This window comes from Actinomadura livida (genome assembly GCF_014648675.1).
Lineage (GTDB): Bacteria > Actinomycetota > Actinomycetes > Streptosporangiales > Streptosporangiaceae > Spirillospora > Spirillospora livida.
On sequence record NZ_BMRO01000005.1, the window covers coordinates 348,243 to 403,350 of the forward strand.

Here is a 55,108-nt window from a genome sequence, read left to right on the forward strand (position 1 = left end):
GATGTACAAGCAGGCAACGACCACACAGGCTGAGCTGGCGGAACGGCGCGCCAGGCTGCTCCGGCTGCACTACGAGCTGAAGCGGCTGGGAGCCTGCGTGCGGGCTCGCACGCCCCGTAACGGACGCTGGCGCCTGCGCATCCGGCACAACGGATGGTCGGAGACCGTCCTGTGCGCCGGCGCCGACGGTGCCTACGCCTACGTCACCGCCCACGGACGGCTGCTCGGCACCGCCGACGAACCCCGGCACGTCGCGCGGCTGCTGATCTGGATGGTCGAACGGCGTCTCCGGTGACCCGGCCCAAACGAGCAGAAGTGACCCCCTCGGGCGCCGGTGCGCAGAAGACCGCGCAGGCGCCCCGGGAGACTCGGGTCATCAAATGGGTGGCTGCCGGAGTTGCCCCGCTGATCGTGGCGCTGGCCGTCCTCGGCGGGATCGGGTCGTTCACCACCATCCGGCAGATGGCAGAGCCGCATTTCGGCGGGCTGGCCTGGATCGTCCCGGTCGGTATGGACGTCGGCATCTTGATCCTGCTGGCCTGGGACCTGCTGATGGAGTACCTGGACCTGCCCTGGCCAGTACTGCGCTGGGTCGCCTGGCTCTACATCGCCGGCACCGTCCTGGTGAACGTGTCCGCCGCGCACGGAAGCCTGGCCGGCAGCGTGATGACCGCGGCGATGCCCGTCCTGTTCATCACGGTGGTCGAAGGCGTCCGGCACCTCATCCGCCGATGGGTGGGACTGACCTCCCTCAACCGGGTCGAACGAATCCCGGCCACCCGCTGGCTCCTCGCGCCGGTCTCCAGCCTGCTGCTGTGGCGGCGCATGGTCCTGTGGCACATCACCGAATACCGGCAGGGGCTCGACCTGGAGCACCGCCACCTGCTGGCCGTCTCCGAGCTGCAGCAGGACTACGGCAGGTGGTCATGGCGATGGCGTGCCCCGCTGGCCGACCGGCTCGCCCTCAACCGACTGCCCGCCCAGGACCCGCCCGGCCCGGCCGCTGACGGCAACACCACCAAGGCCAAGCGGCGGGAGAACCAGTTGATGGACATTGCCCGGCAACTCCACCGCGAGGTCGAGCGGGAAGGCGGCCAGTTCAGCCGGGACCGCCTCGGCCAACGCCTGCGCGAATCGGGCTTCACCATCGCCAACTACCGCCTCACCCAGATGATCGCCGCAGTTCGTAATGAAGCGGCCAGGCGGGGCTCGTCATGATCGCCTCATCCCGAGGGGAGCAGTTCGCCCAGACGGAGGAACAACGGCGTCAGCTCACCACTCTCAAAGGGATCGCTGACCACGCTGTCGCCTGTCTCGCCGACGGACGTCTGGAATGGAAGGTCTGGCTGAAGCAGGCCGGCCGTCATGGACGATACGGATTCACCAACACGCTGCTGATCCCGGCCCAGCGTCCCTCAGCAACCGATGTCCGCTCGTATGACGCATGGCAGAGGCAGAACCGGCAGGTTCGCCGTGGCGAGACCGGCATCCGCATCATCTCCACTCGCGGAAAGCCGCGCACCGTCTTCGACATCGAGCAGACCGACGGGCGGTCGATCGAAAAGCCCGAGCTCTCGCCGGCAGAGGGACTGCGGTGGCTTTCCCGGCTCGCAGCCGACCTCGACTTCTACGTCGACCGCGGACAGGGCTGGAGCTACCTCGGTCCCCCCGAGCGGCGGATCAAGGTTCATCCTGAGCTTGACGACACGGCCGCGGCGACCCTGCTCGTCCACCAGCTCGCTCACGCACTCCAGCCTGGCGGGCATCTCGACACGGTCGGCCTCGATTGTCGCGGCGTTCGGCGCGTCATGGCGGATTCGGTCGCCTACCTCGTCCTGGCCGAGCTTGGGCTGGACGTTTCGCAGCTGTTCTTTCCACCGCCTCAACGGTGGGCGGGGGATGACGTTCGCACGGACTCCGCCGCTGCCATCCGCGTGGTCGGAGACCAGATCGTACGGACGGGCAACCGACTCAAGCGGCGACTCCGTGACCTCTCCAAGCCGGGGCGCTCCACCGCAACGGTGGTCATCGGAAGGCCCGGACGCCCACAGGAGACCGCCCCAGTGGCTGAGAACATCGATCAGGCGTTGGATGTCTCCACGTCACACCTACGGGCTGCGCTCGCCGAGGCACACCGCTTCTACCGAAAGAACCTTCCGGAGAACTGGGGAACCCGCTACCTCGCACGCCGCGGCTTCACGCCTGAGATGCAAGAGCGATGGCAGATCGGCCTCGCACCTCGATCCCGGCATTCGCTGCTCCAGCACCTGCGGGAACTGGGTCACAGCGATCAGACGCTGATCGACGCAGGCTTGGCGAAACAGCCGAAGCGCGGAGCGCCCTTCGACCTGTTTCGAGACCGCGTCCTGTTCCCTCTCCGCGACAGAGACGGCGAGGTTATCGGCTTCATCGGCCGGCGCCGAGACGATGCCCCAGGCCCGAAGTACCTCAACACCCCTGAGACGGTGCTGTTCCACAAGGGCGATGTGCTCTTCGGCCTCCATGAGGGGCGCCCGCAGCTCACAGGCAACGCACGCCCTCTCCTTGTCGAGGGGCCGCTCGATGCGATCGCGGTCAACGCGGTCATGCCGGACGTCTACGCCGCCATTGCACCTTGCGGTACTGCGATCACCGCAGCGCAGATCGAAGAGATCGGCCGCTCCGTCGACCTCGATGCTTCCGGACTGGTCATCGCACTCGACGGGGATCCGGCCGGACGGACTGGAGCGATCAGGGCCTGGCGCACCCTCCGCCGCGTCGGAGGCGCAGTCGAGGCAGCGGTGCTTCCCAAGGGCCGGGACCCCGCCGAGCTCTTGTCGCCGACGGGACACTCAAGTGTCCGCGAGGCACTACTTTCTGTGACTCCCCTCGCTGACCTGGTCGTAGATGAGAAAATTCAGCGGTTCGGGGGAGCTCTGGAGTTCGTCGAGTCCCGGTTGGCCGCCGCCCAGGCCGCCGCAGTACTGATCGCCGAACTTCCGCCGGATCAGATCGTCCGCCAGGTCACCCGCGTCACAGCCCGCACGGGCATCGACGCGTCCGAGGTCACCTCCCTTGTCGCTTCGGCGATCAGCCCGGACCCGGCCCCCGACGCCTCATTAGTCCAGCCGCCAAGTCCTGACGGGCAGAGCACCTGGCTTCAGCGCACTTCGCATACGACACCACCCAAACGCACCCACCGGAGGAAATCATGAGCCAGCAGCACCCCGACCCGATCAACGAAGGCCTCCAGCACGGTGGCCAACGACTCGTCCAGATCGTTTCCACGGCGATGGGCGTACAACAAAGCCTCGCCCGGTACCGCCAGCGGTTAAGAGCTGGCCGGCGAGCACAGGACCAGCGAGCTCAACGAGCAGAGGCGAAGGCTCAGAGGGCGGCAATGACCGGAGCGCGCTCCCGCTGGGAACGTGCCCACGACCGCCAATGGCTACGGCGCGCGAACCTTCTGGACGTCGCCGAAGTGTGGGCGGCGGCCGTTCCCTACGCCCCAGACAACGCGTCCGCGGCGCTCGCGGTCAGCAAGTGCGAGGACCGGCTACGTGACCTACATCCCCACGCGATGAGCCACTACGACCGATACCGCAGCGAGGGCGAGAGCCCTCTCGACGCCATGCGACGGGCCGCCCACTTCTTCGCTCGCGACCCCGACATCCGAACCGGCGATGCGGCATCCCGACGCGGAGAACTACACGAAGGCACAGGTGCTGAGTGGACGGCGTCGGCTCCCGGCCCAGGCCGAGGTGACGGCGAAGAGGCTCGCCAAGAGCAGCGCGCGGGCCAGATCGCCAGCGAACTCAGGAACAAGCTCCGCCTTCAAGGGCGCGAACCCGAGCCCGAGGAGCTGCGCACGGTCTTGGAGATCGCCACGAACCTGCCCGAACACATCATCGTCAAGGTCGTACCCGAGAGCCCGCGCTCTCACCTCAGTCGAGGCTCGGACATTGCGTCGGCTGCCGAAGACTTCCCGCTCTCCATCCAGGAGGCGCTGGAGATGAGTTCGAAGCGGTCCCCCGAAACACCGGCCGCACGCCGAACACCACTCCAGGCCCCCGACCGGAACCGCCGACGCAACCTCTGAAGAAGGGAGGGAGATGATGACCGCCATGCAGGGCAACGAATTCTTCTTGCTCGCGCTGATCGGCTTCCTCATGCTGCTCGCTGTGCTGCCGACGCTGATCGCCATCGTCCGCGGCGTCGAGGAGATCGGCTACATCGTCTTGGTCAACGTGATCTGCTGCATGACCGTCTTCGGCTGGCCCATCGCACTGATCGCGGCGATCCGATGGCCACGCCGCTATCCGAAACCGTCCCGGACGGCTTGGCAGCCTCCGCCCGCGCCGCCACTGGACCGTCGCCGGAACGGCGCCTACGAGCGAGGAGGCGAGGATGAGAAATCGGCACCGTCGACGAACCGCTCCACGCGGAGAGATGCGTGGTGAGAAGCGCGACGCCGCGGCCACTGCTGCTACGAGTAGTGGGGTTCTGGCCTCCGGTCGTCTTCAACCTCACCCTCCTCGCCGCCATCTCGCTCCCTCATACCGTGCCCGAGACCACGGAGCATGTTGTTGCCGGGCATGCGCCGCCCTGCGCCCCGATTGGCCCGGTCGCCAGCAGGTACGTCGACAGGAACAAGGTCTGCCGCCGCGCTCGAAAAGAAGTACTGCGGAGTCTCAGGACCGGCCGTGACCCGGACTGGAACGACGTCTTCCGCGACTACATCCCCAGGGTGTCGAAGCCTCCCAGCCGCCGTCCGAAGCCGAGTGACCCCAGCCATAAGCCCAGGAAGCATCGGGAGAGCGCGCCGCCGACTCCAGCGCCTTCTCATCAAGGCAGGCAGACCGCCCCCACAAGATCTTCCACGCCGTCTCCTGGGCAGGTGGAATCGTCCGCTCAACCTCCGCCGCCAACACCCCGCGAACACGACACACCCATTCCTACGGCGCCCGCCAAGCAGAGTAGCCACAAGACCGGGCCATTCGGCTGGGTCGGAGTTGCCGCGCTACTGGCTCTGACCGCCGGCGTCGCCTATGTGGCCGGACGGCGCCGCCGAGCCTTCTGCCAGGCGACGCGATCCATGCTTCGCCGTCTCAACCGGCAAGCGAACGGCGTGGTGAGGGCGACTCCTGTGACGCCCACCGAGCGACCGGCATCCGAGGAGCGCGGGGCCCAACTGTCATCGAAGGTCGTTTCCCTGGTCGGCCCTGGCGCGGAAGGTGCCGTCCGCCGCTTGGCCTTGGACGCTCTCACCGACCGGAAGGGCCGCGCTTCCGAGCTCGTCATCGCCCGCCCCGACGCCTGGCGGCTATTCGGCATCGACATCGGCACTCTCCAAGAAGAGAAGATCCCAGGTCTAACTCTGACCGAAGATGCTCAGCAGACTCGCACCTATCCAGGAACCCAGAGACCGTTGCCGCGCATCCTCATCACCTGCGACGACGGAAGCGAAGCCGTCCGCGAACTCCCACCCCGGGGCCAGAGCCAGCTCACCGTACTGTCCCTGTCGCCGAGTACCGAGGTGTCCACAGAGGTCTCCGCTGACGGCGTGCTCACCCCACACAGGGCGGCACCGCCATTGCCCGACCGTCTTCCGCTGCTGTCGAGACCTGACGCCTTCAACCGCCTTATGTCCATGCCGACAATCAGCCGGCGTCGCGAGACGCAGGTCTGATTTCAAGAACGAGAAGCGGCCCCACCTTCGAGTGGCCTCTGGCCCGGTTAGCGATCTCGGCAAGCTTGATCACGAATGATTCTTGGCCCAACGAGGTTGTCGATGGATGGAGCCAGGAACGCGTGGATCATGGAGGTGACCAGAGGGTGTTAAAGGACCGTGCGCAGCGTCACGGAAACTCGTCGGCTGCGGGGCGTCCGTCCGTTCGGTCCGGGGTCGGTCTTGCGCGCCGGAATGGCATGCCGCCAGGTGAATCGTGCTGGGCCGGTCATCACGCACAGGCTGCCGACTTCGAGGCGCACCGGCACGCGGGTCTTGTCCTCGGGGCGGGTGAACTCCATGACGCATGCCGACAGCAGGCTGACCGAGGCGACGACCGGTCCGAAGGTGGGGACGCGGTCGACGTGGGCGCTGATTCCCTGGCCGGGGAGGTACTCGTTCACGATGACTTGGTCGGGAGGTCGGTCGAAGTGGCCGTCGTTGTGCAGGCGCTGGGCCAGCGTCATCGCCCAGGCGGGTAGCGGCGGGGCCGCAGCTGCGCCCACGCCTCGGTTGCCGTAGTCGTAGTGGTGGCCGTAGTGCTGGACACGCCGCCGTAGTTGCGATGACCAGGGCGCGGCGTCGATCTCCGCGATGAGTCGCCGCTGATCGTCTTCGTCCAGCCAACGGTCGAGACACAAGAGACCCGGAACCATGATCGAGAATCTATTAGATTATGGTCTGTCTGGCTCAGAGTCGGTGAATCGCCTTGGCTGCATGTGCATTCAAACAGCACGTCGGCTATTGGGAAGCAGAATCTCCTAGTCGGGCGAGCCTTCAGCTTGTTGTGCCTGGGTGCGGCTGAGCCAGTAGGGCTGGGTGCGGCGGCTCAGCGTCGGGGACCGGCGGCAGAGGTGGCTGGTCCGGTCGGGACGCCTGGGAGGCTGACCAGATCCGGATCGATGAGGTAGAGGCCGTCCCGGAGAAGCGCGCCATGGCCCTCCTCGGCGGTTGCAGCTGTGCCTGGGACGTCGGCCACGCTCATTCGGGCGTTTGTCGTGGCGCCCGGTCGTAATCGCCCTGGCCGCCACGGTAGGCAGCCCATCCCTTCACCGGGATCACCTGCGTTCCATTCCGGACCGGATCACCAGGCACCTGAGTGCGGCGGACGTCAGAGGTCCAGGTCCCCGCGGTTCGCCTGCTCGGTCAGCCGGCGCCACGCATCCCGGGCCAGGAACATCGTGGGGCCGTCGGGGTCCTTGGAGTCGCGGACTGCGATCAGCCCGGGAAGGGGGGCGAGTTCGACGCAGCCCTGGCTGCCTTGGCTGGCCGTCGCCTTGCGCCAGTTCAGCGGGGAGGGGGCCGGGGTGGTCATTGCATCTCCTCTTCGATCCTGTGCAGGAAAGCCGCCGTCTCGCGGGGGTCGAGCGCCGATGCCACCAGCAGGTTGAACTTGGTGTTCATGGGGCTTACCTGGTGCGGTTGCTCCAGGTAGGCGTTGCCGGCCTGGCTCTCGACGTAGACGACGTCCGGGTCGGTGGGGTCAGGGAAGCCGAGCAGCGAGAACGGCCCGTCGAGCCCGACATGTGCACCTTTATCGAAGGGTAGAACCTGCACGGTGATGTTGGGAGCCTTGATCGCAGCGAGCAGGCGGCTCACCTGACCCCGCATCACCGTGGCCTCACCGATTGGCCTGCGGAATACGTTCTCGTCCAAGACCACCCATAGGGCGAACGCCGGGGTCGCGCGATTGAGGATCTGCTGGCGGGCGAGCCGGAGTTCCAGCAAACGATCGATCGTCTCGGGCGCCTCGCCAGGGAGTGTCGTCTGCAGGACCTCGCGGGCGTACTCGGGTGTCTGAAGCAGCCCGTGGATGAGCTGGTTGTCGAAATGCCGTAGCTCGGCGGCCTCGCTTTCCAGCCCGATGTAGGAGCCGAAGCGGGGCGGGAAGACGTCCTGGAACTCGCTGTACCAGCCTGGCTGCGCCGCCTCCTTCGCCAGTTGGAGAAGCGTGTCCCTGATCCGGGCATCCGTCGTGCCGAACAGCTCCAGCAGGTCACGGATCTCCCGCTGCTTCGGAGGCTGCGCCTTGCCCGTCTCGATGCGGCTCACCCTTGAGGGCGAGCACTCCAGGTGGTCGGCGACCTGCTCGATGGTGTAGCCGGCGTTCTCCCTCAGCTTGCGGAGTTCGGAGCCGAGTCGGCGCATCCGAACGGTTGTGACTCCAGGCTGCGGCATGGATCCCCCTCCGTTGCGTGGCACAAGGTACCCGGCGCAACTGCTGCGGAGGCGCGGCTAGGAGCGGATACCGCACTGTCGTCTAGGAATATTGCGGACATGTACCCGTAATCCTGGCGCCACAGCAACGGCACACTTGTGCAGCACAGTTTCACAGTGCATTCTGAGGCCTGTACTTACCCGACTGCGGAGAGCGATCGACGCGAACCCAAAGGGGACTGGTCGCTCCTGCTCTCCTTCGAGGTGATTTCGGAGACGGGCCCGACTACATGAGGCGGCCCCGGACGCGGTGCGGCAACACCGGCCGGGGCCTGATCGGACGCAGGAGGTCCGACTATGCATGATCGTACGAACACGTCCACCGTTCGGGCGGTGACCCCCATCCTGGAACGCCCGCACAACCACGACCAGGTACAACACCCCACCCCCGAGACGACGATCACGACGACACCGGCCCCCTGGGCGCGCGACGTCGACCCGGAGCGGGCGGTCGCCGAGATCGGCGACCAGTTCCCCTCGGCAACCATCTGGTTCGGCGAGTACACCGGAAGCTTCTGGGCCCTCACCTACGCCCAGGACGGCACACCTCGACTGATCGAAGGGGCCACACCTCAGGAGTTGAGCCGTCGGCTCGACTCCCTCATGCCCCACCCGGCGCAACATCGTCGGCCGCAACCGCCTTCGCGCAGAGCGGTCCACGGAAGCGCTGCCCCCTATCTACCTCCCGCAGCGCGGGCTTCGGTCAGAAGCAGGCGCCTCCGGAAGAGGAACGAGTGCCGTGGTCGCCACTCCATGCCCAAGACACTCGGTCGGAGCCGCTGATGTTCACCGGCAAGGCCACCGACATCCCGCCCGGCGGATCCTGTGCGTTCCAGCTACCTCGAGACCCGAGCTGCGCATCCCAAGCGCGCTCGCTCGTCGCTGCGACGATGCGTGACCTCAACTTCCCCATCGACTCGATCGAAGACGCGAAGCTCGCGGTGTCCGAACTGGCTACCAACGCGCACACGCATGCAACCTCGATGTCCCGACCGGAGCTGTGGGTCTGGGCACGCACCCGCCCCGCCCCCGAACTGGTCGTCTCTGTATTCGACACTCATCGCGGAATCTGGCCCGTCTCCGGGGACGCCGACCTATTCGACGAGCACGGCAAGGGCCTTTCCATCGTCGCGGCGCTCTCCTCCGAAATGGGTACGCATCACACCCGCTCGCGCCTCACCACTTCGCGGGGCAAGTGCGTCTGGTTCACGCTCCCCCTCCCGACCGGATGGCCGACCGCCACCCACGTCATCACCCCCGCGATGGCAGCAAGTCGGCTCTCGGAAGTCCTGCGGGCACGCGGCATCCCAGCCACCTGCCGCGGTGACGACAGCGGCGCCCCGGTCATCAGCGTCGGAGCTTTGAACATCTGGATGGAGGCGAACGTCTTTTCTTGGCGCACCAGCCGAGGGCACGTCAGCCAACCGCTGATCGACCTCCAAGAAGCCGCCGAACGCATCGTCAACTGCCACGAAACCGCAGGCGTCTCGGCATCACCGGCCTGACGAAACCAGCACCTCCGAACCCAGCCGCCCCAAGCATCGGGGACGAGGCAGCCCTCCCGTACTGCTGTGTCCCCGGCCTATGCCACCCACCTTCCAGGACGACCCCATGCACACCGGCGCAGAACTGCATGCTCAGCTAGTCAGAGACATCGAAGCATTCAGAACCCTTGCTGGACGAGTCGACAGCAACGGCGGCGACCGCGTCCTCGATCATCTGACGCGAACCGGCGACCTCGGCGACACCGTCTTCTTTCTCCGCCGGGCCCATGACCTCCTGATCAGCATCACAGAGACATTGACCCTGATCGTCGGAGCGCACCACGTCCGCGAAGATTCCTCCGGTCAGCCCCACCTTCGAAGTCACGCGGAGGTCTCCACCTCAACCCCGCATGGCCTCAGCAAAGTCGATGCTGCCGAGGCCTGGCGCCGAGCCCACCTTCATCTGATCGACCACCGCGACACCCCGATGCTCCTCCATATCGAAGAGTTCGACGACGGCTACCGGGCCACCCCGGTCGCGGTGTCCCTCCCCGAGCCACCGCGCGTCCCCACCATCAAGCCCCCCGCCACCCTTGTCATCGACAAGACCACCGGCGCCGTCACCCGATGGCCCCTGCTCCCCATCAACGTCCTCGCCAAGCAATACCGTCGCTATCTGCACCAAGAACCTATGGACCTTGATGACTCTGGTTAATCCAGGTCGCCATCGAGTGCCGCCATGCCAGTGCAGTTGCCGCAGAATTTCGCCATGGCCTGAGCTGGGCGTTCGCTCGTTCCCCGGACTCGCGGAGCTTGGCGTGCGCGTGGTTGGTCTGCTTCTGCGCCTCGTGCTTGTCGCGTCCCTTGTAGGGCGCAGGATGTGCGCGCTGGCGCCCTGACTGACAGGCGTGCTCGGTTCGTGGCGCCTGGCACCGACAAGGTTCGCGTCGGCGCGGGTGGCGCGATCGGTTACCCGCCCAAGCGTCACCACCGATTACGGAAGGCCGAAAACCGCACAAATTCTTCTGCGTTGGAGGCGTCACCCCGAATCGGGGCATACCTGGATATAAAAGTACTTGCGGTGGCCGTTTCTGGTCAGTCAATCGAGTAGTTGACTTTGTTGTTGTGGCGCGCAACTGGATTGCTGGAGCGACAATGTTGATATGAATGCTCGTCTCTGTGTTCTTACTGGTGGTGGTATCGCGTTGGCCGCCATGCTGGGTCTGGCGGTGTACTGGAGCCAGGTGGGCTTCCGGTTGGCCGACACCCTCGGGTGGATCGGTGCGGTGGTGGGGATCGGAGGGTTGGCCCTAGCGGTGTACGGGGTGGCCGCCCGCGGGGGCGGCTCGCGGGAAGAACCGGCCAGAGTGCAGATGGATGCCAAGGCGAGTGGCCAAAGCCGTATCCATCAGGCCGGCCGCGACCAGACGAACAATGAGAAATGAGCACCGGGCCGCGAACGCCGGAGCCTGATGCCGCACATCCGGCGGTGCGAATGAAGGGAAGGGCCTCAGGTCAGGGCCGGGTCTATCAGGCGGGTGGTGACATGCGCCTGTTCACCCTCGCTGTCCCTCCCAGTATCCGCACCCCGGTGCTCGTGGCGCTGGTGCTGGCTTTGCTGGTCGGTGGTGGATGGGTGCTGGTGAAGTGGGTGCGGCCGTTGTTCGCGCCGGCGTATAAGACGCAGTTCCTCATTGACTCGAGCTTGGCTTCGGGTGGTCCGGCGGCGGTCGCCGACTCGCTGCGCACGGCTGTCGGTAACGCGGCCGACGACGATGCGCTGGCATTGCGGAGCTTCGGGGGCGAATGCGGTGTCAGTGAAAACACCCGGCAGCTGGTCGGTTTCGGCACCGGTAACCGCGAGGAGATCTCCCAAGCCGCCGGTGAGGTGCGCTGGGGCGGGCGGCCTACGCTGGTACGCGGAGTCGTCGAGGCGGTGGACGACTTCTCCAAGCGGCTGGCATGGGGCGCCGGCCAGCACGGCACCCGTGTCAACCGCATCATCGTGGTCACCCGGCACGGTACCGACGCGTGCGAGCAGGACCCCGCGGTCGTCCAGCGGGAGATACACGACCGTCTCGAGTCGGCCGGCCTGAAGGTGGACTTCAAGGTGATCGGCTACCAGGTTCCCGAGGCGGAACGTGAGCGGCTCAGGCAGATCTCAGCGGGGATCCGCGGCGACGCCCCGGTGTTCGCCGCCGATCCGGCCCGGCTGACCGCAGCCCTGGAGTGGTTCACCAACACCCAGCCCGTCCTGCAGGAGGCCAGGAAGGTCACTGACGTGCTGAACGCCGCCGTGGGTCAAGTGGAGGCCGCTCGCGCCGCCATTGAGGACGGTCGGCTCGACTTCGCCGACGATCAGCTTGACCGGGCCGGAGCGGCGGACATCGGTGCAGCGTTGGAGGCGCTGAAGCACCGTGCGACTACGCCGCAGGCGCGGGACATCCACCGCAAGGCGAGGCGGCTGTACTCCCAGCAGAGGCGTGTCGTCCAATCCGGGCGTGACCTGCTGGAGGCCAGCCGCGACGGCCGGTCCCGTGACGGTGAGTTCGCCGCCTACCGCGCCGCTGTCGTGACCTACAACCAACAGGCCGACGCGTTGAAGAGGGCTCTGGACGCGCTGCGGGCCACTGCACCAGGGGGATGATCGTGCCATCTTTGCGCCGTCGGCCGTTGCTGTGGGGGCTGGCCGTGACCGCGATTTTGGCGGTTGTGGCGGGCGTGGTCGGCTTTGTCGTCAGGTCGATCCCGCAGTACCGGACGACGTTCCTGATCGATGCGTCCGTCACGAACCAGGCGGATTTCCAGGAGGTGCGTCGTTCGGTTGTCTCTGCCGCGCGGAACGCGGGTGAGCGGGACGCGCTGGCCTTGCGCCGGTTCGGCGGCGAGTGCGGAAACGGCGGCAATACCCGGTCCCTGGTGGACAGCGGAATGGGCAACCGCGAGAAGATCGGCGCAGCGGCCCGGGCGCTCACCGCGCAGGGCAAGCCCACGCTGGGCAGCGGGCTCCTGGCGGCGATCGACGACTTCTCCGGCCGGCACCCGTTCCGAGGCAGCAAGGGCAACCGCATCATCGTGGTGACCGGGCACGGAACCGACGCCTGCAGCAGCGACCCCGCTGAACTGGGCCGCACTATCAAGAGCCGGGCCAGAGCCGTCGGCGTGGACATCGACCTGCGGTTCGTCGGCTACAAGGTCCCCGACGCTGGCCGGACCGTGCTCGGCAAGATCGCCGCGACGACCGGGAACCCCACACCCGACTTCCCCCGGAACGGCACCGAACTTGCCGAGACACTGAAGAAGTACACCGTCCCGACATCCACCGACCCCAGTCCGATCGCCCTCCCGGCTCAGTCGGTAACCACGCGGCCATGCACGTTGGAGCACGAGCAGCGCGGATGGAAAAAGACCCCCCAGCCGTCGACCTTCCAACTGCCCGCGCAGATGAAGCTCCCGCCCGGAGCGGCCGTTTACGAGGTTCCGCACCACCCGTCCAGGTCAGGTGTCTCCCGCTTCATCGGGGAGGCCGGAAAGGCGACTTGTTCCGGCGGACCGCCCGCCGAGGTGAGCGAGGGGCACCACATCAGCGCCACCGTCAGCAAGCCGTTCCCCGAGGACGGGCCCGATCTCCAAGATCTCAACGACCCCGATCAGATGAGCAGTGTTCGCCTCGTCGTCGAGGACCCCCACGCTTCCTGCTACCTGTTCCCCAAGAACAAGAGCCGGGAGCCCGGTGCCGCGTCGGAGTGCGGGACGGTCGCCGCTGGGATCTGGCTCGCCAATCGCGAGGAGATACCGACGGGGGACCCGCGCTACAAAGCCGTTCTGTCATACGATCCCGGCCTCGGAAACCATAAGCGGCTCCCCGGGACGATGGAGGTAGTCCTCGCGGTGGAACGGCCCGGCCCCTACAACCCGGCGATCTTGTGCATACAACCGAAGAACAGGGCCTCCCTGTGCACTGCGGCTCTGACCTTCCACTTTATGGAAACGATGAAGGACTCCCTGTCGAAGACCACCTTGGAAAGCGGCGCGCAGCAAATCGCACGTTTCGTTTCGAAGAGGTCCTGAGGCACGGGCATCCAGAAAGCTGATTTTGGCTGGCGACGGTGTCGACTGCCGAGACGTCCCCACCACCATGGTCGAACCTGCACGTAAGATCGCGCCTGCCGGTTCCAGCGCCACGCCGCTGACGTTGCACGCCAGCTTGGCGATCACCACGTCGCAAGGTAGGCGATGGTGATGCCGTACCGCCTGGCCAGGGCCGGCAGCGCCGGAAGGTGGACGCCGTCGAAATGGTCGTCTACCAGTGCTTCAACCGGGTTGCGTGTCGAGCCTGAACGGTCAGGCGCCCCGGTTGGAGAGCTTTGCTCAAGTCCACGCGACGATGCAAGAGAGGCTTGAACGGGTCCAGCACGCTGGCCCGTGGGGTCTGCCAGCGTCCGTCGACCAGTTCCCTGCCAGGTCGCCACGCGGGCGTAGCGCTGAACGGTGTGCCGTCCCAGCCCAGACGAGGCGCGATGGCTCGGATCGCCCGATGTTAGGCACCTCGGAGAGAGTTGCACCAACTTCGCCGAACTGGTCCAGGAAGTATGCGTGCTGGGCTACACCGGCAACTACTCCAGGGTTCGAGGCCACCTGGCCGAGCATCGTCCCCACAAGGCGCCGCTGGTCCCACCTCTGGCTGTTAAGCCATAGGTTGTTGTGGGGGTTGTCGGTGGGTTCTGTCTTAGCGGAGGAGTTCGCGTCGGTGCATTGCCCATTTTACGGCTGCGTCGACTACGGCTCGGGCCCATGGGTGGGTGGGTGTCCAGAATGCTTCGAGCCAGGTGGTGGCCACCAATCTCGCGTAGTAGCCGAGAACGGCCGGGTCGGCGTTCTTCCAGGTATCCAGTTCGGCCATTAGGGCTTCGGCTTCGTGAGGAGTGTGGCCGCAGGCGATGAGGTTGACCACCAGGTCGGCAGGGTTGACCAGGGGGGCGCCGCGGGAGGTCATTCCCCAGTCGACCAGCCGGGCTCCGGTGCCGGTGATCAGGACGTTTCCGGGGTTGAGGTCGGTGTGCAGGAGGGCGGTCCCGGCGATCTGGGTGAGGTGCTGGGGGACGGTGGCGTAGTCGGACCAGCGGCCTTCAAACCACATCACGTCCACGGTGGCGGGTAGCCGCAGGTTCTCCAGCGTCGCGAGGGCTTCGAGGATGGTGTTCAGGTCACGGGAGCCGGGGGTGTAGTCGGCGCGTCGTCCTTGCACATGTTCGAAGCCGAGGAGCCTCCACCCGCTGGCCGTGAGGTCGCACAGCAGTTCCGGCGTGACGGAGCGGACGTGGGGGTTGACGGCGGCTTCTCGGTCGAGTTGGGCGGTGGCGCGTTCGTTGGCGATGGGTGCGCCTTTGAGGAACACCGGCCCGTCCTTCAGATGGGCGACGGTGGCGAGTGCGGAGCGTCTGCCTTCGCTGATCGGCTCGACCTTGATGATCGGCCCGAATTGGTCTTGAACGGCGCTGCGTAGGTCGGATGGCAGGCTCTGCCACTCGATGCGATCCATGAGGGCAGAGCCTGCCACGCGATCAGGCACTTTGCGGCCCGAACGCCTCTGCCGAGGGCGGTGGTGCACCGGTGCCATTGCACCGCGCGTGGCGGGCCTCATCGCTGACCTTGACGACGCACGGGTTGGGCGGGCAGCACGGGTACGCGGCGCCGGTCCAGTGTTCGAGTTCGACCCGGTAGCCGGTGGCGTACAACGCGGGCAGTGTCCGGGCGATCTCCTCCTCGCCCATGCTCACCCCAGGGGCGGGCGGGATGTGGTGCAGGTAGTAGCCGAGGTTCTCCTCGCAGAACCGCATGTAGTCCTGGGAGTGAAGGAGGAAGGCGTGCCAGCCGGGATCGACGCTCTCGGACATGGCGAGCCGGACGCCGGGGTTCTCGGCGACGGCGCGCAGCCACACCAACGCCTGCCCGACCACTCCTTCGGCGTAGGTACGGGTGACGTTCAAGTCCTTGGCGACGTAGGCCGACAGAGTGGCGAACAGGTCGGCCTCGACCAGATCGCGAGGGTCGTGGGCGGTCGTCTGGCCCGGGCGGGTGGTCGTGATGGTCATCGCATCCTCCAAGCGGGCGCGCTGAGGCGTGGCCGCGGTCCGGGGCGCGCGCCGGCTGGCCTGACGGGCACCAGCCGGGGCTGCGGTGCTGTGGGGCATCTTCAGCGTCGTCCAGGCCCGGAATGGATGGCCAGGAACTTGCTTCAGCTTGCTCGCACTGTCTGGATTGCCGCATTGATGAGATCGCGGGCAGCGGCGCCGTACACGGCGGATGACGCCAGGTACTCGAACTCCTGGAGGTACACCGCGATCTCGCGCGGCTGGATGATCGCCAACTCGGCGGCGGCGGTGTCGACCAGTACCAGGCGCTCGTCGAAGACCCAGAATCCGTGGTTGGGTGCGCGCCGGTGCCGCGCCCGGGTCGGGATGATGCCCAGGCTCAGGCGGGGCAGGATCGACAGCGTGAGCAACCGCTCCAGCTGTTCGACCAGGACGTCATCGTCGGCCAGGCCGATCGTCAGGGCGACCTCGCACATGACCATGTGGAAGCGCCGGTCACGGTCCCCGCGGCGCAGGATCTCCTGTCGCTCCATCCGGGCATTCACTGCGTCGGTGACGTCCCCGCCGGTGCCGTGGAAGGCGATGTTGTCGCGGAACCGCTGCTCGGCGTACTCCCGCGTTTGCAGCAGACCGGGGATGACGATCGGTTCGAACACCCGGAACAGGCGCGTCTCGGCCTCCTGCGCCGCGATGGTCTGCTGCCGGCGGTGGGCACCGGCGCGCCATTCGCGCCGCCACTCCATGTAGGCGCTGGAGATGTTCCGGACGGTCGCGATCAGATCCGGGACGTGCTCTTCGGCGCCGACGAGACGGCACCAAGTGCGTATGTCGTCCTCGCTCGGAGTCTGCTTGCCGTGCTCGATCTTGGAGACTTTGCTTTCATGCCAGCCCGCAAGCGTGGCCAGCCGGCGCTGCGGGAGCCGTCCGTCCTGGCGTAGTTCGCGTAGCCGCAGCCCTAGAGCCTCGCGCGCCTGCTGACGGGGCGTGGACATGACCGATCGCTACAGGCTCCGCATGAACTCGTCGCGGCTGAGCGAGGCGTCCCACGCGATCCGCCGCCACGCCTGGTGCTGCTCAACGGTCTCGGGTTCGTCAATCAGCTCGGCGCCGATAAAGGCGTCGTCGGCATCGAAGTGCAGGACGGCTACACGCTCGTCGTCGAACAGCCACGAGTCCACGGGCGGCCGCACTGGGAGGTCCAGCCGGGCGGCACGGTCGCGGTCGAGGTAGCGGATCTCCTCACCGGCCGCGAGGTTGCCTTGAGCCGACCACAACGCGTATCGGGAGTAGTCGCCGAGCGGCACGGTAACCACCCGCACGCGAGAGAACGGGCGGCCCTGCTCGGCGGCTTGCCGGGTCATGTCGTACCAGGGGCCCGAGCTGACCGACTCGTCCAGTTCCCGGTGACCGCCCAAGAACGCTTCGAAGGAAGGGTGCTCATTGGGCACGTTGTAGCGATCGCGTGTCTCCAACCGGAAGGCGCAGCGCCGGACGGTGTGGAACAGCTCTCCGAGTTGGTCGCCGGTCAGCAACTCGGCCACCGATCACCCTCCCTGATGGTGCTCCTGGTAGTGCTCGATCAGATGCCGCACCAGGCTCGGGTCGATCTCCACGAGCGTCTCGTCCCCGGCCAGATCGCGGACATCGCCGAGCGCCGTGGTGTCGGTGACGACCTTGCCCTGCACCACATAGGTACCGCGGTCAGTGGCGTACATAGCCGGACAGGTGCCCTGATTCGAGTCCGTACCGAGGAACCGTAGCCGCATGGTCTCCCCTTCGCCCAGACGCTTGCTAGTACTTGCTCAAAAGCCTGTGCCACTTTGGAGGCGGCGTCAAGAGAGGGAAGAACGGGTCCGCCCGGTTGCCACGTGCGAGCAGCGCTACAGCAGGGGAGGTACCGCTTCGAGCGACAAGACCTCCAGGCGCCGCGAAGGGCGGTGCCCTCAAGAGGGCGTGGACCGCGACCCCCTGACGCCAGGCCGCACATCGGCTACGGGAGCCCGCCGCCCGCGAGGAGCACCACATCCCACGGGCGCTATACGCCGCTGGCGGCCGGACTTGATAAGGCGTACGTCCCACGTCACCGACCATCAGTCAGTACTGTCCAGGCACGTGAGCCCTATCCGGCGAGTCGCGATTATCGGCTGTGGAGGCAGTGGCAAAACGACCATCGGTCGCCGCCTCGCTGCATCGCTCGGCACCACGCTTACGCATCTGGACGCGGTGTACTACGACGACGAGTGGAACAAACTGCCGCAGGACGAGTTCGCCGCGATCCAGGAAGACCTGGCCGCCGCCGAGAGCTGGGTGATCGACGGCAACTACGCCGGCACCCTCCCGATCCGGCTACGCCGCGCAACTCATGTCGTCTTCCTCGATCTGCCCGCCGTCACCTGTCTGTGGGGCATCACCCAGCGGCGCTGGCGCTATCGCGGTGGCCAGCACAGCGACGGCGTCTACGACACCATTAACTGGGGTTTCATTAAGTACGTCTGGGGCTACCGCAAGGAAATGGCGCCGCGCGTGCGTGCACTGCTCGACGAGCACGCCGGCGACGCCGAGGTGTTCATCGTGCGGTCGCGCCGTGAGGCCAAGCGCCTCACCGCAGAGCTGGAGCGCACGACCCGCTGACCGATCGAGGGGGCGGTGACGCAGCCGGGCTCACCGGTCGGCTGCGTCGTGCCCGGATGTGTGCGCTGACCAGCGCGCCCCGGCGCCTTCCAGGTCGGCGATCAGCCGTTGATGCGACGAACTGCGCGCCGTCCTGCGACGCCGGGCATGCCCACGCGCGGCCTCGAAACGGCTCCCGCTTCGCCAAGGCTCGTTCTGCGCGCTAGGGGATCGTTGCCGCAGAGGCGGGTGATCCGAAGCCTCGCCAATGCGGGCACAGGCCGATCGAGGTTGTTCAGGTGGCAGCTGGAGGGCCGGCTTCTGGCGAGGTGGGCAGCGCGGGCAACGGCGGCAGTCTAGAGACGGTCGTGGTCTGGATGGCGATGCCTGCGCTCCGGAGCACCGTGGTGGCGTAGTCGAGCAACTGGTCGGCGCAGGTCTGGTAGAGGGTGTCGCTGAATTTTCCGAGTTCGGCGCTGATGCGTTTCCACTCGATGTCGGTCAGGTCGCGCTGCGCGAACCGCGTGAACCAGGCCCGATGGAGGAACGTGACGGCGAGACCGTAGCGGTCTGCCAGGTCGATCAAAGCGCGAGCGGGGTCACCGCCGTAGTGGTCGTCGACCAGCGTCTCTAGCGCGAATTGCAGGGTGGGCAGGTGCTCGCTGTTCAGTAGCTCGTAGACCTCGGCCGCGCGGTAGCGGCGGTGGCCGCCCATCGTCCGGATCGAGGACAGCTTTTGCAGTTTTGCCCAGCGCGTGACGGTCTTGGGGTCCACCCGGAACAAGGCGGCGACCTCGGCGGGTGTGAGCAGCTCAGGGGGAGTCATGGGATCCGTTTCTTGAGGGATGAGGGGGAGGATGCGCTGTCCCAGCGACCAGCGGAATCTGGCGATGGTTCGAGGGGCCGCGCGCCCTTGAAAAGGGGTGGATGCGGGCGCTGCTGCGCGGTGTTTAGGGGGCACAGATCATGCAGCGTCCTCCTGTGTGGTCGTGGACGGCTTGGAAGGGGGGTGCAGGGCCGTCGAGTGGGCGAATCGACGTGACCACTGGCCCTTGCTGGTGTCGAGCGCGGATTCGGCCAGGCGGTGCAGCTGGATGTCGCCGGTCCCGGCGGGCGCGTCGATGTGGAAGGCGTCTCGCACAAGGCGTTCGATGGGGCGATCGCGCCGGAGCGCGGCGGCTGCGTGAATCTTCATCGCGGCCAGGGCCGATTCCCACAGCGACTCGACGCCGTACTGCTTGGCGACCACGAGCTCGTCGTCGCAGGGCAGGCCGTGGTCGAGCATGTGGACGGCCTGATAGGCGAGGGTTCGAGACGTCATCACCCGCTGCTGGATTTGCCCTATCCGCTGCTCGATCGTGGACAGTTTGGTCAGCGGTGCGCCGCGGCGGTGGCGTTGCTTGGCGAAGGCGATGGTCTCGTCCAGCAGTGCCTGATGGATGCCGAGCGCGACTGCGGTGAGGTTCGGGCGGCCGTACAGGACGCTGGAGCTGTAGGCGACGTCGAGTCCGTCGCCTTCACCGCCGATCATGTTGGCGGTCGGGACCCGGACGTCCTCCAGGATCAGGTCGCCGAAGCTGAACCCGTGCAGGCCAAGGCACGGCTCGTACGGGACGAGCCGCAGGCCGGGCCGGTCGTGCTCGACGAGGAACGCCGTCAAGCTCCGGGAACGCTTCGCCTTGGGGCCGGTGCGGACGACGATGCCGTGGACATGCCCGATGTGGGAGTTACCGACGTAGACCTTGCGGCCGTTGAGCACCCACTCGTCGCCTTCTCGGTGCGCGGTGGCCTCCATGTCCAGGACGTTTCCGCCCGATCCCGGTTCCGTCACCGCGATCGTCGGCAGGCATTCGCCGGTGGCGATCGGAGGCAGCCATCGCCGTTTCTGCTCCTCGGTGCCGAAGTGGAGCATTTTGGCCGTTCCAAGTTGGGACGCCTGGACCATGGCGCCCATCGCGCCCGAGACCCGGGCAAGCTCCTCGATCACGATGGTCTTGGCGAGGTGGCCGGCGCCCATGCCGCCGTACTCGCGGGGGATGGTCACCCCGATCCATCCCTGCCGGGCGATCGAGGTTGAGGTCTCGACGTCGACGGCTTGAGAGGACTCCATACGGGCCACGCGCGGCGCGATCTCGCTCGCTGCGTAGGCCCGGACCGTTTCGCGTAGATGCTGGTGATCTTCGGTCTCGAACACGGACACATCCCCTTCCACTTCGTGGGACCCTGCCGGCGCGTCAGTCCGGCATCGTCATCGGCTGCGGTCGGGCCAGCCGCCTGTTCAGCCGCCCTGGGAGCCGGTGCTGTGGCGGCCGCCGCTCGCGCTGGCGCGCTGGCCGAGCAGCTCAACGAGTGCGTTCCGGTGCCGTTTGATGAGCGCGAGGCACGTTTGGCGGGTTTCCTTGGGAAGGGGACTGGTGCCCACCACGCAGACACTGCCCAGCACCGTCCCGGCCTGTTCATGAACGAGTGGCGCACCGGCGTAGGTGCGCACTCCGAGCTTGTCGACCACAGGGTTCGAGGCGAACTGGGGCTTCGCGCACACGTCAGCCAAGACGAGTGCCTTGGTGCGGTCGAGCATTTCGGGGCAGAACCCGTGATCGGGCGCCATGGTCCGGGCGACCGGCTTGGCGCCTGGTGGGTTGTGCAGGCCGACGAAGGTCTGCGCCTCGGGCAGGAACAGGTTCACCATTGCGTACAGGCCCTGGCCGACGCTGCCCAACTCGGCGGCGAACGTGCCGGACACGTGAGCGGCGAACCGGTCGAACTCGGCGTCTGGGGTGCCGTCCAAGCCGACTTCGGCCAGCAGCCTCAGGCGCTCCTGGGCTGTGTCATGCCAGGTTGGGATATCCAGACCGGAGTCGGTGTCATACCGCATGTGGTTGCTCCACTGGGGCGGACGGGCGGGGCTGCTCGTACTCGTAGGTGAGCGCGTGGTCGACCAGGGTGAGCAGCACGGTGATGACCGAACTGGGGACGCGGGCGTCGCAGCGCACGACCGGTACGCGGTCGGGCACTTCGAGAGCGGCGCGAACTTCGGCAGGGGAGTAGCGATAAGGGGCGTCGTCGAACTCATTGATCGCCACGACGAACGGCATCCCGGTCTGCTCGAAGTAGCCGACCGCGGCGAAGCCGTCGGCCAGGCGGCGGGTGTCGATCAGCACCATGGCGCCGACCGCGCCGACGACCAGGTCGTCCCAGGTGAACCAGAAGCGGTCCTGGCCTGGCGTGCCGAACAGGTACAGCACCATCTGCTGGTCGCGGAAGGTGAGGCGGCCGAAGTCCAGGGCTACGGTGGTGGTGGCCTTGCGCTCTACTCCCGCGAGGGAGTCGATCCCGTCGCTGACCTCCGTCAGATACTCCTCGGTGGTCAGTGGCTCGATCTCGCTGGCTGCACCGATCAGCGTGGTCTTGCCGGCCCCGAACCCGCCGCTAACGATGATCTTCACGGTGGTGGGCCCGTGCCCTTCGGTGCGCATGTCAGGCGACATCGGACAGCCTTGTCTCCAGGCCCGACCGCAGCGCCTCCAGCAGCTGCAGATGGTCGGACGCCTCAGGGCCAGGCAGCGCCATGACCAATGCACCGGAGTCGATCAGGTCCGACAGAACGATCTTGGTGGCCTGGATGGGGAGACCGATCCGGGCGGCGATCTCGGCGACCGAGCATGGCCCGGCACGGCACAACTCGACGGCTTGGTCGGCCTCGGGTGCTATTCCTTTGGCGCTGGCGGGGTCTGCGACCTCCAACAGGGTCACGAGCCGCATTGAATGCTGCGGGCGGGTCCGGCCGCCCGTAATCGCATAAAGGCTCAGCTCTTCGGCCTCGTAGGTGACCCATGCCTGATCCCCGCCGGACGACCGTGCCGGGTCCCCTGCCGAGCGGGCCGGTGGTTGCCGCGGGCCCCAGCCCGCCGAGGCGGCCATGTCATCGGCCGCCATCAGGGCGCTCGCCGTTGCGGGTTGCCGTGACCAGGTGGTCGGCCACGCTCTTGACCAGCAGGCTCATCTCGAAGCCCACCGTGTTGGGGTCGGCGCCGGGGGAGGCCAGGACTCCCAGGACGCTGCCGACCAGGCCGGTCCGGTCGCCGGTCTGTTCCGCCACCGCATGGTCGGCGCTCATCACGAACACCAGAACGCCGTCGTCTTCCACGATGGCCTGCCGGAACCCGCCATACTCCGACCCGCTGATGGAGCCGGCAGACCGGGCCAATGAGTGCAGGCTGGCCATCCACGCTGCCGCCCTGTCCGCCTGATCGATCTGCAGACCTGAGACCGCCATCTTCAGGCCGTCCCGCGACACCAGGAGAGCGCCGCTGACTCCGGTCACGCGCTCGACGAACTTTGTCAATAGCCAGCTCAACCCGTCGTCGACCCGGACCGAAGTGGCCGGAGCCGGGGACTTGTGCATGGTCATGTATGTCTCTCCGTACGTTCGAGAAGGCCGGGATCTGAGGCTGGTGGGGGTCAGCCGCTCTCCGGCTCGTTGGTGTGCGGGACGGTCGGCTGTCGGTCGCCCTTCCCGTCCCTGACACCGGCGGTGAAGGCTCCCATCAGTCCCGGCGTCGGCGGTCGGCCTGGACCCGATACCGGACCCGCCGACTGGTACGCCGGGGGCTGTGCTGCAGGTGGGGCGTGGTTACGCCGAGGGAGAGCCGGCTTGTCGCCGATCGCTGGAGGAGATGGCCGGGCAGCCACAGGGGATGCGGGCTCAGCGGCGACGCGGTGGCGCCGCGGCAACTCGGGACGGTGCGGCTCGAACGGCGCTTCCGCCGTTCGAGCCGTCGGGGCCGAGGCCGCCAGCAGACTGCGCGGCAGGACGACCAGGGCCCGTGTTCCGGAAGCGTCCGAGTGCAACTCGATCCGGAGGCCGTGCCGAGCGGCCAGCCGGGCGGCGACCAGCAGACCGATCTGCCCTTGCCTGACCTGCTCCCGCGGGCTGACCTGGTGCGGGACGTCCAGTATCCGCCGCAGGCCCGCCAACTTCTCCGGCGTCAGCGGCAAACCCTTGTCGCAGACCTCGATGCTCAGTCCGGCGGATGTACGTGCCGTGGCCAGTTGCACCATCGTCTTCGGATCGGAGAACTTGGTCGCGTTCTCGACCAACTCCGCAAGGACATGGATGACGTCCGGGCCCGCGTACCCCGGAATCTCCACCTCGTCGTCAGGGAGCGTCAGGCGAACCCGGGTGAAGTCCTCGACCTCGGCCATCGCCTGGCGCAGCACCGTGGAGATCGGCATCGGAGACTTGGCCCGGCGTGCGGTGTGCCCACCGAGCACTGCCAGCTTCTCTGCCGCGCGACGCAGCTGGGTGGCCAGATGCTCGATCCGGTACAGAGCATCAAGAAGATCAGGGTCTTCCTGCTCCCGCTCGGTGGCCTTGAGGCATTCCAGCATCCGGCTCACCAAGGAGTGCACACGATGCCCGACGTAAACCAGCACTTCCCGGTCGGGCTCCTCACCGTCTCCCTGCTCAACGGCGGAGATGTCCTGAGCCTCGGCGGTCACCAGGGCCGCCAGCAGTTGCTCCAACCGTCCGGTGAGGACGTTCAGCCGCGCTTCGGCCCGGTCGAGATAGTCGGCCGACTCACCGATTCTCGGCTGAGTAGCCACCCATGAACCCGCCACATGGCCGCGTAGCCACGCGATCTCGTTATCGGCGTGCTGCTGGCGGGAGGTCATCTGCTGCAGCGCCTCCGCGGAATCGACGGCCTGGCGCCGCAGCCACGCCACCTCGCTGCCCTGGCCGCGTTGGACTCGCATGGCCGCCTCGTGCTGGCGTTCCAGAGCCAACATCACCAGCATTGCCGCCCCGGCTAGCCCCACGGCCACGAAGGTCAGCGCGAGGCCCTTGCCGCCCGCACTGCCGTTGAGGGCGTACACCACAACGACGTACACCACCATGCAGGCGGGCAGGACCAGCCCGAGCAGCCACAGCCACCGGCCCGGATCCGGGGGCGAGGCGTGTGCCGGCGCGGACGAACCCGGAGTCGAGTTCGACGCAGTCACCGCGTCCCCCGCCTTGGCCGCGCTCCCGGGACACTGCCGACGCCGCACCACAGATCGACCGGCCCCGACCTGGGCCAGGGCGACGCCTCCGGCCGCCAACGCGGAGCCGAAACCACACCGGGTTCGATCAGGTCCAACCCCGCGAACCAGGCCCGCACATCGGCCGGAACGCGGGCGTGCGGTGAGCCGGATATCCGAACGCCCCGTGCCGCGCCGAGGGCAGCCAGCCCACATGCGGTCGCCCCCGTCAGATGGCAGATCGCAATGCAACTCCCCCTCGGCAGCGCCGCGTGCAGGACATCCAGACCACGCGCTGCCGCGGCGTCGTCGAGACCATCCAGGCTGTTGACCAGCAACACCCCGACCGGCTCGGCCAGATCCAACGTCTGCGCCACGCCCTCCATCAGCGCGTCGGGATCCTCAAGCCCTGCCTCGACGTGCTTGGACCCGTCCCACCAGGCGGAGTTCAGCCGTGCACGCGCGTGCGACATGACTAAAGCGTCGGAGTCGGCGTACAGCACGCGAACGGTCGGATCGACCTGCTGCGCCACGTCGTGGACCTCGTCGCGCAGCGGCAGATCGGTACCGACGACCAGGAGTTGGCCGATCCCGTGCTCGCCGACCAAGGTCCGCACCACGCGGGCGCGGAACCGCAGCCGGGAGTACGCCATGTCCACGATCCGCGGGTAGATGGCCTCGACGTGTTGGCCGAAGGATTGGTCGGCGAGGAAGTTGTCCTTGCCGCCGGCCCAGAAGTTCCACAGGCGCGCCATGGACGGCATCGCGGTACCGATGTTGCCGAGGTCACGTGTGGCCGCCGCCCAGTCGAACTCCGGGGCGGTCGGGAGATACGGGTTCGAGCTGGAGTTGGCGCCGCCCTCGGTCATGCCGCACTCCTGACCTCGGTGTGGACCCCGACGATGCCGACGTTCCTGTCGAGCATCTGCCCGATGCCGTGGGTCTTGGCCGCCCAGGCGGCCGCTCGTCCGGCGAACAGGAAGCTCTCTCGCGCGACGTCCCTGGCGTCGGGGGCGGACCGGAGCACACCTTCGGCGGCGATGCGATCCACCTCGAACCACGATTTGCCGCCGAGGTAGTAGTTGTACATCCGGGCCGTGCTCGGCCTGTCGAACGACAGGCATGCACCCGCATTCATGAGGTCACCGTGCCGGTGAGCACGGCGAGTTCCACGCGAAGCTGTTCCTCTGTCTCGGCCACCACTGTGTCCACCTCGTTCATGCGGCCCGGTGGTAGCGGCCCGCACAACGCCCACCAGCGACCCCGATCCGATCGCAGGAACCTCCACCCGGGAAAGTCGCGCTTCAACGCGGCTTTGACGTCCGCGGGGGATGACATATTGGTGGAAGCCATGACGGAACCTCTGAACAGAAATGAGATCGGGGGAAGGAAGGGGGGAATGGCGTGCCCTGAAGCCGTGCTGTAACGAACACCAAGGCGAAGAAGGCGGCTTCGCGGCGCGATGAAACTGCTCCGCCGTTCGCCTCTGATGAACCGCCATCCAAGCTCACCTCCCGAGAAGGCAAGCGAATCGAACGCGAGTGAGGAGACGAAAGGCGTGAACGAGGGGTGGGTGCGTGTAAGGGGGGCGTGCGTCTCCGGCCAAGACTCGGCCACTGGAACTGGCCGGTGGCAGACTGTCGGCCACCAGCCGAGATGAGGGGCGGCGATGCTGAAAGAGAAGCAGCCCAACCATCAACTCGCCCGGCTGATCACGGAGGCCGGCTTTTCGAACAAGGGCTTGGCGGATCGCATCGTCCGACTTGGCCGGCTACGCGGTGCCCCGGATCTGCGCTACAACCACAGCTCCATCGCCAGGTGGCTGCGTGGCGAGCAGCCGCGGCATCCGGTTCCGGAGATCATCGCCGAGGTCTTCACGATTGAACTGGGGCGGCGGGTATCGGTCCCCGAGCTCGGAATGAAGCCGCACACGCTTTCCAGAGGCGTCGGGCTGGAATTGCCGACGAACCAGGCCGGGATCGCGCGCACGGCCAGCATCTTGTGGAAGGCCGATCTCGATCAGCAACGGCTCCTGGTCGATGCAGAGGTCGATTCGTCAGCCTTCGCCACCACAGCCCTGCGCTGGCTCATCGGCCCATGGGACCCGGCACCGGCTCCCACCAGCGGACGCCGTATCGGCGCGAGTGAGGTCGAGGAGATCAGGCAGGTCACTCACGCTTTCCGCATCCTCGACAACCGGCTCGGCGGTGGCCACGTCCGGGGACCCGTGATCGAGTATTTGCACACCCACGTCGGGCCGCTATTGCGGGATGGACGCTCGACCGAGGAGATCAGGCGCCGCTTGTTCGCGGCGGCGGCGGACCTGACCAAGCTGGCCGCCTGGCTCTACCACGATCTGGACAAGCAGGGACTCGCGCAGCGGTACTTCATCCAGGCCCTCGCGATGGCCAAGTTCGCTGGTGACGATGGTCTGAGCGGCGAAGTCCTGGCCGCGATGAGCCAGCAGGCTCACTACGTCGCCCAGCCGGCTCACGCCGTCGACCTGGCACGGGCGGCGCAAACAGCAGCTCACCGCGCGGGACTGCCCCTACTGATGACCGAATGTCTGGTGATGGAGGCGCACGGATACGCCGCTCAGCGTGAACCCCGCGCGTGCGCGCTCGCGCTGACCCGCGCCAACCGCGCCTATGAGCGCGCGACGAGCCCGGACTTGCCCGACTGGCTGACCTACTTCGACGAGGCGTACTTCGCCGCCAAGATCGCGCATTGCTTCCGTGACCTGGGACGGGCCTCGGAGACAGAGCAGTATGCCCTCCGGTCACTGAACATGGACCCGGCCTATCGCAGGGGAAAGACGTTCAACATCGCGGTACTGGCGATGGCGCTGGCCAAACAAGGCCGCATCGACGAAGCCTGCGAGCAGGGCCGCACGGCGATCGACATGGCCGCGGGCCTGACCTCGGCACGGGTCTACCGCTACATACGCGACCTGGCCCGCGCGTTCCATCCCTACGAGTCCGAGCGGGACGTCCGCGAACTCATGGACTACGCGGAGGAGCGCCTGCCCGCGCTGCGAGTGCGTGGAGAACGGCCATGACCGTCGCGGCGCCGATGATCTCGCCACGTTGTATTCGCTGGTGGGCCTCGTCCAGCGGCATCCACCGCACGGCTTCGGCCTCATCGACGTGCGGTTCACCGACGAGATCGGCGCCGCGCGCCAGGTACAGGTCCTGGGGAGCGTCCGCGGAACCGACCATTGGCTGGAACGAGAACAGGAATTGCAGGTTCTTCGGCCGCCACCCGGTCTCCTCCTCCGCCTCTCGTGCGGCGGCGGCGGCCGGATCCTCGCCAGGGTCGGCGTACCCGCCAGGGACCTCCCAGTCCCACTGGTCGACGATGAAGCGGTGCCGCCAGATCAGCAGGATGTTCTCGCCGGCCTCGTCCAGGACCGCCGTCATGACGCATCGCGGCACCCGGAAGACGTACTGGTCGAACACGACGCCGTTGGGCAGCTCGATGTTGGCGATCGAGATCCGGATATGGCGGTTCTCGTCCACGACGCGCTCGTCGTGGACAACCCATTTGGTGCGTTCGGTGGGGGTCTCGGGTGTCACCGACATGACGGTAGCAACCTGCCCTGTCCAACCAGAGGGACGGGAGACCGCTCGCTTCACCGTGCGCGCCCTCACTCCGACGTGCGTGCCCGCGTGCGGGCATTGTGCCCCCTCGCATGCCCTCCCTCTAAGGCTGATCAAACGCTGAGATGAAGGCAGTACAGGCGATCCGCCAGAAACCCAGGTCACACCAGGGGGTGCCGTGTGAGTGCGCATCTTGTCGATACGGGAGTTCGGTCGCCAGCCCACCGCAACGGTTTAGATCAGATCCTTTCTAACCCGGACCTCGCGGGCTGGCAGGACGAGGAGGCTCGCCGCTTGTTCTTCGCCGAGCACGACGTGCACAAGGACGTCCCGCTGCTGACCGAGCGCCGCCCGAGCATGACGCTGGAGGACGCCTACCAGGTTCAGTGGCGCGGGGCAGCGTTGCGCATCGAGCGCGGCGCCCGGTTCCTGGGGCACAAGGTCGGCCTGACCTCCGAGGCGATGCAGCATCAGGTGGGCATCGGCGAGCCCGACTCGGGGATCCTGCTGGACACCATGGCCGTGGCCAACGGCGGGACGCTCCTGGCTCGGAAGCTGCGGACGCCACGCGTAGAGGCTGAGATCGCGTTCCTGCTCGGCGACGATCTCGTCGGGCCAGGCATATCCGATGGCGACGCCAGGGAGGCGGTGTCCGGGGTGTGCGTCTCGCTGGAGGTGATCGACAGCCGCTTCGACCTGGCGGGAATCACGCTGGCTGACAGCGTGGCCGACAACGCGGGGTGTGCGCGGTTCGTCCTCGGTGACGTCGTAGCCGTTGAGGGGCTGAACCTGCCGGACGAGGATGTGGCGATCCGTGTGGCCGGGCAGACGGTCGGCCACGGACGCGGCAGGGAAGTCCTTGGAGATCCGATCCGGTCGGTCGTCTGGCTGGCGGAGCGTCTCGCAGGCTTTGGTGCTGGGTTAGCAGCGGGAGACATCGTGCTGACCGGCGCGGTACACGGCAGCATTCCGTTGCCACGCGGCGAAAGTGTGTCGGCTTCCTCTCCGCACCTGGGGTCGGTGGTGCTGCATGTCTCCTGAAGTGGCGCACACCACGGGCTCGCAGGCGCATCAACGTCCTGCCCGGCTGAAGGCTGCTGTGATCGGCGCCGGGATGCTCGGAATCGACCTGGCACACCGCATCTCTGCCTCCTCGTCGCTGACTTGCTCACTGGTGGTCGGCGGCCGCAACAGCGTCACGGGCCTGCGAGTGGCAGCCGAGATGGGCTGCGCCACTTCGACCTCCGGAATGGACGCGGTGGCCGACGCCGATGTCGACGTCGTCTTCGACGCCTCAAACGCTTCGGCCCACCCGTCGCACTGGGCGGACCTCGCCTCCACCGGCGTCCTGCTCCTGGATCTGACGCCCAGCAGTGGTGGAACCATGGTCGCGCCTACGGTGAACGGGCACCTGGCCGAGTCGGGCCGCCATCTCAGTTTGGTCAGCTGTGGAGGCCAAGCCGTCCTGCCGGTGCTCGACGTTGTTGCCCGCCACTGTGGTCCGAAGGCGCTTCAGTACATCGAGGTCGTCACCACCGCGGCGTCGGCGAGCGTAGGACGCGCGTCCCGGCTCAATCTGGACGAGTACATCGCCATCACCCAGTACGCGGTGCAGAAACTCACTCGAGACAGCCTCGCCATGGGCGGTGCCGTCAAAGTTCTGGCGAACCTCAGCCCAGCCCTGCCGGCGCCGGCGTTCCGCGCCGAGGTCGCGGTAGTCGTCTCCGGAGTCGATCTGGATGCTCTACGAGCGGACTTGGAAGCCGCGACCGTCGCTGTCCGCGCCTTCGCCAGAGGGTATGAAGTCGTCTCGTGCCGCGTGGACGGCGACATGGTGAGGGTGACCGTGGCCGTCGCAGCTGAAGGCGGCCAGTGGCTTCCCGCATACGCAGGAAATGTGGAGATCATCAATGCTGCCGCGGTGCTGATGGCGGAGCGCCACGCCGCCGCGAGGAAGACGTGAGCGCCATGGAAACCGGCCGGGGAACGTCTGGCGCGCGGGTGGCCATCCACGACGCGACCCTCAGAGATGGTCAGCATGCCGTCCGCCACCAGCTCGCCGCCGAGCAGATGCGTGCCTACGCCCAGGCCGCGGACCGGGCGGGCGTCCCGGTCGTCGAAGTCGGTCACGGCAACGGACTGGGGGCTTCCTCGCTTCAGATCGGCCGGGCACGGCTCACGGACGATGCCATGCTCGCCGCCGTCCGCGAAGCGCTGACAAGCTCCCAGATGGGTGTGTTCATGGCTCCGGGGTGGGGCACCGGCAAGGACCTGCGCAACGCCGTCGACCACGGCGCCGATGTCGTCCGGATCGCCGCCCACTGCACCGAGGCCGCCGTCACCGAACGTCATCTGGGCCTGGCGCGCGACTTGGGCGTCGAAGCACAGGCCGTCCTGCTGATGAGTCACATGGTAGGCCCGGGACGTCTGGCGGAGCAGTGCGCACGCATGGTCGGCTTCGGTGCGCAGGCTGTTGGGATCATGGACTCCGCCGGGCACTACCTGCCTACCGACGTCACGGAGCGGATCCGGGCGATTGCGGCTGCGGTGGATGTCCCGGTGATCTTTCATGGGCACAACAACCTGTCGCTGGCGGTGGCGAACTCGGTCGCGGCGGTCGAGGCCGGAGCGACGATCATCGACGCCTGCGCCAGAGGATTCGGCGCAGGGGCAGGAAACACCCAACTCGAGGCGCTGGTCGCCGTACTGGACCGCATGGGCCATCGGACCGGCATCGATCTGCGAGCGCTTTTGGCCGCTGCCGACATCGCTCACGAGCAGCTCTTGGATGAGCTGCCGGCGATCGACTCGGTCTCCCTCATCTCGGGGCTGACGGGCGTGTTCTCGGGTTTCAAGCTGCCGGTTCTGGCCGCCGCTACAGCCGCGGGCCTCGACCCGCTGGACATCTTCGCGGAGCTTGGACGACGCCAGGCAGTGGCAGGCCAGGAAGACCTGATCGCCGTTGTCGTGCGGGACCTGACGGTGAGGGCCCAATGAGCCACTCAGACAACAACGGTCCAGCAGCGGTGATCTGTGGTCTGGGCACAGCGCGGCCGGACTCGCGGGTGACCAACGAGGACATCTGCGGTGGTCTGGGCGTAAGCGCGGCCTGGATCCGGTCGCGGACCGGTATCGCGTCCAGGGCCCGCGCCGCCCATGGTGTGTCAACCGCTGATCTTGCCGTCCAGGCGGGGGCCCGCGCCCTGAGGACGGGCGATGGCGGGCGCGTGGACGCCCTGGTCCTAGCGACCATCACCCCGGATCACCGTTGCCCGGCCACGGCGCCCGGCGTGGCGGCACGGCTCGGCTTGCCCGGCATCCCGGCGTTCGACTTGGCGGCGGCGTGTACCGGCCTGCTGTACGCGCTGCAGGTGGCGGCCGGGTTCATCGCGGCGAGAACGGCCCGGCGGGTGCTGATCATTGCCGCCGACCGGATTCCTTCGCTCGTCAACCCCCAGGACAGGGCGACCGCGCCCTTGTTCGGGGAGGGAGCGGCGGCACTGGTGGTGCGAGCCGGCGAACGCGGGGCTCCGGGAGCGTTGGGGCCGATCATGCTGGCCGCCGATGGTCGTGATGGCTCCGCCATAGTGGCCCCACACGGCGGATTCCTCACGATGCGCGGCCCGGAGACTTTTCAGCAGGCCGTGACCCGCATGTCCGAGGCATCGGTAAGCGCGGCCGAGGCTGCCGGATGGCGGCTGGCCGATGTTGATCGCTTCGTGCCGCATCAGGCGAACGCCCGGATCACCGCAGCCGTCGTTCGCCAACTCGAGCTGGAGGATTCCCAGGCCCTGCAGTTCATCGAGCAGGTGGGGAACACCAGCGCTGCGTCCATCCCCCTCACCCTCGCGCAGGCGTCCGCGGACGGCCGTCTGCTGCCCGGCCACCGGGTGCTGATGACCGCCTTCGGAGCCGGACTGACCTGGGGCGCCGCCACGGTCGTCTGGCCGGCCCTGTCCCCATCTGACCTCAAGGAGGCAGTCCAGTGAGCAGGGATCTGGAAGAACTGCTGGTCGAGCTGAAGCTAGATCCGCGAGAGTTGCGCTTCGGGGCGCCGCTGGAGGATTCCGGAGTGGACTCACTGGCCCTCGTGGAGCTGAGCGTGCTCCTGGGTGAGCGTGGTGTGCGAGTCAGCCAGGAAGAGTTGGCGGCCGCCACGACCCTGGAGGCGTTGGACCGTATGGTCGCCGACCGCCTATCGGGACGGTGAAGACCATGGGCACCTTGGCCGTCCCACGCGGCGCCACCTGGTTGATCACCCCGGCAACCGCTCCAGGTCGGTTCTCAAGGGCCCGCGACTGCGGTGCCGACGTTGCGCTGCTGGACCTGGAAGATTCCGTCCCCCAGCAGCGCAAAGACCAGGCACGTGCCATAGCCCTCCAACACCTGGCCAAAGCCGCAACGGAGGCGGCCGACGGTGAAGTCTCCCCACTGGGCCTTCGTCTGAACGCGCCAGGAACGCTACCCGGCCTGCGGGATCTGGTGGCGGTCGCCGAATCCGGTGTTCGTCCCGCGGTGCTGCTGGTACCGAAGGTCGAATCACCACGCGACGTCGATCTCGTCGGCGAACTCCTGCGCACGGACGAAGACGAGCCCAAAGTCTGGGCGCTGATCGAAACACCGCTGGCCATTCAACGGCTCCACGAGATCCTTGCGTCGCGGTTCTTGGCAGGAGTGGTGTTCGGAGCCGCCGACTACGCCGCCGCGGCCGGGTGCCGCCGAACGGCCGGCGGCCTTCGCTACCCCAGGGCGGCCCTGAGCGCGGGAGCGGCTGCGGCGGCACTGCCGGCCATCGACTCTCCCTACTTCGACCTCGCCAATGACGAAGGCCTCCGGCGGGAGGCCGAAGAAGCCTGCGACCTCGGCTTCACCGGTAAGGGCGCCGTTCACCCGAGGCAGCTGGCCGCCATCCGGGAGGCGTTCCAGCCCTCACCTCAAGAACTGGATCGTGCCCGTGCGACGGTCCGCGCGGCCGACTCCATGGACGCGGCAGAAGGGGTCACCCACGCCGACGGCAGCATGGTCGGCCCGCCGCTCGTGGCCGCCGCCCGTTCCCTCACTGATCAGGCGCCGGGAGGTATGACATGAACGCGACCGTCCCGCCCGGCTACCGGACCGTCGGGGAGGAACGCCTCCGCGAACTGGTCGGCCGAGGCCTCCCCGAATTCGTCGCCGGCCAGATCATCGAGCACCGCCCCGCCCGTACCGTGACCGAAACCGACCACATACTCACCCTCGCCCTAACCGGAAACCCCGCCCCCGTGCACAGCGACATCCGGTTCTGTGAGCAGACCGGCCGTGGCCGGCCTTTGGTGTGCGGCATGGTCACCCTCGGCATCGTCCTGGGCGCCACGGTCCGGAGCATCAGCGGCTTGACCGCAGCCAACCTCGCCTTGGACGGTTTACGGCTGGAGAACCCGGTGCACGTGGGTGACACGCTCCGCGCCGAGACCGAAATTCTCACCGTGCGACGCTCGCGCAGCCACCCGGAGCACGGAGTGGTGACGTGCCGCACCAACGGCTACAACCAGCACGATCAACGGGTCATCACCTTCACCCGCGCCTTCCTTGTGCCTGCCGACCCGAACTCGGTCCGCGACGCCACCGACTACTGAATGTCGACGGCGACTGAAGAGAGGAGGCCGGTGCATGCCCGAGGACGAGACCTTACGAGTCGTCGCCGCTGACGATTCCCTGTGGAGCCGATACTGCGCGTTGGCTGCCCGCAGCTACGGCCATTTGATCCCTGACCTCACGCGACTGTTCCCGCACGCTGACGCCCGCGTCGCTGTGCGGGGCGACCAGGTCATTGCAGGCGGCCTGGGCCTGCTCATGCCCCAGTTCTTCGGAGGCCGCCCCGTACTCAGCGCGTGCATGGCAGCGGGATGCGTCGCCCCCGAGGAACGCGGCCGTCACCTGACGACCCGCGTGCTGACCGAGCGGATCCGCCCCCTCCAAGAGCAGGGCGCCGTCCTTGCGACGGTATGGACGACATCGACCGGCTATGCGCACCGATTGGGGTGGGCCGCTCCCACTTCGGTCTTCTCTTGGGCGGTCCCCACCAACGACCTCAAACGCAGCTTCGACGAAACCGGGTACGAGATCGCCCACGGATCCGACGTCCGATCCGAGCGGCTGCAGAAGGAGTTGGCCGCGCGCTGGAATGGACCGTGGCAGCGTCCGCCCTGGTGGGCGGGCTGGCAGGCCGACAAGCACTCGCAGTTCGCCACCTACCGATTCAACCTCCCCGGGCAGGACACCTCAGGTGTGCTCTCCCTGGCGTTCGCCCAAGACCCAGCCGCTGGCCAACAAGTAGTGGTCCACGACTTCTGGGCCTCGACCAGCGGTGCCGCCACGGCGATGCTGACCTTCCTCGGCCGATTCAGCAGTCGGATCCCCACCGTTAGCTTCCAACGGACCGGCCTTCCGGCAGCTGGCGTCCTCCTAGAGCAACTAGACCGCATCGGATCCGCATCCGCTCGCCACTGGCATCCCTGGATGCTCCGAATTCTGGATCTGCGCCAGGCCGTGCGGTCGCGGGGCTGGCCCGAAGGACTCGACACGACGATTCCGATCGAAGTGGTGGACGATCCCAATGCGGAACCCCAGCGCTTTACGCTGCGAATCGCCAATGGCGTAGGAGACCTGGAACCGTCCACTCTGACGGGTCGGTGCACGCTGACCCGCCGCCACTTCGCCGTTTGGTACGCGGGCGGTTACCAGACCGCGACCGCAGCGGCATTGGCCGGCGTAGACGGTGATCCGCGGACGGTCGCCGACCTCGTCCACGCCACCACCGAGCGCGAGCCTTGGCTGCCCGAACACTTCTGACCGGAAGGCGATCTTTCACCGCAACCAGCATGGACCCACCGCAGAACCAGCTCCAGTACCACCGAAAGGAAGCCAGGTGACCAGCCGCCGCCCCAAGAACCCCAATCGGGCACTGGAAGCGCTGCTCCTCGGGCAGGGCATGAGCCGCAAGGGTCTGGCCTACCGAGTCAACCAGCTGGCCGCGGCGGCAGGCCAGCGGACCGCTTACACCCATACAAGCGTCGCCCGCTGGATCTCCGGCGAAACCCCGAAAGATCCCGTGCCTTCCCTCATCGCCGCCGCGTTGGGCGAGCGGATCGGGCGTCCCGTCGCGGTCGAAGAGATCGGCATGGCGGCCCCCGTCGAGCACGTCTCGACGGGGTGGGACTTTCCTCGGAACAGGCAGGACGCCGTGCGAGCTGTCGTCACCCATTGGAGCAGTCAGGAGATGGGACACCCCGCGGCTAGTTTCACCCCTGCCGGCTACGTTCTGCCCTTAACCCGCTGGCTCGCCGTCCCCGCCGACACGCCCCGGGCCAACCAGGGCAGCCGCCGCGTCAGCCGCGAGGACCTGGACGAACTGCGCGGCACCGCCGAACAAGCCCGGCAGTGGGACGCTACGTTCGGTGGCGGAGACTGGCGGTTGAGTTCGGTGACACAGTGCCTTCGCGACCAAGCCCTCCCCTTGCTCAGCGGCGCCCACACCGAACAGGTCGGCCGGGAGCTTTTCGGGATCACCGCGGAACTGGGCCGCGTCGTGGGGTGGGCAGCATTCGACAGCGGCAACGCCGGCGCCGCTCAACGGCACCTCATCCAGGCCCTGCGGCTGGCACGCGCAGGCGCTGACGTCGAGCGAGGCTCGTACATACTGGCAACGATGGCATTGCAGACGATTCTCCAAGGCGCACCTGATCAAGCTTTGGACATGGCTCAAGGTGCCTTCCAACAGGGGAGAGCCCGCGACGCCGCCCCACGGGTACTGGCGTTCGCCAAACTCGCCGAGGCGAGGGCCTTTGGCCGTTTAGGAGAGCCGGCAGCCGCTTCCTCAGCTCTCAGCCGTGCCGAACGGCTTCTCGGCAAGATCGGGCCTGACACCCGCGATCCGGCATGGATCTCCTATGTCACCGAGACCCGACTTGCGGCAGACGCGGCCGAAATTTTCCGGGACCTGCACAATCCTGCGGCGGCCCTCCGCTGGAACAAACGGGCATCTGACGGATCCGAACGCCATCACGTACGAGCTGCAGGACTACGCCACGCCGTCGCGGCCACCGCCGCATGTCAGGCCCGGGACCTAGACCAGGCCCTCGACCATGCCGGTAAGGCCTTCGATCTCCTACACCGAGTGGCCTCCGAACGCGCTACCCGCTACCTCCACGACGTCGCCGCCGCGCTGGCTCCGTGGCAAACCGACACCCGAGTCACCGACTTCACCGAACGCCTGGAAGCCCGCGCAGCTTCGACAACCGTGGAGGCGGCAATGTGATGGGCGCCGCCGGCCGACCGTGAGGCTTCCATGCCGCCCCAAGCAACACCGACGCGCTCGCTGTCTTTCCTCCGCCCATCCGTGATATCGGAGAAGCATCATGATGCTCGACGCCGCATCCTTGCCCGCTGACCTGCGCCGATGGCTGGCCGACCACCTGCCCGGCGTCGGTTGCGCCACCGATGCGTCCTGGCCGCAGCGCACCGAGTCGAGAGTCTGGCGCTTGGAGGCCGGTACCACCGCGGTGTACGTCAAGATCAGCCCATCTCCGGAAACTCATAAACGCGAAACGGACGCCTACCGCCATGCTGCTGCCGCTCTCAGCCGGGAGGAAGCCCCGCGTCTGATCGCCGCCGATCCAGCCCTGCAGGCCATCCTGGTGACGGCGCTGGACGGGAAGGTCGTCCGAGAGCTGCCGCTCACCGCGACGGTGGAGGCCCAAGTGCACGAGCTCGCCGGGCGGCTCCTGCGCCGCTGGCACGATCATGCCGAACCCGTACCGCCACAGGCACGAAAAGGCGTCATGGCCTCCATGGACAACCAGGCATCCGAAGCCTCCGCCTGCCTCGACAACCTCAACCGCCATCTGACCGGCGCTGAACGGGCCTTGGTGAGCGAAGTGGCCCGGGACCTCCCCGCGCTGACCGCGGATCTTCCGCTGGTCTACCTGCACGGCGACTTCTCCCCGCGAAACTGGGTGTGGAACGCCAAGACGCAGACCCTCGGGCTGATCGACTTCGAGATGGCCGACCACGCCCTGGCAGTCCAGGACATGATCTGGCTGTCCGGAGCGGTGTGGCCGACGCGCTCCGACTTGAGGAAATCCTTCTTCACCGGATACGGACGCGAGCTGACCACCAAAGAGCACCAAGCCCTGCTCCTGCTGACGACCCGATTGGCCGCCTCCTACCTGGCCGCAGGACTGGCCAACAACGATCAGGTGCTCATCGATCGCGGCCGCAACGCGCTCAGCGAACTCGCACGCACCCACACCTGACCGCGAAATGCGCAGGCCCCCGACGCTCCCGTCCTCAGGGATACCCATGCCCCAGGAGCTCTCGATGCCGGAGACCAACCGTGCCGAACCAACCTGCCTGAACGGTCAACGCCTCCATAGCGACGCGGCGACGATCCTCATAGTGGTGGCCCACCCCGACGACGCCGAGATCGCGATGGGCATGCGCATGCATTGGTACGCGCGCAACGGGGCCCGGGTCCACGTGCACTGCCTGACCACTGGCGTACCTGACCCCTCCGGCGCACGGCCGAGGCAGGAGGAATGCCTTGATGCTGGAAGCCTGCTCGGCATCGAGACCTATACCTTCTCCTCGATTCCGGATACCCGATTCGTCGAACACCGAGGCGCCATCCACGCCGCCTTATCGGATGTCTTCCGTGACACCCGACCCGACGTCGTCTACACCCACTACCCCGATGACCAACACCTCGACCACGTCACCACCGCAGCCGAGGTGACCGCGGTAGCACTGCGAGAAACCGCCAACCTGCGGTACTTCCGCTCGCCTTACAGTGTCGGTTTCGAGCCGACCTTCGTCTTCATGGGAACCCCCGAACTCCTCCAGGCCAAGCAAAAGGCGCTCCAGTGCTTCACCTCCCAGCACCAACTGGACATGGACGTCTTCCAGCGCCTCGCAGAGGTCACCTACCGCCAATACCTGCACCACCGAGTCGTGGAACGCTTCCCACCTCTGGCCACTTGCGCCGAGCTCTTCCACATCGCCCGCCACGTAGAGTTCGCCAACGCACGTTGACGACACTTGACCCTTGACCGGCACCGGCTGGCACCGACCACCAGCATGGCGATAACTGAAAACAATCTTGTTATTCTTTGTGTCCACAATGCAGCTGAATAGAAGCTAACGGAATACTGTCGTGGTATGAATGAGAAGTCTGTTGCGGCAGGTAAGCGGCGCAATCCAGTCCTGACGTGGCTGGTCTGGCCGCTCATCACTCTCGGGATTTATTACTTCGTGTGGTGGTACAAGATCAACCGAGAGGCGCGCGACTCGGGTGTGGAGGTCAGGCCTGGCTTGGCCGTACTTGCTGTACTTATAGGGTGGCTTATCATTGTGCCGCCCTACATCTCCATCTTCCGGACCGGTGAGCGCATCGCGCGGATGCAGGCTTCGGCCAACCGACAGCCTTCCTGTAACGGCTGGATCGGGCTGATCTTGTCGTTCTTCTTTGGGCTCCATGCGCTCTACTACCAGATCGAACTGAATCGAATCTGGGACCAGCGAATAGAAGGGCCCATCCCTTAGCAAACGAACTGGTGTTAGCGACGGTCACCAGCGCCGGGATCGATCAGCTCCACCCGACAACGCATCGACAGGGGCTCCGGATGAACCGCCGCGATCGCTCCTACTCTCCAGACGTTCGAGTGTGCTCTCGCCCGGTCGGCTCTAACTAATTTCGAACAGAACGCCCGGACTGTGCATGTAGCGAGCAGATGGATCCTCCCGGCTCCGGGGCAACGACTGGGAGGGCATCCGGCCAACTGCGGCTACTGGCCATCAGCCTGGGGGTCCGGTTGTTTTTCAGACTGCGAAAACGGGTGTGGACCCACAGGCGTGATGAACTGGACTGTCTTATGTGATGGGGGTATTTCCGGCGGGTCTGGAGTTCGTGGGGGTTTGCGATGGTCGCTGGGTTATGGCGTGTGGAGATTCCAGGCAGTCTGTTATGGGGACTGGGAAGTCTGCCGCGACTAGGCGGGCTTGGATTTTCTTGTCATGGACGGCTGTCGTTCGGCGGATGATCAGCTGCACTTCTTCGGTGTGATACGAATCCGGAACCAGGGGCTGGATCGCTTGGCCGAGTGAGGTCACGGCTTCGAGGCCCTTCGCTTCTGCGGCTTCGTAGGCCTTGGACAGTTGCCGTGCTGACGCTGGGATGCGCGGCAGGTGGGTTGGATGCTCACGCTGTTTATGGAGGATGCCCAGTACTGCTGCGTCGTTTATTGCTGCGCGGTGGTTGGCTGCGAGGGTGTTGTAGGCGTCCATGGCTTTCAGGGTGATAGTTGCGATGCGGGCTGCTTGGGTGAGGTCGGGGGCTAGTTCGTCGGGTGGCTTCATTCGGTAGGAGGCGCGGGGGCTTGGCGTCCAGGCCGGGTCTGCGTGGATTAGGCGACCTAGGCGGAGGATGAGGTCGCTCGCGTCGGTTGCTGGGCCGTTGGCGGGGTGGCCATGGTGGTTTGTTTGTTCGTCCCAGCGTCGGACGATGTCTCTCCATTTAATGCCGGCTTGTTTTGTTGCTGTGGCTGCTTTCTGGAAGGCTGATCGGTGGTCGGGTTCGTCTAGTTCCTTCATGCGGTAGATGAGTTGCTGGAGGGTTTTGAGGTTGAGGTCGCAGACGATGGTTGCGGCTCTGGCGAGGTAGCGCCATGTGGTGACCGAAGTGGTGGTCTGGGGGTTGCTCAGGCGTCGGATGCTGGCGCTGATCCCGGCGAAGGTTTGCGTGAGGTCTTCGCCAGCTTCTGGTGGGCGGCGTTGTGGGATGCCGTGGAAGGGGACGGCGATGATGGCGCGTCGGGGTTCGGTTTCGCTGTGTATGCGTGACAGAACTGCGGCGCGCAGGAGGAGGCCGCTGGCGTCGTTCGCGGGTGATGGTGTGCGTTGGGTGAGGTGAGCGACGGTCGCGGTGTGGGTGCTGAGTTGGTGGAGGAGCGAGCGGGCTGTATCGGGAGCGGTGATGATGGCGCCGGTTGCGGTGGGCTTGTCGTTGCCGCTGTTGACTGGAAAGTGAGTAGAGAGCAGGTCCAGGCCGCAGCCCAGGGCGATGGAGGTGGCGCGGAGTTTCTCGGCCAGGGCGGACCTTGGAGCTTCTGTGTCTGCGGGTGTGCCGAGGATCTGTTCGGCTTGTTTGATGAGGGCGCTGGCGCGGTTGGCGGCGTCCCGCAGGCCGGTGGTGTGTGGGTGCGGGTCACCGAAGCCGTTGGCGATTTGGTCGTGGTAGCGGGCCAGGACGTGGGCGAGACGGGCGAGTTCGGGCTGGACCGCGCGTCGGGCGAGGTCGCGGGCGAGGCGTTTGGTGTGAAGTTGGTGTTGCAGGTCGGTGAGGTGGTCGGTGGCCAGTGCGGTCATCTCCCCGAAGGTGGCCATGGCCGCTACCGCAGGGTTTCCTGGAGTCGGTCGGCGTGCAGGGCGGCCTGGAGGCAGGCCATCTTGTCGTCGGGGTCGCTGGCCAGTTCGGCGGCCCGGACCAGGCTCTGGGAGATCTTCCTGGCGAGTTCATAGAGGGCGTCGGCGGTGGCGTTGACGGTGGCGTAGTCGGTCGGGGTGGCGGTGTGCAGGGACGGCGCCTGGCGCAGTGCTTGGTGGGCTTGGACGGCTTCGCCTTCGGCCATGCCCCAGGCGATGAATCCGTCCGGTTCCTGAGCGGCGTAGGCGGTGATGACGCGTTCGGCGTGGGCCAGGTCGTTGAGAGCGCTGCTGAGGATCTCGGTGAACCAGCCGTGCCGGACGTCTTGGTGTTCGCGTTCGTGGGTCATCGGGCTGTCCTCCGGTTGGGTGGTGGGGCGGTGTTCGGTCTGCTGGTCGGGCTGGGGCGGATACGGGCGTGGGGACGATGGTGTGCGGGGTGGCCGGGCATGTAAGTGATCGTTTCGTCGGGCTGCAGGTGTTGAGCCCTGGGCGTGGAGTCAGGTTTGCGTTGTCGATTTCCGCTGGGGCGGAGGGGCGAGTCCGTCGCGGAGCTGGGTGATGGTGATGCCGCTCCACGAGCTCAGGGCGTCGAGGAGCTTATGGGCGTCGTGTTGTAGGGCACGGCGGGTTGGTTCGGCTGTGGATGGGAGCCGGGCCGCGATGCTGGTGTAGGTCTGGGCGGCCTGGTTGGCGTGGGTGACTGTGCCCAGGTTGGTGGCTGTGGGCGGGAACGGTGGCGCTGGGGCGAGGTGCCTGGCCGCTTCGGCGTAGACGAACGAGACCCCTGGCACGTCGATGAGGAAGTGTGTCTGGTCGTCTGGGGCGAGGTTCTTCCAGCCGATGATGGTGCCGCAGCGGCCGGATTGCCGGGTGAGTCGTACCTGGTCGCCGAGTGTGTAGGTGGGCAGGTCGGCGTTCTCTTCGGCGTGGATTGCGCGGCCGGCGCTGACGGCGTTGGAGAAGGCGATGCCGTGATGGTTGGCGTAGTGCTCCAGGTCGCAGATCAGGGCCGCTAGGAGCGCTTCGGTGTGGATCCTGTCGTGTTGCAGCAGTGAGGCTTCTCCTGAGAAGGCGACCTGTTCGTACGCCCTTAGGGCGTGAGCGGCGCGGGTGACCTGCCTGGTAGTGGCGTGTTTCATGGGCCGCTTACCTCAGTGCGGCGTGGACGTGGCCGGCGTGGTGGACGGCTTTGAGGCAGGCCACTCGGTCGGCGGGGTCGGTGGTTTTGGAGGCGACGTTGAGGATCGCTTCTGCGACCACCAGCACGAGGGCGGCGACGGCGGCGGCGAGTTCTCCGGTCTCGGTGTCGGGCATGGGGGCTTGGGGCCAGGCGAGGGTGGGTGCTTCGGTGAGTGCCCACCAGGCGTCGGTGGCTTCGGTGAGCGCGGTTTGGTAGGCGTCGTCGGGGGCGTTCTGGGCTAGGACGGTGGTGGCGTCGCCGATCAGTTCCAGTCCGATGAAGGCGGCTGCGAGGAGCGCGGGGAGTGAGTCGGCGGATTTGATCTGCCGGGTGGCGTGGTTGAAGAGGTGTTTCAGCGGAGCCTCCGGGTGTCGGTGTCCGGCCTGGACCGGTGGTCGGGGACGTTCACTGTGAGCTGGGCTGTCATCGGCCGGGGCTGTGGCGCCGAGCTGCAGGGGTGGCTGGGCGATGCTCGGAGGTGTTGTGTGGGGCTGGGAGTTGATCGGTAAGCCCTTCGGCGAGCGGTGTGGGGAAGGCTTGCGCGGCGAGCTGCGCCGGGCTGAGCGGGATTTCCGGGGCCGGCTGTTGCGCGTCCGTTGATAGGTAGGGTGCGACCTCGGCGAGGAGGAGGTCGGTGACGTTGTGCTTCTCCATGTCGTTCCAGGCCACGAGGGCGTCCAGCAGGGCTCGCTGATCGTTGAGGTCGCCCTTGTGTGGTCGCAGGCCTTGGATGTCGGCTTGGCCGATCCGCGTCATGGTTTGGATGAGTAGTTCCTCGGCGTGTAGCGGGTCGTTGATGAGGCCTTGGGTTGTGGTGGTTGCGGAGAAGGGCGGGGCCGTTTTCAGGTCGGCTGAGATGACCTTCTGGTTGCTGGTTTGGCCGAGGAAGTGGACGTAGTACTCGGTGGGGCCGTGGTTGGGGACGAGGAGGCCGGTGATGCTGCCTCGGGTTGGGTGGCCCAGGAGGATCGCTTCGTCTGCGGCCGGGCCGTCGAGTTGGACGGTGGCGCCGATGGCGTAGACGTCGGGGCTGTTGCTTTCGCTGAGGTGGTGGCCGTGGGCTTGGGCGAGGATGTCGTTGAATTCCAGGCCGCGGTGCTGGGCGTAGTGCATGAGGTCGATCAGTAGATCGCCGAGGAGTTCGCAGGCGTGGGCGTCGTTGCCGCGGTGGTCGAGGTGTTCGGTTTCCTCGAAGAGCGCTTGGAAGGCGTCCAGGGCTGCGGCTCCGAACTGGGCGAACTCTTCGGCGCCGGCTTCGGCCATGCAATCTCCATCTGGTCGGCTGGGTGCGATGTTGCGAGGGTCAGGGGCGGTGCTTGCGCGGTTGTCGCTGTGCGTCCGGCGCGGGCCTGTTCGATGGCCGACTGTCGTTCGGGTCCGGGCTGGGCCGCTTCTGGGGGAACTCGGTTGCCGCCAGCCGGTGCGCCGCCGATGGTCCGGGACGCTCTTGGGACGGTGGGTGAGCGGCGTCGATGATGCGGTCGTAGAGGTGCCGCATGATCGCGTCGGGTTGGCCGCCGGACCAAACGCTCAGTCTCATGGTGAGTTGTGCGAGATCGGCGAGTGCGTGTTCGTTGGCGGCCAGGCCGTTGCCGGCGGCGCGTTTGAGCCGGGCGGCGATGTCGATAATCGTCTGTTCGGCCTCTTGGGCGTGGATGACGATCCCGGCGGTGCGGGTAGGCAATGGCAGGAGCGAATCGGCCGGTTCGAGTTCAGCAGCGGTGACCTGCAGGGCTTGGTTGACGCCCGGGATTCGTACGGTGCATTGGACTTGGCCGTCCGGTGTCGCGGCGAGGGCGGTGATGAACCCCCGCCACAGCGGGTGCCCTGCCTGGTCGCCGGTGGGCTGTTGCCGGGGTTGGACCTGGGCGCCGAGCCGGAAGGAGTACTCGGGTGCGTGGTCGGGGCCGCCGCGGTCGATGCGCTGCTGGTGGAGTTCGGCGAGGGTGTCGTGGATGTCGAGGTCGCGGCGGTCGGCGTAGCGGGCGAGTTGCTGGAGGAAGGAGTCGATGAGCCGTTCGGCCAGTGTGGGGTCGGCTCGGTGGCTGTGGATGTGGTCGGGCAGGAGCCGGTACTGGTAGCTGTCGAGTGCGGCGGCGACGGCCTCATCGTGGTCGGGCATGCAGTACCTCCAAGTGACGGGTTCCGGGCGATGGATGTGTGGTGGTCACATCTGGCGGGGACGTGTGCTCGGTCGCGGAGGGGTTGGGTGGCTGGGCGAGGGTGCGGGGGGTTGTTCGCGGGCCAGGCTGGCGGCGATGTCGTTGGGGAATGCGGCCGCTGCCCGGCGAGCAGCCGAGGACGGCTGGTTCAGCGTGCGGATTTCGCGGGTCTGGTGGCGGAGGTGGTGCAGCACGTGGTCGGGTTTGGTGCCTGCCCAGGTGGCCAGTGCGGCCGACAGTTCGGCCAGGTCCGCCAGCACCTGCGGGTCGGCCCCGGTTTCACTGCCCTGTGCTGGCAGGGCGGTGACGAGGTCGATGATGAGGTCTTCGACCTCCAGAGCCGAGAAGGCCGTCCCGCGGGTGCGGGTCCTCAGCGGGGTCAGGCGGGTGGCCGGCTCCAGCATGGAGGTGAGGGTGTGCTGCGGGTCGACGAGGCCGGGAATGCGCAGCCTGCATTCGATCTCCTCCTGCCTGGGACCGGATGACTTGAGTTCGGTGATGAAGCCGCGGTGGTGTTCGGCGGCGTGGTCGCGGAATTGGACTTCGGTGTTGAGGCGGAAGCTGTAGCGGGGGTTGGTCAGGGCGCCGCCGCGGTCGATGCGGGCCTGGACCAGGGCGTCGAGCAGGTCGACCACGTCCAGGTGGTTGCCTTCGCCGTAGTTGATGAGGTCGACGACCAGGGAGTGCAGGAGTCCTTCGGCTTCGGCGCGGTCGGTGCGGTGCCCGTTGGCCAAGTCGCCGAACAGGTGCTGCTCATAGGCGTCCAAGGCCAGCGCGGTGGCCTGCATACGTTCGGTCATGTGCGGCTCCAGTCAGCGGCTCGGACCATGCGAAACGGGCGTTATGCGTCGACCGGGTTGTCGGGGTCGTTGCCGAGCCAGCCGGCCGGGACGGGGACGGTGCGGGCTTGGTGCGGCGTGAGGTGTTCGTTCTCGGTGCATTGGTAGAAGGGCCCGCGGGGGCCGAGGAGGACGGGGATGTGGTGGTCGAGGTGGTCGCGGTACCACAGGGCCATGCCGGTGGCGCCTTGCAGCCGCATCGACTCCCAGGAGAACCACAGGGCGGTGAGGCGGGAGATGGCCTCGCCGTGCCGCCACCATTGGCCGCACCAGCGGAACTCGCCGCCGAGCGTGCGGCGGTACATCGGGACGAAGTGCCCGGTCACCCAGGCGGTGACGTCCGGGTACAACGATTCGGGACGTTTGGCGCCGGCCGTGGACGTGTCGGGCTTGGGCATGAAGCCTCCAGAGCTGCGGATCGGTGCATTCGAAGGCCCCTTTCTCGTGGATGCGGATTTACGGCGCGGGCGGGTTACGCGGTGGGCGGGTTGTCCGGGCGGTTGTAGTGGCGGCGGGCGGCCTCGGCGATGGCGCTGTCGGCGGTCTTGATGGCGTGGGTGATGGCGGCGGCGTGCGGTCCGGCGTACCAGGGCCGCAGCCGGATGAGTGCGGGTTTGGTGCCGGTGGCGAGCAGGAGGGCGGTGCCGGTGGGCAGGGCGCGGATGTCGGCGGCTTCGAGGATTTCCTGGCGGCGCAGGGAGATCTGTTCGCTGGCGCGTCCGTCGCTGTAGGTGATGGAGCGGACGGGGACGTCGTGCTGGCCGATGAGGGTGGCCAGGTCGCGGACCAGTCGGGGCGAGTCGATGCCGGCGCCGATGAGTTTGCGGGTCGCGGCGCCCCACAGCGCGGCCATGCCGGGCTCGCCCCAGACGGTCACGCCCTGTTCGTAGCTCTGCAGGATGGTGACGGGGATGATGCCGCGCGAGCCCAGGTGGGAGTACAGCTGGGGCAGGTCGGCGATGCGGCAGATGTTGGCGGCCTCGTCGAGGGCGACGATGAGGGGCGGGTCGAGGCGTCCGCCGGCCTGTTCGGCGCGGCGTTCGGCGGCGCGCATGGTGGTGTCGGTGAGCGCGGCGATCAACGGCGCGGCGGCCGACAGCGACTTGGACAGCAGGTAGAGCGTGTCGACCGAGGCGGCGAAGGCGTCGGGGTCGAAGACGGGCAGGTCGCGGCTCGGCGTGACCCAGGCCAGGATTTCCTGATCGCGCAGTGCCTTAGCCGCGGTGCGGGCGGTCTGGTAGATCCCGTCACGAGTCTCGACGGCGCCGTTCTGGGTGCCTTTGAGGGAGGAAGCCATCAGATGGAACCCGGCCTGCTGCAGCAGCTCGATGGGGGTGGGGACGGCGGGCTCGTCCAGCCACCCGGCCACATGGTGCAGGGAGCGGCCGGAGGTGGCGGCGGCCAGGAACAGCGCGCAGAGCAGGTCTTGCGCGGCCGGTCCCCACAGGTCCTTCTTCTGGCCGTCGTCGACGGTGAGGACGAAGTGCCCGGCCAGACGGTGCGCGTCCTCGACAGTGGACAGCCCGGCCAGGGGGTTCCACCACCACAATTGCGGCTGGTAGGTGATGCGCTGCGGGTCGAACAACCAGGTCGTGCCGCCGGTGCGGCCGGCGCGGACGGCGGCGATCGCCGACCACAGGTCCGCCTTGTTACTGGTAGCGATCACCGGCCCGGGCGCCGACAGGACGTGCGGGATGGACTGGGTGGTCGTCTTGCCCGACCGCGGCGCCATGAACGCCACAACGGTGTCTTCGAAGGAGGCGAACAGCGTCGGGCCGCTCCGGTCACCCGGGAGCAGGACATCTCCCAGGACAAGGCCGACATCGCTGGGCTCCAGGTCGCCGGGGTCGGATCGGGCGAGTGAACGCCGCAGCGCGATTGCCTTCTCGGTGGTCGCCCCGGGTTGGAGGGTGGTGAGGCCGGGGTTGTCGGCGAGCGCGGCGACGGGGTCCCCAGGCTGTGCGAAACGTTCTGCGATCCGCAGCCAGACCGCGCAGCCCCCGTAGACCAGCGCGGTGATCAGCAGGACGAGAATGAGCAGGACCAGCGGTGTCGGCGTTCCCGGCCAGGCCACGTCCGCGTGCCCTCGGGTGAGGGCGACAGCGAAGTCGGTACCGAACGGCATGACCGACCCGCCGGTGGCCGCAGCGCTCAGCTTCGCGGCGATCCACACCACCCACAGCGCGACGATGGGTATCCAGCACGCGGCGAGCACCAGCCACGCCGCGCCCGCGTTGGAGTGCCACAACGACGCCTTCGGGCCCAGCGCCCGGCTCACGCGCCGCCCCGAATTGCCTGGTCGGTGTCGTAGAGGTGCGCTTCGGGGCCGACGAGGGAGAGTTCGACGGGGATGCCGAGGCGTTCGCCGGTCTTGATGAGGTATTTGCCGCGTCCGGGGTGGCGGGCGCCGGGCTGCCAGGAGTCGGGCGCCGACCAGGACGTGACGAGCTGCTGCTCAGGGCCGGTCAGCGGCACGATCTCGTGGACGCGGGCCAGCTCCCGGGGCGGCAACCCGGCCAGGACGGTGATGGCCGACCGATCGGCGAACCCTTTGGCCTTGGCGCGGTCTTCTTCGGTGGCCAGGGCGTCGAGGTCGGCGAGGGAGTGGGTGATCATGATGGAGGCCATGCCTTTGGCGCGGTTGAGGCGGGTGAGGGCGTCGGCGTGTTCGACCAGGCCGGGGGCGCCGCGCAGGGCGCGCCAGAGTTCGTCCATGACGCCGAGATAGGAGCGGCGTGGTCCGACGTCCAGGTCGGCCAGGGTGGTGGCGGCGTCGACCATGCCGAAGGCGTAGGCCCAGGTGCACAGCATCGCGGCGGTCAGCAGCTTGTCACCGGCGGCGCGGACCCGGGAGATATCGACGCTGACCGCAGGCGCGTCCAAGTTCAGGGGACGAGTGGTGGCCGAGTCGAAGACACCGGCCAGCGACCCGGAGATAAGCAGATCGAGGGTGAAGACCAAGTCGCGGGTCTGAGCCCGGTAGGAGTCGCCGGAATCGGTGCGAGTCGCTGTGCGCAACTCGTTGGGTCCTTGCTCCAGCACGCGCAGGACGTCCACGATGGTCGGTTCATGGTCGAGGCGGTGGTCGAGCAGGTCGATGGCGCGGCCCAGGACGACTTCCTCGGCGTTGGTGATGCGCGCTTCGCGGACGAGTGTCGCCAGCGCCAGCAGCAGCGACAGCCGCCGGGACCGCACCTCCCAGCGGAGCGTTTCGGCGGCGGCCCCGGTGAGGCGGCGCCGGGCTTGGTCGAGGGGTCCGGTGTCGAGGGGGTTGATGCGGTCGACGCCGCGTCCGACGCGGATGACCTGGCCGCCCAGGTATTCGACCAGCTTCGTGTAGTCGGGTTTGGTGTCGCCGAGGACGATCGGGGTGGTGCCGGTGGCGACGGCGCCGGTGACCAGGCGTTTGACGAGGGTGGATTTGCCGGTGCCGGGTTGTCCGAGGACGAACATGCCGGGGTTGGTGACCAGCCCTTCGCGCAGCCACGCCAGCGGGTCCAGGCAGACGACTTCGCCCCATAGTTGGTGGCGTCCGACGGGGGTGCCTGCGGTGGGTGTGCCGGAGCCGGCGGTGAAGGGGTACAGGCCGCAGACCTGGCTGGTGGTGGCCTGGTACTCGGGTGCGCCTTCGACGTGCGCGGCGCGTCCGGCGCCGGGGCCGCGCCAGCCCCAGGGCGGGGCGAGCGGTTCGGACATGGCTTGGGTTTCGGTGTTCGGCAAGCTCGGTTCCCTTCAGCGCTTCAGTGGTTGAGGCGGCGGGACAGTTGGGGTGGGCAGATGCCGCAGGGCAGGGTGGTGGCGAACCCGGCGCTTTGGCTGCCCCACAGGCGCCGCAGCCGGATCTTGGCCGAGTTGCTGGCGGTCTCGACGTGCGCGACGGCGCGGCGCAGCTGGTCGGGGTCGGTGGCGGTGACGGTGGCGTACAGCGAGACCAGGCACACCCCGGCGCCCATGGCCTCTTCGGCGGCGGCTTGGCGGGCGCGGGCGGCGTCCCAGCTCTCGCGTGCGGTCTCATCACGGCCGGTGCGGCGGCGGAACTGGGCACGGAACGCCGCCGCGTTCACCTCCTGCTGCAGCACCCGGCTCGCCGCCGCGGCCGGCAGCGCCCGGTACTGCAGGGTGACGCGCTTGGGGAACGGCCCGGGCGCGACCAGCCGGGCCAGCACGTCGGAGCGGACGTTTTGGCGGGGTGGTTCGTGCCAGGCCCAGCTCACCGAGACGCCGCCGTCGTGCTCGTAGTGCCCGGTGTGCTCGGTCGCGGCGACCGGGCCCGCATCACACCAGTTCAAAACCTCGTCTGAGTCCGGGCCGGTCAGCAGCCGGTTCACCTCCCCGCGGGCATGCGGGTCGAACGCGGTCCGCACCGCCCCGGCGACCTCCGCGGCGGTCGCCCGGCCGAGCACGGACACCCCGCAGCCACCGAGCCGGGACGCCAACCCGTCGAGCGTGCGGCCCAGCTCGGCGACCGCCTCATACAGATCCTTCGGCCGCGCCGAGGACGCTTTCGGATCGAAGGTGATCGAGACGCGGGTGTCGACATCGGCCGCCGCGGCCGGGGCGGTGCGGACGAGCTCGCTCATGATGGTCCGCGCCGGTGCGGGCGCAGTGGCCACGACGGCGCGGTTGACCGCGTCGGCCAGCGTGGAGCCGGGCTCGGGTGCGGTCTCCACCGTGACCGTCACCCACCGCACCGCCGGCATGTGTCCGAGAGCAGCGAGCCAGCCGCCCCACCCTGCCACCCAGGCATCGGCGTCGCCGCGGTCGGCCAACCACGTCGACGTCGGCACGACCCGCAGGGTGGCGGTCAGCAGCCCGGTGCGGCGGTCCCACACGATCCCGTACCGGCCGCCGTAGCCGTCCTCCGCGCTCAGCAGTGTCAGCGGCGCGAGCACCCCGGGGAGCTGGAACGCGCGTGGATGGTCGATGACGACTCCGGCCCGGTAGCGGTTGTGGCCTCGCCACACGCCCCAGCGCCACCGGCACCGGGCCAGGACCAGGCGCGCCACTGGGACACCACCAACGCGCACCAGACCCAGCCCGCCACCGATCAGCGCCGGTGGAAGCAGGTAGACCAGCAGGTGCGGTGCGGCGGCGGCGACCAGGACCAGCAGCAGCGCCGCGCCGAGGGTGGTGAAGGTGGAGGTGGTGTCCAGGCCGAGCAGGCCGATGCCGTGTCGGCGGCGCCAGCCGCCGTAGGTGCGGATGTCACTTCCCACCGCCGGTACCTCCTTCACCGACCGCGCCGGTCGGACCGCCACCAGGGCCACCCGCGCCACCGCCGCTGGAGCCGCCGGTACTGCCGGTGGCGGCCCAGCGGACCATGTCCTCGCCGCGCTGCCGTTCCTTGTCCGCTGTCCGGATCAAGGCCGGGCCGACCGGCTCACCCTGACCGCCGTCAGGTGGCGCCCACCCGTGTCCGCCCTCCGGGTTCTGATCCGTCCCGGACGAGGTGGCCCCCGGCTGCTCACTTCCGGACGGAGCACCCGGTGCGGAGGCGTGGTCGCCTGTGTCGGAGGCAGGCGAGTGCCGGTCGGGCGATCCGGGTGGGGTGGGCGCCGGGTCTGCGGAGTCGCCGGCGGGGGAGGTGTCCTGGTCGCCGAGTTGCTGTTTGAGGTAGCTGGTGTGCTCGCTGGCCGAGCTGGACTGCCCGTCCCCGGACTCGCCGCCGGAGCCGCCGCTGCCGTAGGCGCGCAGGGCGCCGAGTGCGGCGGCGCTGCTCATCAGCGTGCCGAGCATGCCGCCGCCGCTGACGGACTCGGTTCCGCCGGTCGTCCAGGTGAAGAACTTCAGCAGGACCGGGAAGGCGACCAGGCTGATCAGCATCATCGTCAGGCCCATCAGCAGCGCGTGCAGACTCTGCCCTTCACCGACCAGGGTGAACGCGGTCGCGTACACCGCTGCGGCGGCGGGCTTGTAGAAGATCAGCGCGAGCATCCAGCCGGCCACCCGCGCAAACCAGGTCTTGGTCGCTGCGGTCATCATCCCGGCGGCCGCCAGGGGCAGCAGCCCCGCCAAAATGATCAGCGCCCCGGCGCGAAACAGCAGCAGGATCGCCTGCAGGACGCCGATGACCAGCGCGAACATGCACAGCAGCAGGACCAGCGCGGCCGGTGTCCCCGAGGGGAAGGTCACGATCTTGGTCATCCGCTGGGCGAAGTCGCCTTGTGAGGTAGCGCTCAGCACCCAGTCGCACCACTGGTCGCCCCACTGAAGCAGCAGGTTCGGCACCACCACGCCGATCGTGGTGACCGCCGCCAGCACCGCCAAGCCCCGGCCGAGGTCGATCAGTGGGTTGGCCTTGTGGGTCAGCGCCATCTTCGCGGCGACCACCAGCAGCCCCATGACCGCGACCGCCACGGTCAGCGGCTGGACCAGCAGTTGCAGATGCCCGATCGCCGACTCCTCCTGCAGATCCGGCGACGGTGTTTCCACCCACCAGGACGCGGTCTTGGAGATCAGCCACCCGACCGCTGCCTGGAACGACTCGGCGGCCTCGTCCAGCATCCGCCCGCCGATCGCGCCCGGGATATCGGGCGGCGGTGGAACCAGCGTGTTCTCGCCATCGTCGTTGTCGACCGGTTGCAGGCAGGCCGGATCGGTGAGCGGCGAACACGGGTCAAGGGGAAGCATCAGGCACCTCCGCCCGGGAAGCGGACATAGCCGTCGGTCGAATCGACCGGTGCCGCCGACCCGGCCCACGTCCCGCCCGGCGGGCCGACGACCCGCCAATCACCGCCCTGCCACTGCACCTGGACCCGGGTCACCGCCCGCACGGTCACCTCGCTGTCACCCGGACCGGCCGACACCAGATCCACGCTCGCCGCCGCGGGGGAGTAGCCCTGCCACCGGAAACCCTCCAGGACGACGTACGCGCGCCCCAATGCCTCCCCGTCCGGCCGGTCCCCGCGCAACTCCTCGTACGCCTCGCGGGCCGCGACAAGCAGGGCATCGGCGTCGGGCCCGATGACCTGGTCTTCGATGGTCGGCTCGAACACCTTCGGCCCCCACCGCATGTTCGCCCGCACCGTGATGTGGACCGCGGCGAGCAGTGCCCCTCGTGGCGTTTGGGTGAACCCCGTCGCTAGATCGTTTTCCGTGTCGCGTGGGCCGTTGTCGGCCGAGTAGGGGAGAAGGACACCGTGGTAGTCACGCCACGTCATGCCTGCGAACGGCACCTGAGGAGCGCTCATCAGCTGCCCCGCCTGCACTGTGGTGCGGACGGTGATCGGTGTGTTGGCCGGCTCGGTCCGGAACGCCATGGGCACGGACAGGCCGATCAGCGTTCCTGCGGCGATCACTGTCGTCGCGAAGATCCAGCCACGGCGCCACCACGGACCACTGTCTTGGCGTCGATTCATTCGAAGAACACCCCGACGATCGGTGCGGCGGTCGCCGCGAGGCTGAGCCCGCCCAGCACCCAGGGGATGCCGGTCGCGCCGTCGGCGGCGAACGTCGACCGGTTTTTGCGTCCGATGGCCATCTGACCCGCGCAGATGAACAGGCCCGCGACGCCGCAGATCAGCACGCCCCACTTGCCCCACGCCAGCAGCGTCTCCATCTTCTGATCCAGCCCCGGCGGCGGTTCCGGAGGCGGATCGGGTACATCCACGTCGGCGCGCGGCAGCAGCCGCGCCAGGTCGTTGAGCGAGGTGAGCACGGTTACCGCCCCCGCTCGCCGGCCGCGCCGACCAGGCGGCGGAGTTCGTCGAGGGCGTGGCGCGCTCTGCCCGGCAGGTCGACGACGGTGGGGTCTTCCACCAGCCGCAGCGCCCGCACGTGCGGGATGCGCACTACCCCGCCGACCCGTGCTTGCAGCAGCGCGAACCGGGCCGTGGCGTCCCGCGATTCCGGGCCGCCGTCGCTGACGATCGCCAGCGCCGACACCCGCTCGTCCCAGTCGCGCAGGGCGCCGATCGCGGCCGTGGCGTCCTTGGCCGCCACCGCGGTGTTGCGCACCGCCAGCACCACCGGGCGGTCCTTGGCGCGCAGCGGTGAGCGGCCCAGCTCCAGCAGCGGCTTGATCGAGCCCATGTCCCACGCCGCGGGCAGCAGCGCGGTCAGCGTGGAGGTCCCCGCGCCGCCGTGCGCACCGGCCACGACCACGTCCAGCACTTCGTCCGGCACTTCTCGTGCCTGGTGGCCTGTGATTGGTCCGGTTTGTCGAAGACTCACCCGCATACCCCCAAATCAATGCTGTGGGTTGTCGAGCGATCACAGTACGTGGCACGATTATGGAGCGCAAGCATCGTCAAACAGTTTCTGGAAACGCCATCGCACTCAAGAACGTGCTTCCGCGGCACCGACACGCCACACTGGAAGGGAACAACCGTGACCGCCACCCCAGGAGCCCCGCGATGACCGAGATACCCGGCCGCGACCCCGACGTCCTCACCACCGCCGAACTCGCGACCAAACTCGGCCTGTCGCCCCAGACCGTCCGCCGGATGGCCAACGCCGGGCAGATCCCCGCCCTCAAAACCGGCAAGGACTTCCGCTACTCCTGGGAAGCAGTCCGCGAGGTGCTGCGGCAGCCCCACCACCAACCCGGGGAAGCCGCCGATGACCCAACCCACCAGCCACAACCCGCCGAGGCGCCCAAGAAGGGCGCCGGGTACCGCGCCCAACGCCGCGCCCGCACCGGCGCTCACAACACCACCGACTAACCGGCCCGCCCCACCACGGCGGCCCACCCGGTGAAGGCCGCCGCCACCGCCTGCGCTACCGCCGTCCTGCTGCCGCTGGCGCTCGTCATCCTCCTCACCGGGCACAACTCGGCCGCAGGCACCGGCTCAGAGTTGGCCGGGGCACCCACCGCTGAGGCCAAACGCGACATCCCGCCCGCGTACCTGCGCTGGTACCTCGACGCCGCACAGACCTGCCCCGGCCTGCCCTGGAACGTCCTGGCCGCGATCGGCAAGATCGAATCCGACCACGGCCGCTCCACCATGCCCGGCGCCCAATCCGGCGAAAACCACGCCGGAGCCGGCGGCCCCATGCAATTCCTCGCCCCCACCTGGGCCGCCCACGGCGCCGACGGCGACCACGACGGACACAAAGACCGCTATAACCCCGCCGACGCCATCCACGGCGCCGCCAACTACCTGTGCGCCAACGGCGCCGGCAAAGGCGGAAAACACCTGCGCCGGGCGATCTGGCACTACAACCACGCCGACTGGTACGTCCGCAAAGTCCTCGCCCAAGCCGCCCGCTACGCCGCCCCCACCGCCACAGGCCGCGGCGCCATCGCCGTCAAAGCCGCGCTGCGCTGGCTGGGCACCCCCTACTCCTGGGGCGGCGGCGGACCCTCAGGCCCCACCTACGGCATCGCCCACGGCGCCGCCATCAAAGGCTTCGACTGCTCCGGCCTCACCCAACACGCCTGGGCCCGAGCCGGCGCCCGCATCCCCCGCGTCGCCGCCGACCAGTACAACGCCGGAACCCACATCCCCCGAACCGCACTGCAACCCGGCGACCTGCTGTTCTTCGCCAGCAACACCGACAACCCCGCCACCATCCACCACGTCGGCATCTACTACGGCCACGGCCGCATGATCCACGCCCCACACACCGGCGACGTTGTCCGCATCGCCCAATTCACCGGCGACCCCCACCGCGAACACCAATACATCGGCGCCACCCGCCCCACCACACCCCACACCACCGACGCCTAACCGGAGGCACGCCCTTGCACCCAGAACACCACCCCAACAGCCACCACCGACCGAACCGAACACGCCCCACCAGAAATCAGCACCCGCTCGACAAGCTCCCAGCGAAGAAGGCGAAGAAGAAGCCGTCCTGCGGGCCGATCCGCGCCTTCAGCTACGGCGGCGGCTGGCAATCCACCGCCGCCCTCGTCCTGGCCGCCCAAGGCCGAATCGACTTCTCCACGTTCCTGTTCGCCAACGTCGGCGACGACTCCGAACACCCCGCCACCCTGCGCTACATCCGCGACCACGCCGCCCCCTACGCCGCCGCCCACGGCATCGACCTACGCGAACTGCACCGCATCCGCCGCGACGGCACCACCGAAACCCTCTACGGCCGCCTCACCCGCGAAGGCTCCCGCTCCATCCCCATCCCCGTCCGCATGAGCAACGGCGCCCCCGGCACCCGCTCCTGCACCGCCGATTTCAAGATCCGCGTCATCGGCCGCTGGCTCAAAGCCCACGGCGCCAGCCCTGCCAACCCCGCCACCATCGCCATCGGCATCAGCCTCGACGAAATACACCGCGCCAACACCCGCCGCCACGAGCCCTACGAGCGCATCGTCTACCCACTGCTGGACCTGGGCATCCGCCGCACCGACTGCCCCCGCATCATCCGCTCCGCCGACCTACCCCTCCCACCCAAATCCGCCTGCTGGTTCTGCCCCTTCCACCGCCTCACCACCTGGCAAGACATGCGCCGCGAACAACCAGCCCTCTTCACCAAGGCATGTGACCTCGAAACCACCATCAACCAACGCCGCCACGCCCTCGGCAAAGACCCCATCTACCTCACCCGCTACAACGCCCCACTCGCCGACGTCACCCCCGAAACCGACACCCTCCCCTTCGACGACGGCGACGGCACCTGCGACACCGGCTGGTGCTTCACGTAGCCCCAGACCCCGCATCACGCCCACCAAATCGAGCACTCTCCGCGAACTCAGGAGTTCGAGCATGAAGATCATGAAGTACGCCGAAGTAGCGGATCTCCCCACGGTCGTAGACGTCGTGACCGCTGCTCGTGT

61 protein-coding genes and 2 pseudogenes (1 of these 63 running past the window's edge) are annotated in these 55,108 nt (G+C 67.7%); 29 read left to right on the top strand and 34 right to left on the bottom strand.

Translation table 11 applies throughout. The features are described 5' to 3' along the window. Position 1 precedes the first annotated feature (1 nt). The 6 genes from IEZ03_RS14300 (at position 2) to IEZ03_RS14325 (ending at position 5,668) form a co-directional block, all read left to right on the top strand. Positions 2–295: a hypothetical protein gene (locus IEZ03_RS14300; RefSeq protein WP_184878756.1), complete on the top strand. Its 294-nt coding sequence runs from the start codon at positions 2–4 to the stop codon at positions 293–295. An 89-nt stretch (positions 296–384) separates the two neighbouring features. Continuing rightward, positions 385–1,218: a DUF2637 domain-containing protein gene (locus IEZ03_RS14305; protein ID WP_184878760.1), complete on the top strand. Its 834-nt coding sequence runs from the start codon at positions 385–387 to the stop codon at positions 1,216–1,218. Continuing rightward, the gene (locus IEZ03_RS14310; RefSeq protein WP_184878763.1) at positions 1,215–3,194 is read left to right on the top strand and encodes a toprim domain-containing protein; all 1,980 of its coding nucleotides are present in this window, start codon (positions 1,215–1,217) and stop codon (positions 3,192–3,194) included. Before IEZ03_RS14305 ends, IEZ03_RS14310 begins: the two co-directional genes overlap by 4 nt. Then, positions 3,191–4,078, top strand: a complete 888-nt coding sequence (locus IEZ03_RS14315) for a hypothetical protein (RefSeq protein WP_184878766.1) — start codon at positions 3,191–3,193, stop codon at positions 4,076–4,078. The genes IEZ03_RS14310 and IEZ03_RS14315 overlap by 4 nt, the downstream gene beginning before the upstream one ends. A gap of 16 nt (positions 4,079–4,094) precedes the next feature. After that, positions 4,095–4,439 (top strand): superinfection immunity protein, encoded by a 345-nt coding sequence (locus IEZ03_RS14320; protein WP_184878769.1) that lies wholly within the window; start codon positions 4,095–4,097, stop codon positions 4,437–4,439. Between the two features lie 686 nt (positions 4,440–5,125). Continuing rightward, positions 5,126–5,668, top strand: a complete 543-nt coding sequence (locus tag IEZ03_RS14325) for a hypothetical protein (RefSeq protein ID WP_184878772.1) — start codon at positions 5,126–5,128, stop codon at positions 5,666–5,668. A gap of 149 nt (positions 5,669–5,817) precedes the next feature. Here the strand turns inward: IEZ03_RS14325 and IEZ03_RS14330 are convergent, their stop codons facing one another. The 3 genes from IEZ03_RS14330 to IEZ03_RS14340 form a co-directional block, all read right to left on the bottom strand. Further along, a complete protein-coding gene (locus tag IEZ03_RS14330; protein ID WP_184878775.1) occupies positions 5,818–6,363 on the bottom strand; it encodes an alpha-ketoglutarate-dependent dioxygenase AlkB in 546 nt (181 codons plus the stop codon). 455 nt (positions 6,364–6,818) lie between these two features. Continuing rightward, complete coding sequence (locus IEZ03_RS14335; RefSeq protein WP_184878777.1) at positions 6,819–7,022, bottom strand: DUF397 domain-containing protein; 204 nt, start codon at positions 7,020–7,022, stop codon at positions 6,819–6,821. Further along, entirely contained in the window at positions 7,019–7,855 is an 837-nt protein-coding gene (locus IEZ03_RS14340) for a helix-turn-helix domain-containing protein (RefSeq protein WP_184878779.1), read from the bottom strand. The genes IEZ03_RS14335 and IEZ03_RS14340 overlap by 4 nt, the downstream gene beginning before the upstream one ends. Before the next feature lie 851 nt (positions 7,856–8,706). Between IEZ03_RS14340 and IEZ03_RS14345 the strand changes: the two genes are divergently transcribed. Both IEZ03_RS14345 and IEZ03_RS14350 read left to right on the top strand, forming a co-directional pair. After that, positions 8,707–9,429 carry an ATP-binding protein gene (locus IEZ03_RS14345; protein WP_184878781.1) on the top strand — a complete coding sequence of 241 codons (723 nt, stop codon included), beginning with the start codon at positions 8,707–8,709 and terminating at the stop codon, positions 9,427–9,429. Positions 9,430–9,535: 106 nt separating this feature from the next. Further along, entirely contained in the window at positions 9,536–10,123 is a 588-nt protein-coding gene (locus IEZ03_RS14350; RefSeq protein ID WP_184878783.1) for an SUKH-4 family immunity protein, read from the top strand. Positions 10,124–10,172: 49 nt separating this feature from the next. Here IEZ03_RS14350 and IEZ03_RS37905 read toward each other — a convergent pair. Then, positions 10,173–10,280, bottom strand: a pseudogene (locus IEZ03_RS37905) (IS5/IS1182 family transposase); the annotation flags it as partial. A 291-nt stretch (positions 10,281–10,571) separates the two neighbouring features. Here IEZ03_RS37905 and IEZ03_RS14355 point away from each other — a divergent pair. The 3 genes from IEZ03_RS14355 to IEZ03_RS14365 all read left to right on the top strand — a co-directional run bounded on the left by IEZ03_RS14355 (position 10,572) and on the right by IEZ03_RS14365 (position 13,479). Continuing rightward, entirely contained in the window at positions 10,572–10,853 is a 282-nt protein-coding gene (locus tag IEZ03_RS14355) for a hypothetical protein (RefSeq protein WP_184878785.1), read from the top strand. Between the two features lie 101 nt (positions 10,854–10,954). Beyond that, on the top strand, positions 10,955–12,055 hold the full coding sequence (locus IEZ03_RS14360) for a VWA domain-containing protein (RefSeq protein WP_184878787.1): 1,101 nt from the start codon (positions 10,955–10,957) through the stop codon (positions 12,053–12,055). A 26-nt stretch (positions 12,056–12,081) separates the two neighbouring features. After that, on the top strand, positions 12,082–13,479 hold the full coding sequence (locus tag IEZ03_RS14365) for a vWA domain-containing protein (protein ID WP_189241197.1): 1,398 nt from the start codon (positions 12,082–12,084) through the stop codon (positions 13,477–13,479). 658 nt (positions 13,480–14,137) lie between these two features. Here the strand turns inward: IEZ03_RS14365 and IEZ03_RS14370 are convergent. From IEZ03_RS14370 to IEZ03_RS14390, 5 genes are all read right to left on the bottom strand, one after another. Beyond that, positions 14,138–14,950, bottom strand: a complete 813-nt coding sequence (locus IEZ03_RS14370) for a phosphotransferase (RefSeq protein ID WP_184878791.1) — start codon at positions 14,948–14,950, stop codon at positions 14,138–14,140. Positions 14,951–14,972: 22 nt separating this feature from the next. Further along, entirely contained in the window at positions 14,973–15,503 is a 531-nt protein-coding gene (locus IEZ03_RS14375; RefSeq protein ID WP_184878793.1) for a UCP032817 domain-containing protein, read from the bottom strand. Positions 15,504–15,646: 143 nt separating this feature from the next. Then, a complete protein-coding gene (locus IEZ03_RS14380; RefSeq protein ID WP_184878796.1) occupies positions 15,647–16,495 on the bottom strand; it encodes a helix-turn-helix domain-containing protein in 849 nt (282 codons plus the stop codon). Between the two features lie 9 nt (positions 16,496–16,504). After that, positions 16,505–17,044, bottom strand: a complete 540-nt coding sequence (locus tag IEZ03_RS14385; RefSeq protein WP_221480499.1) for a DUF6879 family protein — start codon at positions 17,042–17,044, stop codon at positions 16,505–16,507. A 3-nt stretch (positions 17,045–17,047) separates the two neighbouring features. Beyond that, positions 17,048–17,218, bottom strand: a complete 171-nt coding sequence (locus IEZ03_RS14390) for a hypothetical protein (RefSeq protein ID WP_308427970.1) — start codon at positions 17,216–17,218, stop codon at positions 17,048–17,050. A gap of 397 nt (positions 17,219–17,615) precedes the next feature. Here IEZ03_RS14390 and IEZ03_RS14395 point away from each other — a divergent pair, with 397 nt between their 5' ends. Then, a complete protein-coding gene (locus tag IEZ03_RS14395; protein WP_229808279.1) occupies positions 17,616–18,134 on the top strand; it encodes a P-loop NTPase family protein in 519 nt (172 codons plus the stop codon). 637 nt (positions 18,135–18,771) lie between these two features. Here IEZ03_RS14395 and IEZ03_RS14400 read toward each other — a convergent pair. The 9 genes and pseudogenes from IEZ03_RS14400 to IEZ03_RS14440 all read right to left on the bottom strand — a co-directional run. Next, positions 18,772–18,939, bottom strand: a pseudogene (locus IEZ03_RS14400) (BldC family transcriptional regulator); the annotation flags it as partial. Positions 18,940–19,077: 138 nt separating this feature from the next. Then, positions 19,078–20,307: an acyl-CoA dehydrogenase family protein gene (locus IEZ03_RS14405; RefSeq protein ID WP_229808280.1), complete on the bottom strand. Its 1,230-nt coding sequence runs from the start codon at positions 20,305–20,307 to the stop codon at positions 19,078–19,080. 84 nt (positions 20,308–20,391) lie between these two features. After that, positions 20,392–20,988: a GAF domain-containing protein gene (locus IEZ03_RS14410; RefSeq protein ID WP_184878802.1), complete on the bottom strand. Its 597-nt coding sequence runs from the start codon at positions 20,986–20,988 to the stop codon at positions 20,392–20,394. Then, on the bottom strand, positions 20,978–21,601 hold the full coding sequence (locus IEZ03_RS14415; RefSeq protein ID WP_221480500.1) for a GTP-binding protein: 624 nt from the start codon (positions 21,599–21,601) through the stop codon (positions 20,978–20,980). Before IEZ03_RS14415 ends, IEZ03_RS14410 begins: the two co-directional genes overlap by 11 nt. Beyond that, positions 21,591–22,049: a DUF742 domain-containing protein gene (locus tag IEZ03_RS14420; protein WP_184878806.1), complete on the bottom strand. Its 459-nt coding sequence runs from the start codon at positions 22,047–22,049 to the stop codon at positions 21,591–21,593. Before IEZ03_RS14420 ends, IEZ03_RS14415 begins: the two co-directional genes overlap by 11 nt. Continuing rightward, positions 22,036–22,524 carry a roadblock/LC7 domain-containing protein gene (locus tag IEZ03_RS14425; RefSeq protein WP_221480501.1) on the bottom strand — a complete coding sequence of 163 codons (489 nt, stop codon included), beginning with the start codon at positions 22,522–22,524 and terminating at the stop codon, positions 22,036–22,038. The genes IEZ03_RS14420 and IEZ03_RS14425 overlap by 14 nt, the downstream gene beginning before the upstream one ends. Positions 22,525–22,574: 50 nt before the next feature. Beyond that, entirely contained in the window at positions 22,575–24,116 is a 1,542-nt protein-coding gene (locus IEZ03_RS14430) for a sensor histidine kinase (protein WP_184878808.1), read from the bottom strand. Beyond that, positions 24,113–25,003 carry an SAM-dependent methyltransferase gene (locus IEZ03_RS14435; protein ID WP_184878810.1) on the bottom strand — a complete coding sequence of 297 codons (891 nt, stop codon included), beginning with the start codon at positions 25,001–25,003 and terminating at the stop codon, positions 24,113–24,115. The genes IEZ03_RS14430 and IEZ03_RS14435 overlap by 4 nt, the downstream gene beginning before the upstream one ends. Next, entirely contained in the window at positions 25,000–25,272 is a 273-nt protein-coding gene (locus IEZ03_RS14440; protein ID WP_184878812.1) for an SAM-dependent methyltransferase, read from the bottom strand. The genes IEZ03_RS14435 and IEZ03_RS14440 overlap by 4 nt, the downstream gene beginning before the upstream one ends. A 531-nt stretch (positions 25,273–25,803) precedes the next feature. On the opposite strand from IEZ03_RS14440, the gene IEZ03_RS14445 reads away from it, so the two are divergent. After that, positions 25,804–27,192, top strand: coding sequence for an NsdA family TPR-like regulatory protein (locus IEZ03_RS14445; RefSeq protein WP_184878814.1), 1,389 nt, complete (start codon positions 25,804–25,806; stop codon positions 27,190–27,192). On the opposite strand, the gene IEZ03_RS14450 is transcribed toward IEZ03_RS14445, so the two are convergent. Further along, positions 27,134–27,709, bottom strand: coding sequence for an NUDIX hydrolase (locus tag IEZ03_RS14450; protein WP_229808281.1), 576 nt, complete (start codon positions 27,707–27,709; stop codon positions 27,134–27,136). The two genes, IEZ03_RS14445 and IEZ03_RS14450, sit on opposite strands and share 59 nt — an antisense overlap. Before the next feature lie 318 nt (positions 27,710–28,027). On the opposite strand from IEZ03_RS14450, the gene IEZ03_RS14455 reads away from it, so the two are divergent. The 12 genes from IEZ03_RS14455 (at position 28,028) to IEZ03_RS14510 (ending at position 38,311) form a co-directional block, all read left to right on the top strand. Further along, the gene (locus IEZ03_RS14455; protein ID WP_221480502.1) at positions 28,028–28,774 is read left to right on the top strand and encodes a 2-keto-4-pentenoate hydratase; all 747 of its coding nucleotides are present in this window, start codon (positions 28,028–28,030) and stop codon (positions 28,772–28,774) included. Then, positions 28,764–29,696 carry an acetaldehyde dehydrogenase gene (locus IEZ03_RS14460; RefSeq protein ID WP_184878818.1) on the top strand — a complete coding sequence of 311 codons (933 nt, stop codon included), beginning with the start codon at positions 28,764–28,766 and terminating at the stop codon, positions 29,694–29,696. The genes IEZ03_RS14455 and IEZ03_RS14460 overlap by 11 nt, the downstream gene beginning before the upstream one ends. 5 nt (positions 29,697–29,701) lie before the next feature. Continuing rightward, positions 29,702–30,730 (top strand): 4-hydroxy-2-oxovalerate aldolase, encoded by a 1,029-nt coding sequence (dmpG, locus tag IEZ03_RS14465; protein WP_184890245.1) that lies wholly within the window; start codon positions 29,702–29,704, stop codon positions 30,728–30,730. Next, a complete protein-coding gene (locus tag IEZ03_RS14470) occupies positions 30,727–31,722 on the top strand; it encodes a beta-ketoacyl-ACP synthase 3 (protein ID WP_184878821.1) in 996 nt (331 codons plus the stop codon). The genes dmpG and IEZ03_RS14470 overlap by 4 nt, the downstream gene beginning before the upstream one ends. Beyond that, complete coding sequence (locus IEZ03_RS14475) at positions 31,719–31,943, top strand: acyl carrier protein (protein WP_184878824.1); 225 nt, start codon at positions 31,719–31,721, stop codon at positions 31,941–31,943. The genes IEZ03_RS14470 and IEZ03_RS14475 overlap by 4 nt, the downstream gene beginning before the upstream one ends. A 5-nt stretch (positions 31,944–31,948) precedes the next feature. Beyond that, positions 31,949–32,821, top strand: a complete 873-nt coding sequence (locus IEZ03_RS14480) for an HpcH/HpaI aldolase/citrate lyase family protein (RefSeq protein WP_184878826.1) — start codon at positions 31,949–31,951, stop codon at positions 32,819–32,821. Continuing rightward, the gene (locus IEZ03_RS14485) at positions 32,818–33,348 is read left to right on the top strand and encodes a MaoC family dehydratase (RefSeq protein WP_184878828.1); all 531 of its coding nucleotides are present in this window, start codon (positions 32,818–32,820) and stop codon (positions 33,346–33,348) included. The genes IEZ03_RS14480 and IEZ03_RS14485 overlap by 4 nt, the downstream gene beginning before the upstream one ends. Positions 33,349–33,382: 34 nt before the next feature. Continuing rightward, a complete protein-coding gene (locus IEZ03_RS14490; RefSeq protein WP_184878830.1) occupies positions 33,383–34,564 on the top strand; it encodes a GNAT family N-acetyltransferase in 1,182 nt (393 codons plus the stop codon). A gap of 76 nt (positions 34,565–34,640) precedes the next feature. Next, positions 34,641–36,029 (top strand): NsdA family TPR-like regulatory protein, encoded by a 1,389-nt coding sequence (locus tag IEZ03_RS14495; protein WP_184878832.1) that lies wholly within the window; start codon positions 34,641–34,643, stop codon positions 36,027–36,029. A gap of 100 nt (positions 36,030–36,129) precedes the next feature. Next, the gene (locus IEZ03_RS14500; protein ID WP_221480504.1) at positions 36,130–37,026 is read left to right on the top strand and encodes an aminoglycoside phosphotransferase family protein; all 897 of its coding nucleotides are present in this window, start codon (positions 36,130–36,132) and stop codon (positions 37,024–37,026) included. Between the two features lie 64 nt (positions 37,027–37,090). Next, complete coding sequence (locus tag IEZ03_RS14505) at positions 37,091–37,801, top strand: PIG-L deacetylase family protein (RefSeq protein WP_184878834.1); 711 nt, start codon at positions 37,091–37,093, stop codon at positions 37,799–37,801. A 126-nt stretch (positions 37,802–37,927) separates the two neighbouring features. Further along, positions 37,928–38,311 carry a DUF4234 domain-containing protein gene (locus IEZ03_RS14510; RefSeq protein WP_184878837.1) on the top strand — a complete coding sequence of 128 codons (384 nt, stop codon included), beginning with the start codon at positions 37,928–37,930 and terminating at the stop codon, positions 38,309–38,311. A 327-nt stretch (positions 38,312–38,638) separates the two neighbouring features. Here the strand turns inward: IEZ03_RS14510 and IEZ03_RS14515 are convergent, their stop codons facing one another. From IEZ03_RS14515 to IEZ03_RS14585, 15 genes are all read right to left on the bottom strand, one after another. Then, positions 38,639–40,132: a hypothetical protein gene (locus IEZ03_RS14515; RefSeq protein ID WP_184878841.1), complete on the bottom strand. Its 1,494-nt coding sequence runs from the start codon at positions 40,130–40,132 to the stop codon at positions 38,639–38,641. A 23-nt stretch (positions 40,133–40,155) separates the two neighbouring features. Then, on the bottom strand, positions 40,156–40,539 hold the full coding sequence (locus IEZ03_RS14520; protein ID WP_184878845.1) for a hypothetical protein: 384 nt from the start codon (positions 40,537–40,539) through the stop codon (positions 40,156–40,158). A gap of 150 nt (positions 40,540–40,689) precedes the next feature. After that, positions 40,690–41,331 (bottom strand): hypothetical protein, encoded by a 642-nt coding sequence (locus tag IEZ03_RS14525; RefSeq protein WP_184878848.1) that lies wholly within the window; start codon positions 41,329–41,331, stop codon positions 40,690–40,692. Between the two features lie 7 nt (positions 41,332–41,338). Then, positions 41,339–41,506: a hypothetical protein gene (locus tag IEZ03_RS14530; protein ID WP_184878851.1), complete on the bottom strand. Its 168-nt coding sequence runs from the start codon at positions 41,504–41,506 to the stop codon at positions 41,339–41,341. A gap of 289 nt (positions 41,507–41,795) precedes the next feature. Further along, positions 41,796–42,635, bottom strand: a complete 840-nt coding sequence (locus IEZ03_RS14535) for a hypothetical protein (protein WP_184878854.1) — start codon at positions 42,633–42,635, stop codon at positions 41,796–41,798. 40 nt (positions 42,636–42,675) lie between these two features. Then, entirely contained in the window at positions 42,676–43,494 is an 819-nt protein-coding gene (locus IEZ03_RS14540) for a hypothetical protein (protein ID WP_184878857.1), read from the bottom strand. A 45-nt stretch (positions 43,495–43,539) separates the two neighbouring features. Beyond that, complete coding sequence (locus IEZ03_RS14545; RefSeq protein WP_184878860.1) at positions 43,540–44,334, bottom strand: hypothetical protein; 795 nt, start codon at positions 44,332–44,334, stop codon at positions 43,540–43,542. 41 nt (positions 44,335–44,375) lie between these two features. After that, entirely contained in the window at positions 44,376–44,771 is a 396-nt protein-coding gene (locus IEZ03_RS14550) for a DUF4913 domain-containing protein (RefSeq protein ID WP_184878863.1), read from the bottom strand. 74 nt (positions 44,772–44,845) lie between these two features. Further along, the gene (locus IEZ03_RS14555; RefSeq protein WP_221480505.1) at positions 44,846–46,651 is read right to left on the bottom strand and encodes a type IV secretory system conjugative DNA transfer family protein; all 1,806 of its coding nucleotides are present in this window, start codon (positions 46,649–46,651) and stop codon (positions 44,846–44,848) included. Then, positions 46,648–48,093: a putative type IV secretion/conjugal transfer ATPase gene (locus IEZ03_RS14560; protein ID WP_229808283.1), complete on the bottom strand. Its 1,446-nt coding sequence runs from the start codon at positions 48,091–48,093 to the stop codon at positions 46,648–46,650. Before IEZ03_RS14560 ends, IEZ03_RS14555 begins: the two co-directional genes overlap by 4 nt. Positions 48,094–48,113: 20 nt before the next feature. Then, positions 48,114–49,589: an SCO6880 family protein gene (locus IEZ03_RS14565; RefSeq protein WP_184878866.1), complete on the bottom strand. Its 1,476-nt coding sequence runs from the start codon at positions 49,587–49,589 to the stop codon at positions 48,114–48,116. After that, positions 49,579–51,003, bottom strand: a complete 1,425-nt coding sequence (locus IEZ03_RS14570) for an ICP22 family protein (RefSeq protein ID WP_184878869.1) — start codon at positions 51,001–51,003, stop codon at positions 49,579–49,581. Before IEZ03_RS14570 ends, IEZ03_RS14565 begins: the two co-directional genes overlap by 11 nt. Continuing rightward, a complete protein-coding gene (locus tag IEZ03_RS14575; RefSeq protein ID WP_184878872.1) occupies positions 51,003–51,671 on the bottom strand; it encodes a DUF8175 domain-containg protein in 669 nt (222 codons plus the stop codon). Before IEZ03_RS14575 ends, IEZ03_RS14570 begins: the two co-directional genes overlap by 1 nt. A gap of 56 nt (positions 51,672–51,727) precedes the next feature. Then, entirely contained in the window at positions 51,728–52,030 is a 303-nt protein-coding gene (locus tag IEZ03_RS14580) for a hypothetical protein (protein ID WP_221480506.1), read from the bottom strand. Positions 52,031–52,032: 2 nt separating this feature from the next. Next, entirely contained in the window at positions 52,033–52,497 is a 465-nt protein-coding gene (locus IEZ03_RS14585; RefSeq protein ID WP_184878875.1) for a hypothetical protein, read from the bottom strand. A 230-nt stretch (positions 52,498–52,727) separates the two neighbouring features. On the opposite strand from IEZ03_RS14585, the gene IEZ03_RS14590 reads away from it, so the two are divergent. The 4 genes from IEZ03_RS14590 to IEZ03_RS14605 form a co-directional block, all read left to right on the top strand. Further along, entirely contained in the window at positions 52,728–53,036 is a 309-nt protein-coding gene (locus tag IEZ03_RS14590) for a helix-turn-helix domain-containing protein (RefSeq protein ID WP_184878877.1), read from the top strand. A 30-nt stretch (positions 53,037–53,066) separates the two neighbouring features. Continuing rightward, entirely contained in the window at positions 53,067–54,044 is a 978-nt protein-coding gene (locus IEZ03_RS14595; RefSeq protein WP_184878880.1) for a C40 family peptidase, read from the top strand. A gap of 14 nt (positions 54,045–54,058) precedes the next feature. Further along, on the top strand, positions 54,059–54,976 hold the full coding sequence (locus tag IEZ03_RS14600; RefSeq protein WP_184878883.1) for an adenine nucleotide alpha hydrolase family protein: 918 nt from the start codon (positions 54,059–54,061) through the stop codon (positions 54,974–54,976). Between the two features lie 61 nt (positions 54,977–55,037). Next, on the top strand, positions 55,038–55,108 hold the beginning of the coding sequence (locus IEZ03_RS14605; RefSeq protein ID WP_184878886.1) for a helix-turn-helix domain-containing protein. The gene runs 145 nt beyond the window's last position; 71 of the gene's 216 nt are visible here — the first part of the coding sequence; the start codon lies at positions 55,038–55,040; its stop codon lies beyond the right edge, outside the window.

Excerpts from the sequence above, each read along its gene's own strand:
- IEZ03_RS14300 (WP_184878756.1), top strand. The coding sequence starts at position 2 with ATGTACAAGCAGGCAACGACCACACAGGCTGAGCTGGCGGAACGGCGC.
- IEZ03_RS14310 (WP_184878763.1), top strand. The coding sequence starts at position 1,215 with ATGATCGCCTCATCCCGAGGGGAGCAGTTCGCCCAGACGGAGGAACAA.
- IEZ03_RS14315 (WP_184878766.1), top strand. The coding sequence starts at position 3,191 with ATGAGCCAGCAGCACCCCGACCCGATCAACGAAGGCCTCCAGCACGGT.
- IEZ03_RS14320 (WP_184878769.1), top strand. The coding sequence starts at position 4,095 with ATGACCGCCATGCAGGGCAACGAATTCTTCTTGCTCGCGCTGATCGGC.
- IEZ03_RS14330 (WP_184878775.1), bottom strand. The coding sequence starts at position 6,363 with ATGGTTCCGGGTCTCTTGTGTCTCGACCGTTGGCTGGACGAAGACGAT.
- IEZ03_RS14335 (WP_184878777.1), bottom strand. The coding sequence starts at position 7,022 with ATGACCACCCCGGCCCCCTCCCCGCTGAACTGGCGCAAGGCGACGGCC.
- IEZ03_RS14340 (WP_184878779.1), bottom strand. The coding sequence starts at position 7,855 with ATGCGCCGACTCGGCTCCGAACTCCGCAAGCTGAGGGAGAACGCCGGC.
- IEZ03_RS14345 (WP_184878781.1), top strand. The coding sequence starts at position 8,707 with ATGTTCACCGGCAAGGCCACCGACATCCCGCCCGGCGGATCCTGTGCG.
- IEZ03_RS14350 (WP_184878783.1), top strand. The coding sequence starts at position 9,536 with ATGCACACCGGCGCAGAACTGCATGCTCAGCTAGTCAGAGACATCGAA.
- IEZ03_RS14355 (WP_184878785.1), top strand. The coding sequence starts at position 10,572 with ATGAATGCTCGTCTCTGTGTTCTTACTGGTGGTGGTATCGCGTTGGCC.
- IEZ03_RS14360 (WP_184878787.1), top strand. The coding sequence starts at position 10,955 with ATGCGCCTGTTCACCCTCGCTGTCCCTCCCAGTATCCGCACCCCGGTG.
- IEZ03_RS14370 (WP_184878791.1), bottom strand. The coding sequence starts at position 14,950 with ATGGATCGCATCGAGTGGCAGAGCCTGCCATCCGACCTACGCAGCGCC.
- IEZ03_RS14375 (WP_184878793.1), bottom strand. The coding sequence starts at position 15,503 with ATGACCATCACGACCACCCGCCCGGGCCAGACGACCGCCCACGACCCT.
- IEZ03_RS14380 (WP_184878796.1), bottom strand. The coding sequence starts at position 16,495 with ATGTCCACGCCCCGTCAGCAGGCGCGCGAGGCTCTAGGGCTGCGGCTA.
- IEZ03_RS14390 (WP_308427970.1), bottom strand. The coding sequence starts at position 17,218 with ATGTACGCCACTGACCGCGGTACCTATGTGGTGCAGGGCAAGGTCGTC.
- IEZ03_RS14410 (WP_184878802.1), bottom strand. The coding sequence starts at position 20,988 with ATGCGGTATGACACCGACTCCGGTCTGGATATCCCAACCTGGCATGAC.
- IEZ03_RS14415 (WP_221480500.1), bottom strand. The coding sequence starts at position 21,601 with ATGTCGCCTGACATGCGCACCGAAGGGCACGGGCCCACCACCGTGAAG.
- IEZ03_RS14420 (WP_184878806.1), bottom strand. The coding sequence starts at position 22,049 with ATGGCGGCCGATGACATGGCCGCCTCGGCGGGCTGGGGCCCGCGGCAA.
- IEZ03_RS14425 (WP_221480501.1), bottom strand. The coding sequence starts at position 22,524 with ATGACCATGCACAAGTCCCCGGCTCCGGCCACTTCGGTCCGGGTCGAC.
- IEZ03_RS14435 (WP_184878810.1), bottom strand. The coding sequence starts at position 25,003 with ATGACCGAGGGCGGCGCCAACTCCAGCTCGAACCCGTATCTCCCGACC.
- IEZ03_RS14440 (WP_184878812.1), bottom strand. The coding sequence starts at position 25,272 with ATGAATGCGGGTGCATGCCTGTCGTTCGACAGGCCGAGCACGGCCCGG.
- IEZ03_RS14445 (WP_184878814.1), top strand. The coding sequence starts at position 25,804 with ATGCTGAAAGAGAAGCAGCCCAACCATCAACTCGCCCGGCTGATCACG.
- IEZ03_RS14460 (WP_184878818.1), top strand. The coding sequence starts at position 28,764 with ATGTCTCCTGAAGTGGCGCACACCACGGGCTCGCAGGCGCATCAACGT.
- dmpG (WP_184890245.1), top strand. The coding sequence starts at position 29,702 with ATGGAAACCGGCCGGGGAACGTCTGGCGCGCGGGTGGCCATCCACGAC.
- IEZ03_RS14470 (WP_184878821.1), top strand. The coding sequence starts at position 30,727 with ATGAGCCACTCAGACAACAACGGTCCAGCAGCGGTGATCTGTGGTCTG.
- IEZ03_RS14480 (WP_184878826.1), top strand. The coding sequence starts at position 31,949 with ATGGGCACCTTGGCCGTCCCACGCGGCGCCACCTGGTTGATCACCCCG.
- IEZ03_RS14485 (WP_184878828.1), top strand. The coding sequence starts at position 32,818 with ATGAACGCGACCGTCCCGCCCGGCTACCGGACCGTCGGGGAGGAACGC.
- IEZ03_RS14490 (WP_184878830.1), top strand. The coding sequence starts at position 33,383 with ATGCCCGAGGACGAGACCTTACGAGTCGTCGCCGCTGACGATTCCCTG.
- IEZ03_RS14500 (WP_221480504.1), top strand. The coding sequence starts at position 36,130 with ATGATGCTCGACGCCGCATCCTTGCCCGCTGACCTGCGCCGATGGCTG.
- IEZ03_RS14505 (WP_184878834.1), top strand. The coding sequence starts at position 37,091 with ATGCCGGAGACCAACCGTGCCGAACCAACCTGCCTGAACGGTCAACGC.
- IEZ03_RS14510 (WP_184878837.1), top strand. The coding sequence starts at position 37,928 with ATGAATGAGAAGTCTGTTGCGGCAGGTAAGCGGCGCAATCCAGTCCTG.
- IEZ03_RS14515 (WP_184878841.1), bottom strand. The coding sequence starts at position 40,132 with ATGACCGCACTGGCCACCGACCACCTCACCGACCTGCAACACCAACTT.
- IEZ03_RS14520 (WP_184878845.1), bottom strand. The coding sequence starts at position 40,539 with ATGACCCACGAACGCGAACACCAAGACGTCCGGCACGGCTGGTTCACC.
- IEZ03_RS14525 (WP_184878848.1), bottom strand. The coding sequence starts at position 41,331 with ATGAAACACGCCACTACCAGGCAGGTCACCCGCGCCGCTCACGCCCTA.
- IEZ03_RS14530 (WP_184878851.1), bottom strand. The coding sequence starts at position 41,506 with ATGCCCGACACCGAGACCGGAGAACTCGCCGCCGCCGTCGCCGCCCTC.
- IEZ03_RS14535 (WP_184878854.1), bottom strand. The coding sequence starts at position 42,635 with ATGGCCGAAGCCGGCGCCGAAGAGTTCGCCCAGTTCGGAGCCGCAGCC.
- IEZ03_RS14540 (WP_184878857.1), bottom strand. The coding sequence starts at position 43,494 with ATGCCCGACCACGATGAGGCCGTCGCCGCCGCACTCGACAGCTACCAG.
- IEZ03_RS14545 (WP_184878860.1), bottom strand. The coding sequence starts at position 44,334 with ATGACCGAACGTATGCAGGCCACCGCGCTGGCCTTGGACGCCTATGAG.
- IEZ03_RS14550 (WP_184878863.1), bottom strand. The coding sequence starts at position 44,771 with ATGCCCAAGCCCGACACGTCCACGGCCGGCGCCAAACGTCCCGAATCG.
- IEZ03_RS14570 (WP_184878869.1), bottom strand. The coding sequence starts at position 51,003 with ATGCTTCCCCTTGACCCGTGTTCGCCGCTCACCGATCCGGCCTGCCTG.
- IEZ03_RS14590 (WP_184878877.1), top strand. The coding sequence starts at position 52,728 with ATGACCGAGATACCCGGCCGCGACCCCGACGTCCTCACCACCGCCGAA.